The 57,671-nt window shown below is 64.5% G+C and carries 49 protein-coding genes (2 of these 49 running past the window's edge); 26 read left to right on the top strand and 23 right to left on the bottom strand.

Going from position 1 to position 57,671, the window contains the following annotated elements:
- The 10 genes from VNT00_RS02360 to VNT00_RS02315 all read right to left on the bottom strand — a co-directional run.
- On the bottom strand, positions 1-691 hold the 5' portion of the coding sequence (locus tag VNT00_RS02360; RefSeq protein ID WP_414650868.1) for a UPF0280 family protein. The gene continues 251 nt to the left of window position 1, outside the view; 691 of the gene's 942 nt are visible here — the first part of the coding sequence; it begins with the start codon at positions 689-691; its stop codon lies off the left edge, out of view.
- Positions 692-697: 6 nt separating this feature from the next.
- Positions 698-2,272 carry a 6-hydroxynicotinate reductase gene (locus VNT00_RS02355; protein WP_325584240.1) on the bottom strand — a complete coding sequence of 525 codons (1,575 nt, stop codon included), beginning with the start codon at positions 2,270-2,272 and terminating at the stop codon, positions 698-700.
- A gap of 302 nt (positions 2,273-2,574) precedes the next feature.
- Positions 2,575-3,282, bottom strand: a complete 708-nt coding sequence (locus tag VNT00_RS02350) for a cysteine hydrolase family protein (RefSeq protein WP_325584110.1) — start codon at positions 3,280-3,282, stop codon at positions 2,575-2,577.
- An 87-nt stretch (positions 3,283-3,369) separates the two neighbouring features.
- Positions 3,370-4,422, bottom strand: a complete 1,053-nt coding sequence (locus VNT00_RS02345; protein WP_325584108.1) for a branched-chain amino acid ABC transporter permease — start codon at positions 4,420-4,422, stop codon at positions 3,370-3,372.
- 1 nt (position 4,423) lies between these two features.
- On the bottom strand, positions 4,424-5,278 hold the full coding sequence (locus VNT00_RS02340; protein ID WP_325584106.1) for a branched-chain amino acid ABC transporter permease: 855 nt from the start codon (positions 5,276-5,278) through the stop codon (positions 4,424-4,426).
- 25 nt (positions 5,279-5,303) lie between these two features.
- On the bottom strand, positions 5,304-6,011 hold the full coding sequence (locus tag VNT00_RS02335) for an ABC transporter ATP-binding protein (RefSeq protein ID WP_325584104.1): 708 nt from the start codon (positions 6,009-6,011) through the stop codon (positions 5,304-5,306).
- Positions 6,005-6,745 (bottom strand): ABC transporter ATP-binding protein, encoded by a 741-nt coding sequence (locus VNT00_RS02330; protein WP_325584102.1) that lies wholly within the window; start codon positions 6,743-6,745, stop codon positions 6,005-6,007. The genes VNT00_RS02335 and VNT00_RS02330 overlap by 7 nt, the downstream gene beginning before the upstream one ends.
- A 23-nt stretch (positions 6,746-6,768) precedes the next feature.
- Positions 6,769-7,971: a substrate-binding protein gene (locus VNT00_RS02325; RefSeq protein ID WP_325584100.1), complete on the bottom strand. Its 1,203-nt coding sequence runs from the start codon at positions 7,969-7,971 to the stop codon at positions 6,769-6,771.
- A gap of 110 nt (positions 7,972-8,081) precedes the next feature.
- The gene (locus tag VNT00_RS02320) at positions 8,082-8,723 is read right to left on the bottom strand and encodes a cysteine hydrolase family protein (RefSeq protein WP_325584098.1); all 642 of its coding nucleotides are present in this window, start codon (positions 8,721-8,723) and stop codon (positions 8,082-8,084) included.
- A 212-nt stretch (positions 8,724-8,935) separates the two neighbouring features.
- Positions 8,936-9,694 carry a TetR family transcriptional regulator gene (locus VNT00_RS02315; protein WP_325584096.1) on the bottom strand — a complete coding sequence of 253 codons (759 nt, stop codon included), beginning with the start codon at positions 9,692-9,694 and terminating at the stop codon, positions 8,936-8,938.
- 169 nt (positions 9,695-9,863) lie between these two features.
- Between VNT00_RS02315 and fdxA the strand changes: the two genes are divergently transcribed.
- Both fdxA and VNT00_RS02305 read left to right on the top strand, forming a co-directional pair.
- The gene (fdxA, locus tag VNT00_RS02310) at positions 9,864-10,187 is read left to right on the top strand and encodes a ferredoxin FdxA (protein ID WP_325584094.1); all 324 of its coding nucleotides are present in this window, start codon (positions 9,864-9,866) and stop codon (positions 10,185-10,187) included.
- A 102-nt stretch (positions 10,188-10,289) separates the two neighbouring features.
- Positions 10,290-11,720 (top strand): aldehyde dehydrogenase family protein, encoded by a 1,431-nt coding sequence (locus VNT00_RS02305; RefSeq protein WP_325584092.1) that lies wholly within the window; start codon positions 10,290-10,292, stop codon positions 11,718-11,720.
- Between the two features lie 31 nt (positions 11,721-11,751).
- On the opposite strand, the gene VNT00_RS02300 is transcribed toward VNT00_RS02305, so the two are convergent.
- From VNT00_RS02300 to VNT00_RS02290, 3 genes are all read right to left on the bottom strand, one after another.
- A complete protein-coding gene (locus VNT00_RS02300) occupies positions 11,752-12,258 on the bottom strand; it encodes a TPM domain-containing protein (RefSeq protein ID WP_325584090.1) in 507 nt (168 codons plus the stop codon).
- Positions 12,259-12,340: 82 nt separating this feature from the next.
- A complete protein-coding gene (locus VNT00_RS02295; protein WP_325584088.1) occupies positions 12,341-13,279 on the bottom strand; it encodes a TPM domain-containing protein in 939 nt (312 codons plus the stop codon).
- 80 nt (positions 13,280-13,359) lie between these two features.
- Positions 13,360-13,971 carry a LemA family protein gene (locus VNT00_RS02290; protein WP_414650867.1) on the bottom strand — a complete coding sequence of 204 codons (612 nt, stop codon included), beginning with the start codon at positions 13,969-13,971 and terminating at the stop codon, positions 13,360-13,362.
- A 508-nt stretch (positions 13,972-14,479) separates the two neighbouring features.
- Between VNT00_RS02290 and VNT00_RS02285 the strand changes: the two genes are divergently transcribed.
- The 3 genes from VNT00_RS02285 (at position 14,480) to VNT00_RS02275 (ending at position 18,320) form a co-directional block, all read left to right on the top strand.
- A complete protein-coding gene (locus VNT00_RS02285; protein WP_325584084.1) occupies positions 14,480-15,847 on the top strand; it encodes a DEAD/DEAH box helicase in 1,368 nt (455 codons plus the stop codon).
- 34 nt (positions 15,848-15,881) lie between these two features.
- Positions 15,882-17,489 carry a peptide chain release factor 3 gene (locus tag VNT00_RS02280; RefSeq protein WP_325584082.1) on the top strand — a complete coding sequence of 536 codons (1,608 nt, stop codon included), beginning with the start codon at positions 15,882-15,884 and terminating at the stop codon, positions 17,487-17,489.
- Between the two features lie 183 nt (positions 17,490-17,672).
- Complete coding sequence (locus VNT00_RS02275; RefSeq protein WP_325584080.1) at positions 17,673-18,320, top strand: hypothetical protein; 648 nt, start codon at positions 17,673-17,675, stop codon at positions 18,318-18,320.
- Positions 18,321-18,522: 202 nt separating this feature from the next.
- Here VNT00_RS02275 and bfr read toward each other — a convergent pair whose 3' ends face one another.
- The 3 genes from bfr to VNT00_RS02260 all read right to left on the bottom strand — a co-directional run bounded on the left by bfr (position 18,523) and on the right by VNT00_RS02260 (position 21,621).
- Positions 18,523-18,993 carry a bacterioferritin gene (gene bfr, locus VNT00_RS02270; protein WP_325584078.1) on the bottom strand — a complete coding sequence of 157 codons (471 nt, stop codon included), beginning with the start codon at positions 18,991-18,993 and terminating at the stop codon, positions 18,523-18,525.
- A 560-nt stretch (positions 18,994-19,553) separates the two neighbouring features.
- Positions 19,554-19,820: a (2Fe-2S)-binding protein gene (locus VNT00_RS02265; RefSeq protein WP_325584076.1), complete on the bottom strand. Its 267-nt coding sequence runs from the start codon at positions 19,818-19,820 to the stop codon at positions 19,554-19,556.
- 244 nt (positions 19,821-20,064) lie between these two features.
- The gene (locus VNT00_RS02260; protein ID WP_325584074.1) at positions 20,065-21,621 is read right to left on the bottom strand and encodes an RNA polymerase factor sigma-54; all 1,557 of its coding nucleotides are present in this window, start codon (positions 21,619-21,621) and stop codon (positions 20,065-20,067) included.
- 16 nt (positions 21,622-21,637) lie between these two features.
- On the opposite strand from VNT00_RS02260, the gene VNT00_RS02255 reads away from it, so the two are divergent.
- From VNT00_RS02255 to VNT00_RS02230, 6 genes are all read left to right on the top strand, one after another.
- Positions 21,638-22,174 carry a hypothetical protein gene (locus tag VNT00_RS02255; protein WP_325584072.1) on the top strand — a complete coding sequence of 179 codons (537 nt, stop codon included), beginning with the start codon at positions 21,638-21,640 and terminating at the stop codon, positions 22,172-22,174.
- Between the two features lie 328 nt (positions 22,175-22,502).
- Positions 22,503-24,194 carry a 2-isopropylmalate synthase gene (gene leuA / locus VNT00_RS02250; RefSeq protein ID WP_325584070.1) on the top strand — a complete coding sequence of 564 codons (1,692 nt, stop codon included), beginning with the start codon at positions 22,503-22,505 and terminating at the stop codon, positions 24,192-24,194.
- 129 nt (positions 24,195-24,323) lie between these two features.
- Entirely contained in the window at positions 24,324-25,193 is an 870-nt protein-coding gene (locus VNT00_RS02245) for an aromatic ring-hydroxylating dioxygenase subunit alpha (protein WP_325584068.1), read from the top strand.
- A 2-nt stretch (positions 25,194-25,195) separates the two neighbouring features.
- A complete protein-coding gene (locus VNT00_RS02240) occupies positions 25,196-26,956 on the top strand; it encodes a Rieske 2Fe-2S domain-containing protein (protein ID WP_325584066.1) in 1,761 nt (586 codons plus the stop codon).
- Between the two features lie 10 nt (positions 26,957-26,966).
- Positions 26,967-27,626, top strand: a complete 660-nt coding sequence (locus VNT00_RS02235) for a glutathione S-transferase family protein (RefSeq protein WP_325584063.1) — start codon at positions 26,967-26,969, stop codon at positions 27,624-27,626.
- A gap of 42 nt (positions 27,627-27,668) precedes the next feature.
- Entirely contained in the window at positions 27,669-28,751 is a 1,083-nt protein-coding gene (locus VNT00_RS02230) for a BMP family ABC transporter substrate-binding protein (protein WP_325584061.1), read from the top strand.
- Positions 28,752-28,779: 28 nt separating this feature from the next.
- Here VNT00_RS02230 and VNT00_RS02225 read toward each other — a convergent pair whose 3' ends face one another.
- On the bottom strand, positions 28,780-29,124 hold the full coding sequence (locus tag VNT00_RS02225) for a DUF1840 domain-containing protein (protein ID WP_325584059.1): 345 nt from the start codon (positions 29,122-29,124) through the stop codon (positions 28,780-28,782).
- A 97-nt stretch (positions 29,125-29,221) separates the two neighbouring features.
- On the opposite strand from VNT00_RS02225, the gene VNT00_RS02220 reads away from it, so the two are divergent.
- The 4 genes from VNT00_RS02220 to VNT00_RS02205 all read left to right on the top strand — a co-directional run bounded on the left by VNT00_RS02220 (position 29,222) and on the right by VNT00_RS02205 (position 36,476).
- On the top strand, positions 29,222-33,070 hold the full coding sequence (locus VNT00_RS02220; RefSeq protein ID WP_325584056.1) for a phospholipase effector Tle1 domain-containing protein: 3,849 nt from the start codon (positions 29,222-29,224) through the stop codon (positions 33,068-33,070).
- Between the two features lie 182 nt (positions 33,071-33,252).
- On the top strand, positions 33,253-34,938 hold the full coding sequence (argS, locus tag VNT00_RS02215) for an arginine--tRNA ligase (RefSeq protein WP_325584055.1): 1,686 nt from the start codon (positions 33,253-33,255) through the stop codon (positions 34,936-34,938).
- A 27-nt stretch (positions 34,939-34,965) separates the two neighbouring features.
- Complete coding sequence (locus VNT00_RS02210) at positions 34,966-35,712, top strand: SPOR domain-containing protein (protein ID WP_325584053.1); 747 nt, start codon at positions 34,966-34,968, stop codon at positions 35,710-35,712.
- Positions 35,713-35,834: 122 nt separating this feature from the next.
- Positions 35,835-36,476: a thiol:disulfide interchange protein DsbA/DsbL gene (locus VNT00_RS02205; RefSeq protein WP_325584051.1), complete on the top strand. Its 642-nt coding sequence runs from the start codon at positions 35,835-35,837 to the stop codon at positions 36,474-36,476.
- A 113-nt stretch (positions 36,477-36,589) separates the two neighbouring features.
- On the opposite strand, the gene metC is transcribed toward VNT00_RS02205, so the two are convergent.
- Complete coding sequence (gene metC / locus VNT00_RS02200) at positions 36,590-37,786, bottom strand: cystathionine beta-lyase (protein ID WP_325584049.1); 1,197 nt, start codon at positions 37,784-37,786, stop codon at positions 36,590-36,592.
- Positions 37,787-37,938: 152 nt separating this feature from the next.
- Between metC and VNT00_RS02195 the strand changes: the two genes are divergently transcribed.
- The gene (locus VNT00_RS02195; RefSeq protein WP_325584047.1) at positions 37,939-38,565 is read left to right on the top strand and encodes a LysE family translocator; all 627 of its coding nucleotides are present in this window, start codon (positions 37,939-37,941) and stop codon (positions 38,563-38,565) included.
- A gap of 48 nt (positions 38,566-38,613) precedes the next feature.
- Here the strand turns inward: VNT00_RS02195 and VNT00_RS02190 are convergent, their stop codons facing one another.
- Positions 38,614-39,687: an MBL fold metallo-hydrolase gene (locus VNT00_RS02190; protein WP_325584045.1), complete on the bottom strand. Its 1,074-nt coding sequence runs from the start codon at positions 39,685-39,687 to the stop codon at positions 38,614-38,616.
- Between the two features lie 167 nt (positions 39,688-39,854).
- On the opposite strand from VNT00_RS02190, the gene VNT00_RS02185 reads away from it, so the two are divergent.
- The 10 genes from VNT00_RS02185 to VNT00_RS02140 all read left to right on the top strand — a co-directional run bounded on the left by VNT00_RS02185 (position 39,855) and on the right by VNT00_RS02140 (position 54,171).
- Positions 39,855-41,036, top strand: a complete 1,182-nt coding sequence (locus VNT00_RS02185) for an isovaleryl-CoA dehydrogenase (protein ID WP_325584043.1) — start codon at positions 39,855-39,857, stop codon at positions 41,034-41,036.
- A gap of 60 nt (positions 41,037-41,096) precedes the next feature.
- Positions 41,097-42,944 carry a bifunctional isocitrate dehydrogenase kinase/phosphatase gene (gene aceK, locus VNT00_RS02180; protein ID WP_325584041.1) on the top strand — a complete coding sequence of 616 codons (1,848 nt, stop codon included), beginning with the start codon at positions 41,097-41,099 and terminating at the stop codon, positions 42,942-42,944.
- 95 nt (positions 42,945-43,039) lie between these two features.
- Positions 43,040-44,221, top strand: a complete 1,182-nt coding sequence (locus VNT00_RS02175) for an acetyl-CoA C-acyltransferase (protein ID WP_325584039.1) — start codon at positions 43,040-43,042, stop codon at positions 44,219-44,221.
- 48 nt (positions 44,222-44,269) lie between these two features.
- The gene (locus VNT00_RS02170; protein WP_325584038.1) at positions 44,270-45,874 is read left to right on the top strand and encodes a carboxyl transferase domain-containing protein; all 1,605 of its coding nucleotides are present in this window, start codon (positions 44,270-44,272) and stop codon (positions 45,872-45,874) included.
- A 259-nt stretch (positions 45,875-46,133) separates the two neighbouring features.
- Complete coding sequence (locus tag VNT00_RS02165; protein WP_325584036.1) at positions 46,134-46,535, top strand: DUF2946 domain-containing protein; 402 nt, start codon at positions 46,134-46,136, stop codon at positions 46,533-46,535.
- An 88-nt stretch (positions 46,536-46,623) separates the two neighbouring features.
- Entirely contained in the window at positions 46,624-49,011 is a 2,388-nt protein-coding gene (locus tag VNT00_RS02160; protein WP_325584034.1) for a TonB-dependent receptor, read from the top strand.
- Between the two features lie 175 nt (positions 49,012-49,186).
- Entirely contained in the window at positions 49,187-49,648 is a 462-nt protein-coding gene (locus VNT00_RS02155) for a Smg family protein (protein WP_325584032.1), read from the top strand.
- A 13-nt stretch (positions 49,649-49,661) separates the two neighbouring features.
- The gene (gluQRS, locus tag VNT00_RS02150; RefSeq protein ID WP_325584030.1) at positions 49,662-50,531 is read left to right on the top strand and encodes a tRNA glutamyl-Q(34) synthetase GluQRS; all 870 of its coding nucleotides are present in this window, start codon (positions 49,662-49,664) and stop codon (positions 50,529-50,531) included.
- A gap of 210 nt (positions 50,532-50,741) precedes the next feature.
- Entirely contained in the window at positions 50,742-53,432 is a 2,691-nt protein-coding gene (locus VNT00_RS02145; RefSeq protein ID WP_325584028.1) for a DNA topoisomerase III, read from the top strand.
- A 124-nt stretch (positions 53,433-53,556) separates the two neighbouring features.
- The gene (locus VNT00_RS02140) at positions 53,557-54,171 is read left to right on the top strand and encodes an SET domain-containing protein (RefSeq protein ID WP_325584026.1); all 615 of its coding nucleotides are present in this window, start codon (positions 53,557-53,559) and stop codon (positions 54,169-54,171) included.
- A 497-nt stretch (positions 54,172-54,668) separates the two neighbouring features.
- Here VNT00_RS02140 and hmgA read toward each other — a convergent pair whose 3' ends face one another.
- The 4 genes in view from hmgA to VNT00_RS02120 are tightly spaced (at most 45 nt apart) and all read right to left on the bottom strand, a layout consistent with a single transcriptional unit that may run on beyond the window.
- Positions 54,669-55,973 (bottom strand): homogentisate 1,2-dioxygenase, encoded by a 1,305-nt coding sequence (hmgA, locus tag VNT00_RS02135; RefSeq protein ID WP_325584238.1) that lies wholly within the window; start codon positions 55,971-55,973, stop codon positions 54,669-54,671.
- 45 nt (positions 55,974-56,018) lie between these two features.
- On the bottom strand, positions 56,019-57,128 hold the full coding sequence (locus VNT00_RS02130) for an aromatic ring-hydroxylating dioxygenase subunit alpha (protein ID WP_325584025.1): 1,110 nt from the start codon (positions 57,126-57,128) through the stop codon (positions 56,019-56,021).
- Between the two features lie 26 nt (positions 57,129-57,154).
- Positions 57,155-57,328, bottom strand: a complete 174-nt coding sequence (locus VNT00_RS02125) for a hypothetical protein (RefSeq protein WP_325584023.1) — start codon at positions 57,326-57,328, stop codon at positions 57,155-57,157.
- Positions 57,325-57,671, bottom strand: the end of a protein-coding gene (locus VNT00_RS02120) for an FAD-dependent monooxygenase (protein ID WP_325584021.1). It continues 1,378 nt past the right edge of the window; the window shows 347 of its 1,725 coding nt (coding positions 1,379-1,725); the start codon falls outside the window, past its right edge; it ends in the stop codon at positions 57,325-57,327. Before VNT00_RS02120 ends, VNT00_RS02125 begins: the two co-directional genes overlap by 4 nt.

Here is a 57,671-nt window from a genome sequence, read left to right as displayed (position 1 = left end):
GCCGCACGGCGGGGTGGTCGCTGTTGACGGCATTGGCGACGATGGTGGCGGCGGCATCGGCCGTTGCCGCGTTCGAGGCAAGCACCGTGACGCTGTCGGCGATTCCCAGGCTGAAGCTGCGACCGCGCCAGCCGCTGGTGGCGATGCCGCGCACCGGCAGCGCCGCATCGATGACGAAACCGCCGTCGAGCTGGAGCTCGTCGGAACCATCGAAACGGGCAAGATCCGTGAACAGGCCCACCTTGTAGCTCTGGCCTGCCGAAAGATGCAGGGCGATGTCTCCGCCATTATTGACATAGGCGCGCTCGACGCCGGCCTCGTTGCGAAAGAAGGCGATGATCTCGTCGGCCACCGCGCCGGCCACCGCTGCCATCGGGGTGATGAACTGGGCGCTGTGCGGCCCGCAGGCTTCGTACATGCGGCGCGCCACCGGCCCCTGCAGGGTATTGGCGCCGCGCACCGGCTGGCGCAATTGCGCCAGTTCGGCCACCAGTTCGGGCAGGATGGCGCCAAAGCGCAGCCAGGCGTTTTCGGTGGCGCGCCGCACGGCGTCGGCGTCGCCGCCGGCCTGGATGATCAGATCGATGGGGCCGTGCTGGAAATGCCAGCGGCCGTCGTCCAGCGCAAGCCGCATCGCGCCCGAAGGCGCGACGACAGGCTCCTGCATGATCGCCACGGCTGCCTCGGCCATGACCGCCTAGGCCAGCATAGGCTTGTTGCCCAGGGGCCATGGGCTGGCCGGGTCGTGCCAGTCGATGATGCGGTGGTGGTGATCGGTCTTCATGATTTCGTCGATCGTGCGCACGTTGTCCATGTGCCCGCCCAGCCGCTCGTAGTCGGCCAGCGCCATGGTGAACTCGATAGGTGCCACGATGGCCGGGGTCGGCACGTAGCCGAAAGAGTTGTCGGGCATGCGCATGACGTCGACCATGACCGTGATGCCGCCGCCGGCCCACACATAGGCCGGCGCCCCGCCGCACGTAACATTGGTCAGCGCCTGCTTGATGGAATTGGTCAGCCAGATGGGGTTTTCGGTAACGCCGGCCCGCAGCGAACCGCCGGCCCCGCCCAGGAACATGACGCTGCAAAGCGATGGCTCGCAGTTCTCGCCGATGCGGTCGACCACTTTGCGCAAGACCTCCGGCATGGGCTTGGGCTGCGGCTGAAGCGCTTCGTCCAGCTCGAAATACTCGGCGTGCTCGCCCGTGGTCGAGGTAATGAGCAGGCGCAAGCCGGGATGCGCCACCTTGGGGTCGAAGCCCTCGATGATGGATAGCGGGTCTGAAATATCGGTGCCGCCCCAGCCATTGCCGGGATTGGCCACCTGGAAGTAGCGGCCCGGCGTGGAACGGCGGCCCTTCATCTTGATGCCCGACGGCACGGTATCCAGGCAGCGGCCGGCCTGGTGCTCGGTGAGCACGCCGGTGATATGGTCGTCCACCACGATGACCTCGTCGACATGGCCGAACCACTGCTTGGCGAAGATGCCGATGGTGGCCGAGCCGCAGCCGACCCGCATGCGCTGCTCTTCCTTGCCGTCCACAATGGGCGCCTTGCCCGCCTGCACCACGAGCTGGGCGCCGCCGTCGATGGTGAGCTCCACGGCCTGCTTGTTGCCCAGGGCCATCATGACGTCGCAGGTGATGCGGCCTTCTTTTTTGCTGCCGCCCGTAAGGTGATGCACACCGCCCAGCGACAGCATTTGCGAGCCGTATTCCGCCGTGGTGACGTGGCCGACGATCTCGCCCTTGTGGCGGATGTTGGACTGCTCCGGCCCCAGGTAGCGGTCGGTGTCGATCTTTACCTTGAAGCTGCAGTAGCTGAATATGCCTTCGGTGACCACGGTCACCATGTCGACGCCGCGCGCCTTGGAGGCCACGATGAAGGGCGCCGGCTTGTAGTCGGGGTAAGTGGTGCCCGACGCTACGCCGCTGACGAACAGCTCGGTATCCGGACCCGCTTCGCTGGTGGCGGCCACTGCCGCTTCGCCAGCCGCCGGCTGGCCGGAAGCGTCTTTGCCGGACAGCCGGCGCATGACGACCACGGGGTCGACGCGGGTAAGCACGCCGTCGACGTTGCCCCAGCGGTCGCAGGCGCCCGTGCGGCCTTCGGTAATCTGGCACAGCACCGGACAGGCGTTGCACTCGACCTTGTTGCTGGCCATGTTGGCGCTGCGCGGCTTGGATTTTTCGAGCACGGTGGGTCCGGCCGAAGTCGGCTCCAGCGAATCGAGATTTTCCATGCTGTGATCCACTTTCGTATGCTCAGTCATCATTGCCGTGCGCTCCTTGCGTATCGTCTTGCTCATGGCGCCGGGGCCGATTCCGACCTCTCGGGAGCCTGGCGTCATTGTGTATTTAATGTAGCGTTTACTAAAAATTGTAGCGGCTACTACATTTATTGCCGATCATAGCCTAAAAGCGCATGGGCGGCAAGAATTTTCAACAGGGTGATGGGGCGCGAAACTCAGGCTCCGCCTTGCGCCAGGCGCGGACGCCCCCGGGGGAGGCGCGTGTCTGGCGCTACTTAACAGATAGCGGCGGCTATCGTGGCTTACCCCTGTGCGTCCAGCCCCTATGCCGGCGCGCCGGTCACGCCCCGGCTGGCGGCGACCAGCCCGGCCAGTTGCTCGACCGTCAGCACCTCGGCGAACAGGGCTTGCATATTGTTCAGCGTGGCGTTGTGCTCGGCATCGGTAAGGGTGGCGTTGCCGTCGGCCATGAAAATGACCTTGTAGTTGCGCTGCGCGGCGTCGCGCGCCGTGGATTCGGAGCAGCAGTTGGTCATGGTGCCGGACACGATGACCGTGTCGATGCCGCGCCGGCGCAGCAGTGCATCGAGCTCGCAAGTGCCCGGGACGAAGGCGCTGAAGCGGGTTTTGTCCACGATTTCATCCCCGGGCCGCACATCCATGCCCGGCCACAGATCGAACCCCTCGCCACCCCGGGTAAAGGCTTTGCGCGAACCCTCCTTGGCCGCGGGACTTGAAATGACGTCGTACCAGAACGACCAGTTCACGGGCTCGTTCTCGTCGTAGGTGTAGCGCAGATAGACGTTCAGCCCACCCGCCTCGCGCACCAGCGCCGACGTCCGGTTGACGTTGTCCACGATTTCGCGGGCCACGGGGATTTCCACCGCCGCGCCCGGAGCCACGAACCCATTCTGCATGTCGATGATCAAATGCGCCGTTTTGGCGGGATCGAGAGTCTCGAGAATGCGCTCGCGCCCCCGATGCGCACGGCTGCGCTCCACGATTTCCGGAGCGAGATTGATGGCGTGCATGGTGATGCCTCCTTACAGATTTCAGGGCCACCCGGCGGATGCTCCTCCGGGCAGGCGTATTTTTCCAAAATGGGAGCCAGCAAGGGCTCAGGACGATTCCAGGGCTTTTGCCAGCGCCGGCTTCGCGTCGCCATGATCGGCCTGCGCGGGGACGCGCCTGGGCTCGCGCCACGATCGCGGCAAAGGTAGCCGCAGCAGCCGGCCGAATATCCCTTCGGGCATGACGACGACCGTCAGGACGAAGAACATGCCCAGCATCAGCAGCCAGTATGGCCCCAGGGCCGACGACAGGAAACTCTCGACGAACCGCACCAGCACCGCCCCCAGGAAGGCCGCCATCAGGACGCCGCGCCCGCCCACGGCCACCCAGACCAGCACCTCGGTCGACAGGGCCGTACCCGTGATGGCCGGCGATACAAAGCCGAACTGGGCCGTGAACAAGGCGCCCGCATAGCCGGCCATGGCGCCGGAAATGGTAAAGGCCAGCACTTTGTAGTCGATGGTCCGATAGCCGAATGAGGCCGTGCGGTCTTCGTTGTTGCGTATGGCCGCCAGCACCGTTCCCAAAGGCGAGCGCTGAACGAACAACGCCGCCAGGTAGATGAGCAGCGCCGAACCCAGCACGACGTAGAAGGTTTCGTTGGTGGACAGCATTTCGTCGCCCACGCGCCAGTTGGCCATCAGGGGCGGAATGCCCAGCAGACCGTCGAAGCCGCCGATGAAATCCGTATGCTGGGCGACGATCTCGACGATCATTGCCGCGCACAGCGTGACGATGGCAAAGAACGCGCCGGACAACCCCCGTCCCACGAAAAGCAGCTTGCCCAGCACATAGGCCAGCAGTGCCGGCCCCGCCGTCGCCAGCAGCAGGCCGACGGTCTGCGACCCGCCGAACCAGGTAAACCTTTCCAGGGTGGTCAGGCCCATCAGATAAGCGCCAAGACCAAAGAAAATCGCCTGGCCGAAACACAATATGCCCACCTGCCCCCATATGAAGGACAGGCTCATGGCAAGTATGCCGAAGGTCAGGTATTGCCCCAACTGGCTGACGCTCCATTCGTCGGCGAACAGGGGCACCAGCATCAGCGCCGCCCACAGCGCCACGGTCAGGGGCCGGCCCATCGATACTCGGCTAGTCATTTCAACGCTTCCTTCCAATCAGGCCTTCAGGCCATATGCGGATTACGACGATGGCAAGCAGGAACACCGCCACCTGTGAGGCCACCTGCGTGTCGACCGACGCGATGACGGTGCCCGTCGTGCCGATCAGGGCCACGCCCAGCACCACGCCCAGCAAATGCGCGATGCCGCCCACCATAATGGAGAGGAAGGCCGGTATCAGGAACCCGCCGCCCATTTGCGGATCCACGCTCATGATGGGCGCCATCACCGCCCCCGCCAGGCCCGCCAGCGCCGCGCCGAAGGCGAACGTCCAGCGGTCCATGCGGCGCGTGTTGAGGCCCAGCGAAGCCGCCATCGGCCGGTTGGCGATGACCCCGCGGATGGCCAGGCCGATATGGGTGCGGTAGAACACCCAGAATGTCGCGAAGCTGATCAGCAGGGCGACACCCATGATGAACAGGCGAAACGAAGGGTAGACCACGCCCAGCACGTGAACAGGCTCGGGCAAGGGATTGACGATGCTTTGCGACGTCGGGCCGAAGACGATCACGATCAGTTGTTTGAGCGCGATGGAGATGCCCCAGGTCGCCAATATGGTGTCGATGAACCGGTGATAGACGTGCCGGATCACCAGTTCCTCGAGAATCAGCCCCACCACCGCCAGCATCAGGGGCGCGATGAGCAGAGTCAGCCAGTACGGCATATGAAGCTGCTGCACGGCCACGACGCTGTAGGCGCCCAGCAGGAAGAACTCGCCGTGCGCCATGTTGATGACGTTCATCAGCCCGAAAATAATGACCAGGCCCAGGCTCACCAGCAACAGGCTGAGCGAATAGCTCAATGTATCGAGCCCCAATTCGACTGCGAAGGTCATACGTATACCTCGATAGGTTTTTGCTTCATACGGACAAATACCGATGAATGGGCGACGGATCGGTGCGCAGCTGCTGCACTTCGGAGGTTTCGTACGCGATGGCGCCGTTCTCCATGAACAGGCAGCGCTGCGCCATGCCCAGCACCAGTTCCATGTTCTGCTCGACCAGCAGGATGGTCAGCCCTTGTTCCCTGGCGATGCGCGCCAGCACTTTGCCGATCTCCTCCACGATGTTCGGCTGTATGCCCTCGGAGGGCTCGTCCAGCAGCAGCAGCCTGGGCTGCCCCACCAGGGCCCGCACAATGGCCAGTTGCTGCTGCTGTCCGCCCGACATGCTGCCGCCGCGCTGCTTGCGCCGCTCATGCAGCACCGGAAACACCTCGAATGCCCAGTCGGGCACCTTCTGCGGCAGGTCGGGCCGGCCCAGCAGGCCCATCAGCAGGTTTTCCTCAACGGTAAAGTCCGAGAATATCTCCCGCCCCTGGGGCACATAGCCCACACCGCGGCGCGCCATCTCGTAGGGCTTGCGGCCCGCGACTTCCTCGTCCGCGAAGTTGATCGAACCTTCCGACACCGGCACATGGCCCATCAGCGCCTTCAGGAAGGTCGTCTTGCCCATGCCGTTGCGCCCCAGCAGGGCAACGACCTCGCCCGGCTCGATGTGCAGCGAAAACCCATCCAGAACCCGGCTGCCGGTCTGATACCCGGCCACAAGATTGCCTACCTTCAACATGCTACGGCCCCTCCCAGATATGCCGCGACGACTTCCGGATCCTTCTGGATCTCCTCCAGGCTGCCTTCCCGCACGACCTTTCCGCGCAGCATGACGACCAGGCGGCATTCCAGCGCCCGCACGAAACTCATGTCGTGCTCGATGACCAGCACGGTCTTGCCGAATTCGGTCTGCAGACGCTTGACCAGCTCGGCCGTTTTCTGGGTCTCGGGCACCGACATGCCGGCCGTGGGTTCATCCAGCAGGATGAGATCGGCGTCGAAGGCCAGCAGCATGGCGATCTCCAGCCATTGTTTTTCGCCATGCGCCAGGGTCTCGACCTTGGCGGTCGCCTTGTGGGCAAGCCCGCACAAGTCCAGCAGCGAAGCCAGCCTGTCGGTGTTCCGGGAAAACAAGGTGCCCAGCAGGCCCGATTTGCGCTGCGACGCCGCCAGCGGCACGATGAGGTTCTCGACCACCGACAGCTCCGGATACACGCCCGGAATCTGGAACTTGCGGGAAATGCCCAAATTGGCGATGCGCCAGGCCGGCAGGCCCGTGACATCGCGCCCGTTCAGCAGTATTTGCCCCTGGTCGGGGCGCAGGCGCCCGGTCACCAGATTGAACAAGGTGGTCTTGCCGCAGCCGTTCGGGCCGATGATGCAATTCACGCTGCCCCGCTCGAGCGACAGCGACAAGTCGTTAAGCACGGTAAGGCCGCCAAACCGCTTTACGATGGACTTAATTTCCAGCATTCTTTCCCCCGGCTGCGCGGCGCTCATGCCTTGGGACACTGCAGCGGCGCCACCACGCGGCCGACGTCCTTGAGCACCACCATGCGCCCGCCCTGCGCCTGGGCGATCAGGATGTTCAGGTCGGCATGGCGGTCGCTGGCTCTAAGCGTTACCTCGCCGTTGCCGGACATCATGCTGTGGCCCACCAGGGCGTCGGTGATGGCTTCCTTGTTGTCGCTGTTGGCGCGCTTGACGGCCTCGACGTAGAAGCGGGTAAGCGTGTAGTGCGCATCCACGGTATTGCTGACGATGGTGTCGGGCCCGTACTTGGCGCGCATCTTGGCCACCAGCTCCCTGGCCTCGGGCTTGTCCAGCGAGGCCGTGAAGTTGCATACGGTAAGAATGCCTTCCGACTCTTCATTGGTCAGGCCGGCCAGGTAGTTTTCGCTGAACCCGAAGAAGGCGATCTTGATCTTGTCTTTCAGGCCAGCGGCGACGAACTGCTTGACGAAGGTGATGGCGTCGGCGCCCACAATGGAAACGACCACCATGTCGGCGCCCGACGAGGCGATCTTGCGGATCGTGCCTATGTAGTCCTTGACCCCCCATGGCGCGTACTCCTCGGCGACTATCTGCGCCCCGCCCTGGCCCGCGATGGCCTTGATGGACTCGTTGATCTTGCGCGGCCAGACATAGTCGCTGCCGATGAGGTAAAGCTTCTTGGAACCGTGCTGCGCCACATAGGGAATGAAGGTGTTCACCCATTGAGCCGGCACCGAGCTGTAGAAAGTAATGTAGCGGCTGCAGGTTCCGCCCTCGTAGTCGGTGGCGTACAGCAGGGGCGTTTTATAACGCTCGACCAGCGGACGGATGGCGTCGCGCTCGGCGCTGGTGACCGGCCCGATGATGGCATTGACCTTGTAGCGGCGTATCAGTTCGTTGGTGCGCTCGACGGCGGTCTTCGGGTCGGTGCGGGTGTCGGCGCGGATGATCTCGAACATGCGCCCTCCCAGCACCCCGCCGGCCGCATTGGCCTCATCCAGCGCCAGGCGCGCAGCATGGCCGCCCTGCTCGCCCAGGGCCTCCAGCCCGCCGGAGAAAGGCTGCAGTATCCCCACCTTTATGGTCGGCGCGGCCGCCCGGGCAAAGCGCGGCAGGCCCGCGAGTCCGGCGGCGGCCATGCCGGCCGAAGCCAACAGCAAAGAACGGCGGCGCGCGGCGTGATCGTCCAGTTTCTCATGTTCCATCGTTGCATTCCTTCAATAGTTGTCTTTCACACAGGAAACAGCAATTTCATGGCCGGCGCGCTTTTTGCGAAGAGCCTTGCCCGCACGCCGGCGCGCATCGGAAGCGCCGCTCAGGCGCACTCCAGAATTTGGATGGGCTGCCGCGCTTCAAGCGCGGCAACGGCGGATGCGGAAGTCGATACGACGCCGAAATGCGTGGCGATGTCGTAAAGGGAGGACTCCTGCTCGCGGGGGCCAGTGGCGGCAACGCAATCCTGCAGGACGATGACGCGATAGCCCAGGAAGAACGCATCGTGCACGGTGGAGCGGACGCAGATGTTGGTGACCACGCCCATGACGACCAAGGTGTCCACGCGCAGGTCCTTCAGCGTGAGATCGAGGTCGGTATTGAAGAAGCCCGAATAGCGGCGCTTGATCACGGTGAAATCCCGCGGGCCCTGTTCCAGCTCGTCCACGATCTGCGAACCCCACTGCCCTTGCATGCAATGCGGCGTGCGCTTCAGGAACTCCCTGTCGCACGCGAGATTCGGCCTGTGCATGTCCACGATGTGCACCACGGGCGAACCGGCGGCACGGGCCGCGCGCATGACCGCGTTTTGCGGGCCATAGAGCTTTTCGGCGCCCGGCAGCACCATGGCGCCGCCGTTCGTACAGAAGTCGTTCAGCATGTCGACGACGAGTACCGCGGTGCTCCCGGGTTCGAGCACGACAGGCTCGTCCCGCGTCTTGTGTTCAGCAAATGATTCGGTCATGTTGTCTCCACCGTCCGTTCAGGCGCATTGTGTCGGTTCTTCTTTTTGCGCAGATTATCACAAGCCAATTAATTTGTTTAGTACTCACTACATTAATTGCATCGAAAGCAGGGGAAACCCCAATCTTCCACCATGTTCCTGATGCTTCGTCCATCCAAAAAAAACGCCGGCAGGCGCGGCGTTCCAGGAAATGGCGGCGTTGCGCGGCCGGCTCAATCGCCGGGCAGGCGCGCGACGGAGCGCAGGGCGATGTCGACGATAAAAGTTCGCCAGTGCTCCAGTTCGCCCTGGCCCCGCAGATTGGAATTGAGAAACACGCTCAGGGTGTAGTGGTTGGACAAATAAAAGTAGCCCAGTGCCGCGATTTCGATATACAGGTCGCGGGCGCTGATGCTGCCGCGAAAAAGACCTTTCTCGACCCCCGAGCGCAGCACCTGGTCGAGCACCCCCACCGCCGGCGACGACAGTTCGCTGGCGCGGGCGGATTTCTTGATGTGCTTGCCCTTGAGCAGGTTCTCGCTATTGAGCAGGGTAATGAATTCGGGATGGTCCAGGTAATACTGCCAGACGAAATTCACCACTGTCGTCAGCGCGGCGACCGGGTCTTCGAGATCGATGTGGATGTTCGCCTCGGCCTCGTTCATCTTTTGGTAGGTGGCTTCCAGCACTTCGACGAAAAGCTGGGCCTTGCTGCCGAAGTAGTAGTAGATCATGCGGTCGTGCGTGCGCGACAGCTTGGAAATGCTTTCGATTTTTCCTTCGGTGAAGCCGTTGCGGGCGAACACCCGGGTGGCGGCGCGCAAGATGGCGTCCCGGGTTTTGTGCGCGCGCTCCTGGGCGCCCCGCGTTGCCAGCTGCGCCGGCGTCTTGCGCGCGGAACGCGCCGCCGGCTTCCTGGCCGGCGCGCTTTTGGCCGCGGCCCCTTCCTCGTCGGCGAACGCCGTTCTGACTTTTTTTATACCTGTAACCATAAGGCCGGCCATTAAGATGAATGCCCCAATTCTTGCATCAAAAAAAAATGTAGTCAATACTAAACAATTTGGTATTTACTACATTAATTTTATGGTCTACCATGCGTGAATCCGTCGCCGGCCGGCACACGCGCCGCGCGCGCAGAACAACAATCAGCAAGGAGCCGAAATGACTCACGTAGTAACCGAAGCCTGTATCAAATGCCGCTACACCGACTGTGTCAGCGTATGCCCCGTCGACTGTTTTCACGCCGGCCCCAACTTCCTGGTGATCGACCCGGAAGAATGCATCGACTGCGCCGTGTGCGTGGCCGAATGCCCGGCCAACGCCATTTACGCCGAGGAAGACCTGCCCGAAGGCCAGGAAGTCTTCATCGAGCTCAATGCCCAGTTGTCCCAGCAATGGGAGGTCATCTCCGACAGCGAAGACCCCCTGCCCGACGCGGACGACTGGAAAGACAAAAGCGATAAACTCGAATTCCTGGAACGCTGATTCGCCGCGAAGGTTGCGCTGCCCGAACCGGCAGGCGGCTGGCGGCCGCCGAACGCGTTCGCATCCCGCAACGCACACCCATGGTCATCAAGGACACACTCCATGCACAACAACTGGATTGCCGGCGAATGGATCGGCGCTTCGAATAGCCAGAACAATCTCAATCCCTCCGACCTGGACGACGTCGTCGGCCAATACGTCCGGGCCTCCGAGGCCGACGTCCAGGACGCCATCGCCGCCGCGCACGCGGCCTGGCCGTCCTGGTCGCTCGGCACGCCGCAGCAGCGCTTCGACGCCCTGGACCGGATCGGCGCCGAAATTCTCGCGCGCAAGGACGAACTGGGCGAACTGCTGGCCCGCGAAGAAGGCAAGACCTTGCCCGAAGCCATTGGCGAAGCGGCCCGCGCCGGACAGATCTTCAAGTTCTTCGCCGGCGAAGCCCTGCGTATCGTCGGCGACATCCAGGCATCGGTGCGCCCCGGCGTCCAGGTCGAAGTCACGCGAGAACCCATAGGCGTGGTCGGCATCATCACACCCTGGAATTTCCCTATTGCCATTCCGGCCTGGAAAATCGCGCCCGCGCTGGCCTACGGCAACTGCGTCGTGTTCAAGCCGGCCGACCTCGTTCCCGGCTCGGCCTGGGCGCTGGCCGACATCATCAGCCGCAGCGGCCTGCCCGCGGGCGTCTTCAACCTGGTCATGGGCCGCGGCTCGGTCGTAGGCGCGGCGCTCATCGCCGACCCGCGCGTCGACGCCATCACCTTCACGGGTTCGGTGGAAACGGGCAGGCAGATATTGCAGCAAACCGCCGCCCTGCAAAAGAAAGCGCAACTGGAACTGGGCGGCAAGAACCCGCTCATCGTCCTGGACGACGCCGACCTCGAAACCGCGCTCAACTGCGCGATACAGGGCGCGTTCTATTCAACGGGGCAGCGCTGCACGGCCAGCAGCCGCATCATCGTCGAGCGCGGCATCTACGACCAGTTCACCCAGACCTTGGCAGAACGCACCAAGGCCCTGCGCGTGGGCCACGCGCTGGCGCCCGAAACCCAGATCGGCCCGGTTTCCGACGAGTCCCAGTTGCAGCAGAACCTGGAATACGTGGCGATCGGCAAGGCCGAAGGCGCGCGCCTGCTTTGCGGCGGAGAACGCCTGCAGGCCGCCGGCAACGGCTATTACTTCAGCCCGGCGGTATTCGCCGACGCCACGAACGACATGCGGATTTCACGCGAGGAAATCTTCGGCCCCGTCGCCAGCGTCATTCCCGCCGACGACTACGAGCATGCCGTGGCCCTGGCCAACGACACCGAATTCGGCCTGAGCTCGGGCATCTGCACGCAATCGCTGAAACACGCCACCCACTTCAAACGCGCCAGCCAGGCCGGCATGGTCATGGTCAATGTCGCCACCGCGGGCGTGGACTACCATGTGCCCTTCGGCGGGCGCAAAGGCTCCAGCCACGGCCCGCGCGAACAAGGGCGCTATGCGCAGGAGTTCTTCACGGTCGTGAAGACCGCCTACACGCTGGCCTGATCCCGACATCGGGCAAACCCCAGGGCCGCACCTACAGCAGCACGGGCTCGTCGGGCAGGTCGTTGCGGTTTTCCCGCCCTTCGGGCAATGGCGGGCAGTACAAGGCCAGGGCCTGCTCGATGGCGGCCACAGCATCCAGCAGGCCGGCCGCGTAGTCGCCATGCTGCAGCCGGTTCTGCAGCTTGGCGATCACGCTTTCCCAAATCTGCGCCGGCGCCGCAACACCCCGGTCGGCCACGATCTCGATGCTGTGCCGGTCCAGCGCCAGGTACAGCAAAACACCGGTATTGAACGGAGTGTCCCAGACCCGCAGGCGCCCGAACACCTCCAGGGCGCGCAAATGACTGTCGCGCTCGTGCGCAGGCGCAACCGCCTCGACTGCCACCATAAGTTCGCCGGTGTGGCCCTGTTCGCTTTGGCGGATGCGCTGCGCGATGTCCGACAACACCTGGGGGGTGAAGTGCTTGCGGCGCAGCCAATGCCCTTCGGCAAACGCCCACCCGCTCAGCTCCTTCCATTTGCCGCCGTCCTGACGCACATCGACCTCCTGCTTATGTTCTGGTTACGGCCATGGCGCACAGCGCGGCCGGACACTGCCATGTGTTCATCGCCGGCCGGCCCTACCAGCCGCCGGAAGCGCCTCCGCCTCCGCTGCCGCCGCCACCTCCACCGAACCCGCCGCCCCCGCCGAATCCACCGCCGCCAAACCCGCCGCCTCCGCCGAAGCCTCCCAATCCTCCCAGGCCGCCGACGACGCCGCCGCGGCGCGATGCGCGGGCTCCGCCCCGGCCGGCGCCCAGCGCCCGCCCAACCAGGCTGATGAGCAGCGCCGCCACGCCCCCCAGCACGGCCGCGCCCAGGCTGCCGAACAGCAGGCCGGTAAAAACGCCGATGACGATCAGGGCCAGCAGCGGCGGCATGACCAGGGAAAAGAAGGCCAGCGGCAGCAGCATGACGCCGGGCCCCTCGACGGAAGAGGAATCCGGCGCCGCCTGTTTGGGCGGAGGAGGCAGATCCTCGCCGTCCACCAGCTTGACCAGGCTATTCACGCCGGCGGTAACGCCTCCGGCAAAGTCGCCCTGCTTGAACCGGGGCGCAACCTGCTCACGGATGATCCGGCCGGCCAGCAGGTCGGGCACCGCGCCCTCCAGCCCATAGCCCACCTCGATGCGCAGCTTGCGGTCGTTCTTGGCCACCAGGAAAAGAATGCCGTCGTCGACGTTCTTGCGGCCCAGCTTCCACTGCTCGAACGCGCGCACGGCGTACTGCTCTATGCTTTCGCTGCCCGTCGTGGGGATCATCAGCACGGCGATCTGCGCCCCCTTGCGCTGCTCGAGCGCGGCAAGGGTCTTGGTGAGCTGGTCTTGCGTGGCCTGGTCAAGCGTATGCGTGGTGTCGGTGACGCGGGCGGTAAGCGCAGGAATGGCGGCCTCGGCGGCTCGCGCTGGCAAGGCCTGCAGGCACAACGAGAACAGGGCGGCCGCCATCGCAAGCCACATCAAGCCAGACCGCGCGGCGGCCCGCGGCAAGGCCGCTGGACGGACTATCGCCACAGCCATCCGGCTCTTTCCTTCTTGAACACTGTTTGCCATGATCCAGACACCGATTGATGTTGCCAAATGCCGCCGCTGCACCGCCCCTACTTCGCCGCTGCGGGCGTCGGCACGTCGAACTTGACCTCGGGGTCGCGCATGATCTGGTCCTGCTTGTCCATGCCGTAGTTCTCTTTGACGTGATAGCCGAAAATCTTCGCGGTGATGAGGGTGGGGAACTGGCGAATGGTGAGGTTGTAGGCCTGTACCGCCTGCACATAGCGGCCACGCTCGGTCGCGATGCGGTTTTCAGTGCCCTCCAGCTGCGTCATGAGGTCGCGGAACAGCCCGTCGCTTTTGAGCTGGGGATAGTTTTCCGACACGGCAATAAGACGCGACAGCGCGGACGACAACTGGGCCTGGGCCTGCTCGAACTTGGCCATGAGCTGGGGGTTGTCCAGGTCGCTGGCCTTGATCTGGATGCTGCCGACCTTGGAGCGCGCCTCGGTGACCTGGGTCAGTACGGTGCGTTCGTTCACCATATAGGCATTGACCGAGTTGACCAGCTTGGGCACGAGTTCGGCCCGCCGCTCGTACTGGTTGAGGGTTTGCGACCAGGCGGCCTTGACCTGCTCGTCCTGGCGCTGGATTTCGTTATAGCCGCAGCCCGAAAGCAGGCAGACAATGGGAATCAACAACAGAATCAGCAGACGTTTCATGGTTGCGGTCATTTCCGGAACAAGGTTGGCAAAAAGGGATGCCGCCCGTGAAACGAGGCCGGCTACCTATCGCACGCGGCAACGGCAACCCCCCCGCCGGGCGGGCTGCGCCGCAGGCGCGAACGACAGGCAAATTACAACAGGTAAAGCCCGGCTTGCCAAGAACTTCGGCGCAAATCCGCTTCCCGGGCTCGGCGGGCAGGCCACCGCATATAAATGCGCGAAAAAACCCGCAACTGCGTTACAATGGCAAGTTATGCGCCGAGCCAATCAGCGCATGACACGTGTGAATGTGTTGAAGATGTGTACGCAAGAACGCTTGCCGCGCGCAAAAAAACACACGCGAAGGTTCGCTGCCGCAAATACGCGGCGGCAAATTTGCAACAGCATTGCAACGGCGCCGCAACGGCGGCTCGCCGCGCAACGACGCACGAATTCCTTGTTTTTACTTCGTCCGCCTAGATTGGTGTCTCTCGACTCGAGCGATAGGCTGTCGCTGGAGTTATTCTTGAATACCCAAACTGATTTTGCCTCCCTCGGGCTGGCCGAACCCCTTTTGCGCGCAGTTTCCGAAACCGGGTACACCGCGCCCACCCCCATCCAGGCCCAGGCCATCCCGCAAGTGCTCAAGGGCGGCGACCTGCTGGCCGCGGCGCAAACCGGAACCGGCAAGACCGCCGGCTTCACGCTGCCCATCCTGCACCGCCTGCTCAGCAGCCCCATGGCTGCGCGCAAGCCCGGCCGTCCCCGCTGCCTCATCCTGACGCCCACGCGCGAACTGGCCGCTCAGGTCGAGGAATCCGTGCGCACCTACGGCAAGCACACCGCCATACGCTCCCTGGTGATGTTCGGCGGCGTCAACATCAACCCGCAAATCAACGCCCTGCGCAAACCCGTGGACATCCTTGTGGCCACGCCGGGACGCCTGCTGGATCACGCCCAGCAAAAAACCGTGGACCTGTCCGGCGTTGAAATCCTGGTGCTGGACGAAGCCGACCGCATGCTGGACATGGGCTTCATCCGCGACATCCGCCGCATTCTGGCCCTGCTGCCCAAGCAGCGCCAGAACCTGCTGTTCTCGGCCACGTTCTCCGACGAAATCCGCGAACTGTCCAAGGGCGTGCTGAACGATGCCGTCGAAATCTCGGTGGCACGCCGCAACACGACCTCGGAACTGGTGCAGCAAAGCGTCGTCATGACCGAACAGGCGCACAAGCGCGACCTGATCAGCTACATCATCCGCGAAAGCGGCTGGCACCAGGTGCTGGTGTTCACCCGCACCAAGCACGGCGCCAACCGGCTGGCTGAAAAGCTGGTCAAGGACGGCCTTTCGGCGGCCGCCATCCATGGCAACAAAAGCCAGGCGGCGCGCACCCGCGCCCTGGCCGGCTTCAAGGACGGCAAGGTCGCCGTCCTGGTCGCCACCGACATCGCCGCACGCGGCATCGATATCGACCAGCTTCCCAACGTTATCAACTTCGAGCTGCCCAACGTGCCGGAAGACTACGTGCACCGCATCGGCCGCACCGGCCGGGCCGGCAGCGAAGGCTCGGCGCTTTCGCTGGTGGACCGCAGCGAAATCAAGTTCCTGAACGCCATCGAAAAGCTCATCAAGAAACCCATAGACCGCACCACCATCGACGGCTGGACGCCCTCCATGGTTCAGCCCGACTCGCACCACTCCGATCGCGACGACCGGCCGCCGCGCCAGGCCCGGCCCGGCGCATCGGCCAGGCCGGACGGCGCGCGGCGCAATGGCCGTCCGGGCGGCAGCCCGGCAGGCCGCGGCAGCCGCCCGGCCTCGTCGGGCGACCGGCGCGAAGGCGCCGGCAGCCGCGGCTCGCGCGCGCCCCGATCCGGCGCCCCCCGTTCTTAATCCGCCCTTGGCCGCATCCGCCTGAAAATCCGTCATGAGCATTGACAACGAAGTCGCCCGCCGGCGCACATTCGCCATTATTTCCCACCCCGACGCGGGCAAGACCACGCTGACGGAAAAGCTGTTGCTGTTCGCGGGAGCCATCCAGATCGCCGGCAGCGTCAAGGCCCGCAAGGCCAGCCGCCATGCATCGTCCGACTGGATGGAAATCGAGAAGCAGCGCGGCATTTCGGTGGCCTCTTCGGTCATGCAGATGGAGTACCGCGACTGCGTCATCAACCTGCTCGACACCCCGGGGCACCAGGACTTCTCGGAAGACACCTACCGGGTGCTCACGGCGGTGGATGCCGCCCTCATGGTCATCGACGCCGCCAACGGCGTCGAGCCCCAGACCATACGCCTGCTGCAGGTTTGCCGCGCGCGCAACACGCCCATCATCACCTTCATCAACAAGCTCGACCGCGAGGTTCGCGAACCGCTGGACCTGCTGGCCGAGATCGAAGCCCACCTGGGCATGGACGCCGTGCCCTTCTCCTGGCCGGTCGGCATGGGTCGCTCCTTCGGCGGCGTGTTCGACATCCGCCACGACCACATGCGCGTCTTCAAGGCGGGGCAGGAGCGGCGCGGCGACCAGGACGAGATCATCGCGGGCCGAAGCAACCCGGACATCGCGCGGCGCTTCGGCGACGCCTACGCCAAGGCCGACGAAGAGATCGAGCTCCTTCAGGAAGCGGCGCCCGCCTTCGACCAGGAAGCCTTCCTGGCGGGCCGGCAGACCCCCGTGTTCTTCGGTTCGGCCATCAACAATTTCGGCGTGCAGGAAGTCCTGGACGCCCTGGTCGAGCTGGCGCCCCGGCCCGGCCCGCGCGAGGCGCTGGAGCGCATCGTCCAGCCCCAGGAACCCAAGTTCACCGGCGTGGTCTTCAAGGTGCAGGCCAATATGGATCCCGCCCACCGCGATCGGGTGGCGTTCGTGCGCGTCAGCTCGGGCCGCTTCGAGCGCGGCATGAAGCTCAAGGTCTGCCGCACCGGCAAGGAAATCCGTCCCAACAACGTGGTGTCCTTTTTATCGCAGCGGCGCGAACTGGTCGAGGAGGCCTACGCCGGCGACGTCATCGGCATCCCCAACCACGGCGTCCTGCATTTGGGCGATGTCCTGACCGAGGGCGAGAACCTGCACTTCACGGGACTGCCGTTCTTCGCGCCCGAGCTGTTCCAGGCCGTGGAAGTCAAGGATCCGCTGCGCGTCAAGCAATTGCGCATCGGCCTGACCCAGCTTGGCGAAGAAGGCGCCATCCAGGTCTTCCGCCCCGAGGCCGCCGGCGGCGCCCTGCTGCTGGGCGCGGTGGGTCAGCTGCAGTTCGAGGTGGTGGCCCACCGCCTGAAGACCGAATACGGCGTCGAGGCGCGCATGATGCCGTCGCGCTACAACATGGCCCGCTGGATCACGTCGGAAGACCCCAAGGCGCTGCGCAAGTTCACCGATGCCAACGCCCAGCACATCGCCTACGACGTCGTCGACGCCGTGGCCTTCCTAGCCAGCTCGCCCGCGCAGCTGCGGGTGGCGCAAGAGCTCTACCCGGCCATCGAATTCCATGCCATGCGGGAACACGCCGGCAAGGTGTTCGGCGCCGCCGCCTGAACGGATCGCCGGCGTGCCGCCGGATGGCGCGCCCGCGAATGCGGCATGACCTTGCCGCGCAAGGCCGCCACGGACAGCTCAGGCCCGCACGGTATCGCCCGCTTACGTTCTAACAAATGCTTACACGCCTTGGCAGAATTCAAGGCTTTATACTAACGGACACTCTGAATATTAAGGCTACGAATGTCCTGGCGTTCCCTTTTTGCACTACTCATCGTTGCCGTGGCGGCATCCGCCTGGGGCGGCTTGCGCCTGGGCAACTGGCTGGTGGCCCACGGCCCCGCGCTTGCCAAGCCCCTGCCCGACCGCGTCGAAGTCTCGTCCGTTCCTCTTCTGGATGCCAACGGCAAGGCCGTCGTCGCCCAGCCTCCCCAGCCCCTGACCAGCGGCGGCCTCGGCGTTCCCCAGGCTCCCGCCGAGGTCGCCTGGGAAATCCCCGCCAAATCGCTGGACGAAACCAAGGCCAACCAGGTCGTCGCGGTATCCACCACACCCATCACCATGGTCGAGGCCCAGCAAATCGCCAAGAACAACGATAGCCGGCATCTGGTCGGCATCGGCGATGTCGGCAACCTCATGGGGGCGCAAAGCGGCGGCGCCAAGCCCCCGCTGCAGCCCATCGACGCACCCGAGCCGCCCCCGCCCCCGCCCAATCCATCGACCGCGCCCGAGTCGACCGCCTGGCAGGCCAGCCTGCGCCAGGATCTCCAGGCCTGCAGCGCCGAAAGCTTCTTCGACCGGCCCAGTTGCGCCTGGGCGGCGCGCAACAAATACTGCACACCCCACCAGGCCTGGGGCACCATCAAGGACTGCCCCTCCAAAAGCTTCTAGTGCCGCCCCGCCAGGCCGCGCAAGCTAGGCGGCAACGCCTGAGCGCGCCAGGCGGCGCGTCGGCAAGCCTACGGACCTGATACATATGCAACAAGCCCTGACCGGAGCACCGGCCAGGGCTTGAATGTTTTTGCGGCGGGAAGCCCGCGCCTGGCGCAAGGCAAATACATGGGCCTGCGTGGCCCGCCCGGAATTACCCCGACTATTCGTCCATCTGGGTTTGCAGATAGTTTTGCAGACCCACTTTTTCGACGAGCTCGATATTGGTTTCCAGCCAATCGATATGCTCTTCGGTGTCGTCCAGAATGTCCTGGAACAGGTCGCGCGATACATAGTCGCGCACCGACTCGCAGTACGCCATGCCTTCCTTGACCGTGCTTTGGGCGCCGCTTTCGAGCTTGAGGTCACAGGCCAGGATTTCGGGCACCGACTCGCCGATGAACAGCTTGTGCAGGTCCTGAAGGTTGGGCAGGCCGTCCAGCATGAAAATGCGCTGGATCAGACGGTCGGCGTGCTTCATTTCGCCGATGGATTCATCGTACTCGTGCTTGCCAAGCTTGTTGAACCCCCAATGATTAAGCATGCGCGCGTGCAGGAAGTATTGGTTGATCGCCGTCAACTCGTTCTTGAGCTGCGCGTTAAGGAATTGAATTACTTTTTTATCGCCTTTCATGGCCATGCTCCCAAGTCTTGTAAAGCCGGCAAGGCGCCGACAGAAACCGCTGCATCAAAGGCGGCCTGCAGTGGGCCGGGCGCTTCAATGCCGGGCAGGCGCTGCGAAACCAGCTTGAAATTCCCCCTGGGCGCCTTCCCGTGACCAATAGGCTAACACGGCTATTCGGCAAAAAACATCGAGGCAGAGCGCCCGATTCCCGGTATGGAACAAAGCAATGCGTGACAAGGCACAAATGGGAATGAAACTGTTTATTGAAACGGCTACTTGGCAAAAGCCGTAAACTGGAGCCGGAACAGTCGGAGGAAGAAGGAAATTGCCGGAATTTCAAGGCAAACCGACGGCCTGATCGGCTTGGCGACGCACGGAATTTTCATTGAAACCGGCGCCGGATTTATTGTAACCAGTTACGACAAGTAGCCGGAAACGCGCGCGAGGACGCACTCGAACACCGCGCTAGCGGCTGTTTGGTTAGTTCAGGTATGTAGAGAGGCATGGACTTGCCAGGCAAGGCGCCAGCCGTGGAGATAGCCAGGCTATAAGGGTTTGTTGGGCGCCATTCAGGCGCGCCGCGCGATTTCCTCGATCATGACGACCGAGACGGAAGCATCGTTGGCCGCCTCGACGACCAGGGCGCCGAGTTCGGGCGCGGGGATATGGCCGGCATAACGGCCGCCCGGCAGGTACTCGGCCGCCGTTTCGGCGCAATGCCCGCAGCAGGTCGCGACCCCAAGCTGCCCTTGAAGGTCGGACATCGTGAGCGCACCGTCCGCGACTGCGGATTGAACCTGGCGCTCGGTGATAGCGTTGCAGATACAAATGAACATGAGAACAATTATCATCTGATCGTCATAAAAAAGCAATCGCCCAAAAGATTTATTTTGTATCTGCGGCCAAAATCGCACGTTTTTCCGGCAAGACCAAGGGAAGACCCTAGGATCATGGCCGGCCTTGGCAACTGAGGCGGCCATACGCCGGATCTGGGCGCGTCCGCCCAAGCCGCATACCAGTGGCGCAACTGGAGGAAGCCGGCTGCGCTACTTGGCGGAAAGCCCCGGGAAACTGCGACCTTCAGCGCTTGAGCTGCGCCCGCGCCTTGCGCAGAGCGGCGGTTTCGATGCCCGCCGCTTCGCGGTACTTGGCCACCGTGCGCCGGGCGATCACCACCCCTTGCTCGGCCAGCCGGGCCATAAGCTGGCTGTCCGACAGCGGCTTCTCGGGCTTCTCCTGCGCAACCAGCTTCTGGATCAGGCTGCGCACCGCCGTCGCCGACGTGGCATCGCCACTGTCGGTATCCAGGGCCGCGCCGAAAAAGAACTTGAGCTCGAACACCCCCCAGGGGGTCTGCATATACTTTTGCCGCGTCGCGCGCGATACCGTGGACTCGTGCATTTCCAGCTCCAGCGCAATATCCCTCAGCAACAGCGGACGCATGGCCTGGGGCCCCTGCTCGAAAAACGCTTGCTGGCGTTCGACCACCACCTGGGCGACACGCAATATGGTCTCGAACCGCTGAGCCACGCTTTTCACCAGGCCATGGGCCGATTGCAACTGGCTGTGCAGATCGGGGCCGGGCCTTGCCTCGGGCGCCGCGGCGCCAGCGACACCATCGGAGTCCACAACCCCGGCCGATTCGCCGGCCTCGGCGGCAACGCCGCCGTCGTCGCCTTCCCCCGCATGGCGCACGCTGCAGGCATTACGCGCCCGGCCCTGCGCGGCCGCGCCGGCGTCGGTTCCGCGCGCCGGACGGCTTTCGCGCAGCAGTTTTTCATACAGGGCATTGACGCGCACGCGAGGCACGACATTGCCGTTCAGCCGCGCCTGCCAGTGGCCCGCCACCTTGCGCACGATGATTTCCGGGTTGACGTAGTCGGCCTGCGAACCCGCCCACGCCCGGCCCGGCTTGGGATCCAGGCCAAGCAGCAGCATGCGGGCCGCGCGCAGTTGTTCTTCGGTGCACGACAGGGCCTCGCGCAGGCGGTTGAGATTGCCTCCGGCCAGCAAGTCCAGATGCTTGTGAACCAGCTTGCGTGCAAGCCCCAGCACTTCGGGATCGGCCGCCCCCTTGTTTTGCTCCAGCTGCAGCAACAGGCATTCGCTTAGCGACGACGCGCCAACCCCCGGCGGATCGAACGACTGAAGCAGACGCAGTGCGGCCCGCAGCTCATCGATATCCACATCCAGCTCGTCCGGCAGGTCGCCAAGAATTTCCTGCAACGGCGTCACCAGATAGCCGTTTTCATCGAGGTCGTCGATCAACACGGCAAGCAGCGCCCGGTCGCGCCGCGAGGCATGCGTCAGTTGCAACTGCTTCAGCAAATGCTGCGCCAATGAATCGGGCGCGCTGGACTCGAACGGCGCGTAGTCGTCATCGCCCTGACCCTGGCTGGCGCCGCCCGGCACGGGCGAATCGCCGTGCTCGATAGGCACAGTTTCCGATACCGCCGGCATCGCTTCGGTGTCATACTCTTCATCGAGCTCCAGCAGGGGGTTGTCCTCCAGCGCCTGCGCCAGCTCGGCTTCGAGATCCTGCGCCGAAATCTGCAGGAATCGAATCGACTGCTGCAGTTGCGGTGTCAGTGCCAATTGCTGGCTTTGGCGAAGCTCTAAAGATTGACGCGATAGCATAGGTAAAATAACCGGCATGAATTCGATCACACAACACCAGCCCACCCGCCAGGACGACGCCGTACTGCGCAACACGCTATTAAAGCTCACTGCGGCGCAAAAAATACTCTGCACCGTCGTGGTCGCGGCCGTCGCCCTGATTTGGTACGACCTCCTGAACCGCCTCATTGCCTTCGGCCGGGGCCTGGACTACACCGGCCTGCATGCGCTGGGCGCGCAGATCGTCGAGTTCCTGAAACACTACAACCCGTTTTTCTGGTGGGGGGTGGTGGCGCTGTGTACCCTGATTATTGCCTATTTTCTGTACGGTTTTATCCAAAGCACCCGGCGTTGGTCGCAAGCCAGGCTGGTCAGCGCCGAAACCCTGGCCGAGCTCCTGAAACATTTGTCGGCGCCCGCCCGCGAGGTACTGAACTGGGCCTGGCAAGACAGGCGCGACCCCATGACCGTTGGCGATTTGCAACGCGCCCACCGCGAACTACGCGCGGGGCGTTTCGGCAAAATCCAGCTTTCGGCCAGGCATGCCGCGCTTCTCGACAGCGAAACCCCTTGATCCGGCGCCGGCCCGCCCTTGCCAAACGGGCCAGAATGTGTTTGACTATCAATCATGAATCCCGCGCACCATTCCTTTGCAAACGCCTCCAGCCGCCACGCGGCTGGTTCGGCTGCGGGTACCCTTCTTCTTGCGCGCCTTCCCCTGGCGCTGTCGCTGCTACTACCGATCGGTTGCCGAGCCTAGCGCTCCGTGGCAGTTCGGCAGCCTGTATCCGCCACCTTGTTTTCCTCTGTATTGCCGTGGGCCCCTAGCCCGTGATCCGGGTTTCACCCCAGGCTCTTCGGTAATAAAATAACGTACAGACTCAGTCAAATAGGTGCACCAAATGCTCTCCAATCCATCCGACAAATATCGCCCATTTGTGCCGTTCGCGCGCGACTTCGCCGAGCGCACATGGCCCAGCAAGCGGATTACCCATCCGCCCATCTGGATGAGCACCGACCTGCGCGACGGCAACCAGGCGCTGATCGAACCCATGAGCGTCGAGCGCAAGCTGCGCATGTTCCAGCAGCTCGTCAAAATCGGCTTCAAGGAAATCGAAGTCGGCTTCCCCTCGGCATCGCAAACCGATTTCGACTTCGTGCGCAAGCTGGTCGACGAAAACCTCATTCCCGACGACGTCACCATCATCGTCCTCACCCAGTCCCGCGACGACCTCATCCACCGCACCGTTGAAGCGGCCGCCGGCGCCAAAAAGGCCATTGTGCACATGTACAACGCCTGCGCGCCTGCCTTCCGCAAGATCGTCTTCAACATGAGCAAGGACGAAGTCAGGGATCTGGCGGTAAACGGCACCCGGCTCATCAAGAAGTACACCGGCGAACACCCCGAAACCTACTGGCGCTACGAGTACTCGCCCGAAGTCTTCAGCACGACCGAGCCCGAATTCGCCCTGCAGGTATGCAACGCCGTCACCCAGGCTTGGCAGCCCACGGTCGAGTCCAAGATCATCTTCAACCTGCCCGCCACCATCGAGGCCACCACGCCCAATATGTACGCGGACCAGATCGAATGGATCAACAACCGTCTCGAACACCGCGACTGCATCGTGCTTAGCGTCCACCCGCACAACGACCGCGGCACCGCCGTGGCGGCGGCCGAACTGGCCGTCATGGCCGGCGCCGACCGCATCGAGGGCTGCCTGTTCGGCCACGGCGAGCGCACCGGCAACGTCGACCTGGTCACCTTGGCGCTCAATCTGTACACCCAGGGCATCCACCCGGGCCTGGACTTCTCCGACATCGACGAAGTCCGCCGCTGCGTCGAATACTGCACCCAGTTGCCGGTGCACCCGCGTCATCCGTATGCGGGCGACCTGGTCTTCACCGCCTTCTCGGGCTCGCACCAGGACGCCATCAAGAAAGGCTTTGCCCAGCAACAGCCCGACACCCTCTGGGAAGTGCCCTACCTGCCCATCGACCCGGCCGACCTGGGCCGCAGCTACGACGCGGTCATCCGCGTCAACAGCCAGTCGGGCAAGGGCGGCGTGTCGTACCTGCTCGAACAGGAACACGGCCTGGTCCTGCCGCGCCGCCTGCAAATCGAATTCAGCCGCGCCATCCAGCGCGTCACCGATGAAACCGGCCGCGAAGTCACCGCCGGCGACGTCTACGACCTGTTCAACAAAGAGTACCTCGACCTCGAAAAACCCTGGAAGCTGGTGCGCCACCGCATCACCGGCGATCCCAAGGCCCAAACAGGCCGCCAGTTCGCCATCGACGTCGAACTCGAGCACGACGGCGCGGTTCGCCATCTCAAGGGCCAGGGCGACGGCGCCATTGCGGCATTCGTCGACGCCCTGAACCTTGGCGTGCGCATCATGGACTACCACGAGCACGCCATCGGCACCGGCACCGACACTCGCGCGGCAAGCTATGTGGAACTGCGCGTCGGCGACTCCAGCTCCGGCTTCGGCGTGGGCGTGCATGCCGACATCGTCACGTCGTCGTTCCTGGCCATACTCAGCGCGGTCAACCGGCACTTCATCAACAAGGCCGCCGAGGCCATGGCGGCCTGAGCGCGGCAGACGCGGCACACATCGGGCGAACCTCACGGTTCGCCCGTTTTGTTTGCATGGCGCCCACGGCCCGGCGCGCCTTTTAGTACACTTGGATTCGTAATCCAGCACCCGAATCGAAGGCTCATCATGCAAAAAGACGAACTGCTGTGGCGCGACTGGCATCCCGTCATGATCGTCGCCGACATGGCGGCAAACCAGTCGTATCAAACCACCGTTCTGGGCGTTCCCATCGTCTACTCGCGCGACACGCAAGGCTATCACGCCCGCCGCGTGCAGGGCGACGGGCCCTGTGCCATCAAGGAACGCTACGCCACGGTATGGGTGTGCCTGAGCCAGGATCCGCTGGATTTCTTCGCCATTCCCGAATTCGACGAGCCGGACCGCCGCGTGCTCGGCGCCGGCTCCATCCGCCTGCACGTGTCCGGCCTGCGCGCGGTCGAGAACTTCCTGGACATGGGCCATTTTCCCTATGTGCACGACGGCTACCTGGGCAGCGAACCGTATACCGAAGTCCTGCCCTACGACGTCGACATCGATCCGCAGACCAACGAAATCTACGCCCGCAACTGCCGCTTCGTGCAGCCCCGCGCCTCGGCCATCGCCGACAAGCCCATCGACGTCAGCTACATCTACCGGGTCGCCCGGCCATACGTCACCCTGCTCTACAAGACCTGCGTGCCGGCCCCCGACAGGCAGGACGTGATCGGCCTCTTCGTGCAGCCGCTGTCCGAGGAATGGTGCGTCGCGCATACCGTCATGATCTACCTCGACGACGTCAACAGCGACGAAGAATTGCGAAAGTTCCAGCAGACCGTCTTCGGCCAGGACCTGATGATCCTCATCAACCAGGTTCCCAAGCGCATGCCGCTGGAAACGCGCCACGAAGTTCCGGTGCGGGCCGACGCCATGTCGTCGGTCTACCGGCGCTGGCTGCGCGACAACAAGATCGCCTACGGCACGTACTCCGAGCCCGAAACCGCAACGGCCGGAGCATAAGCATGGCAGTCCTGGATCCCCACACCTGGTACCCCATCGCCCGCAGCGAGGAAGCCCCCCGTCGCCACGTCTACCAGGCCCAGCTGTTCGGCTACGAGTTCGCCGTCTGGCGCGACGACCATGGCGCCCTGAACGTCTGGGAAAACCGCTGCCCGCATCGCGGCCTGCGGCTATCGCTGGGCGTCAACAACGGCAAAGAGCTGCGCTGCCAATACCATGGCTGGACCTACGCCAGCCAGACCGGCGCCTGTACGCACGTGCCGGCCCACCCGTCCCTTGCAGAGCCCACCAAGGCCTGTGCCCGGCCCATCTCGACCATCGAGCAGGCAGGCTTCATTTGGATAGCGCTCGACCCCCAGACCACCCAGCCCGGCTTCACGCAGGCCCAGGCCGACGCCCGGCTCAGCCTGCGCAGCCTGCCGATCAACCGCGACATGGCCGCCGTGCGCGAAGCCCTGGCCAGCTACCGCTACGCCATCCCCGGCCGCGACGGCGCCATGGCGGCAAGCAACGATTCCAGCCAGGCTGCACCGCACGTCGTGGAACTGCGCAACCAGCCCGAGGCCTCCCCGGGCAGCGCACCGGCCGTCCTGCACTTCCTGCTGCAACCTGCCACAGAATACAAAACCATCGTGCATGCAGTCGCCTCCGGCATCGACGGCGACCCGCTGCAAATCCGCAAGCACCACAACCGGCTGATGAACGCCTTGCGCGCCGAACTGGAAAGCGCGGCGCCGCCGGCGGCACAGGCCTGCGCCGATCCGGCCATTCCCCTGTACAAGCTGCTGCCCGTGCCACGCCCCGCCAAACAAAAGTTCGACTGCCGCATCGTCGGGCGCCGCGTGGAATCCGAGGGCGTCATTTCGCTGGAACTTGCCGCCGCCGACCCCGCCCATCCCCTGCCCGCTCTGGCTGCGGGCGCGCACCTGAACCTCACGACGCCCAGCGGGCTGACGCGCCAGTATTCAATCGTCAACGGCCCGTCCGAACGCGACACCATCACCATCGGCATCAAGCTCGAACCCGATTCGCGCGGCGGCTCCCGATCCATGCACGAGGCCGCCACGGAAGGTGTTGTCCTGCAGGCTTCGGTGCCGCGCAACACCTTTCCGCTCGTCCCCTCGGGCAAACAGCCCATACTCATCGCCGGCGGCATAGGCATTACCCCGCTGCTCTCGATGGCGCAAGCCCTGCAGGCCATGGACGAACCCTTCGAGCTGCATTATTTTGTGCGCGCCCCCGAATACGTTTCGTTCAAGGCCCGCATCGAGGCGCTGGGCGGAGCCGTGCACCTGCACATGGGCCTGGACGCGGCGCAAACCTCGGCAAAGCTTGCCGGGATCCTTGCACCGCGCACCCTGGGGCAATCCAAAGTCTACGCCTGCGGGCCCGGGCCGATGCTCGACGTGGTGAAACGCACCGCCCTGGCCGGCGGCATCGACGACAGCGACATCCATTTCGAGTACTTCAAGAACGACGCGCCGCCGGCATCGGGCGCGCCCTTCACCGTGCGGCTCGAACGCTCGGGGCGCGAGTTCGAGGTCGCCAACGGCCAAACACTGCTGCATGCCCTGCACGAACACGGCATCGAGCTGGAAGCCTCGTGCGAGCAAGGCGTATGCGGCACCTGCTTCACCAATGTGATCGCGGGCGATATCGAGCATCACGACCTCTATCTTTCCGCTTCCGAGAAAGCCTCCGGCAAGTGCATCATGCCCTGTGTATCGCGTGCGCGTTCCGGCACGCTGATCCTCGACCTGTGAGACGCGCACCATGATTAAGCTTTTTGACTTCGAACTTTCGGGCAACTGCTACAAAGTGCGGCTCATGCTGTCGATACTGGGCCTGCCCTACGAAACCGAGAACATCGAATTCTTCCCCGGGCGCCAGCACAAATCGGAAGCCTTCCTGCAGATCAACCCGCTGGGCCAGTTGCCGGCCCTGCAGGACGCAGACCTGACCCTGCGCGACGCCCAGGCGATACTCGTATACCTGGCCAGCCGCTACGACCCGAACCGGCGCTGGTACCCCGCGGAGCCCGAAACCATGGGCAGGATCACCATGTGGCTGGCCTTCGCCGAAGGCCTGACCAACTCGATTTCGTCGGCGCGCCTGCACGATCTGTTCAACTACGATTTCGACGCCGGCAAATGCCGCCAGCGCGCCCACGAACTGCTGCGCGTCTTGGACGAGCACTTGTGGTTCGAGGAAAGCCAGGGCCGGCAATGGCTGTGCTCGGCCGATCACGCCACCATTGCCGACATCGCCTGCTTCCCCTACGTCATGCTGTCCGACGAGGCGGATATCTCCCTCATCGACTACCCGGCCGTACGACGCTGGACCGACCGAGTCAAGCGCCTCGAAGGCTTCACGCTCATGGCCGGAATCTTCCCGACATCGGCCGCCCCCGCTCAGCGGGCCGCTGCTATCTAGGGCCTGTCGATACTCAACAAGCCCTCACACCCAGGAGACAAAATGGAACGCCGTACCGTATTGAAAGCCATGCTTGCCGCGAACATGACGGCCCTCCCCTTGGCGCGGGCGCTCGCCGCCGGCGATCCGCTGAAGGTGGGATTCATCTACCTGGGCCCCGTCGGAGACTGCGGATTCGCCTATCAACAGGACCTCGGGCGGCAGGCGCTGGAAAAAAACATGGGCCGGCAGGTCAGCGTGCGCGTCGTGCCCGACACCAACGAAGGCCCCGACGCCGAGCGCGTCGCGCGTGAATTGACCCACGACGGCTGCAAGCTGATTTTCGCGGCCTCGTTCGGCTACATGAACCCCGTGATGAAAGTCGCGCGCCAGAATCCCGGCACGTACTACACGATAGCCAGCGGCTATCGGACCATGAAAAATTTCGGCGGCTACAACGCCAAATGGCAGGAAGGCAGCTACCTGGCCGGCATTGCCGCGGGCAAGATGACCAAGTCCAACATCATCGGCTACGTGGCCCCGCATCCGGTGCCGGACGTCATGTGGGCCGTCAATGCCTTCCAGCTTGGCGCCCAAAGCGTCAACCCCAAGGCCCGGGTGCAGGTCATTTTCGTGAACTCCTGGTACGATCCAGGCAAGGAACGCGAGGCAGCCCTTACCCTGATGAACCTGGGCGCCGATTTCATGACCCACTTCACCGACACGCCCAGCGTCGTCCAGGCCGCCGAGGAAAAAGGCGTCTGGTCGATCTCCTTCCATTCGGACATGTCGAAATACGCGCCGGTGAAGTACGTGACCGGCATCACGCACAACTGGGGAAACTACTTCACCCAGGTTGCCAAAAAAGTGATTGCCGGCACCCAGCAGGGCGAGCTGTATTTCGGCGGCATCAAGGAAGGCGTGGTAAAGATGGCGCCCTTCGGCCCCCATGTGCCGGCGGACGTCATAAGCGCAGTCAAGGCCAAGGAACAGGACATTGCGTCGGGCAAATTCAACGTGTTCGCCGGCCCGATCAAGGACCAGGCCGGCACCGTGCGCGTTGCGGCCGGCAGCGCCTACCCCGAAGCCGACCTGGGCAAGATGGACTGGTTCGTCCAGGGCGTGACCGGCAGCACCGGCAGATAAGGCAGCGGGGGCTGGCGCCCCCGTTCAGCTACCAGACAGGGGCCGGCTCCCAGGTGACGTCGGCGCCATGCTCGAGCGAGATGCGCAGCATGGCCAATAGCGGAAAGGCCCGCTGGCGAAAGGTGACAGGCCGCGAAATAGGATGTTCGCGCGCATCGTTCTCGTCGTCGCTTTCTTTGAATTCTGCGGACGTGTCGATGGCCATGGCCTTTTCGATTCCGGCAATCGCCGCCGTCAGGTCGGCGTAAGTAATGACTCCTCGTTCAGGCAAGGTATCGGTGTAAGGCTTGCCGGCAGCCTTGAGAATCGGCAGTGCATGCTGGGAAAACATGAGCACTTCCGCGGCGGGTTTGGAGTGAAAGACGATCAGCATATTCGGTTTCCCTCAATAGACGAATACATACACTACCCTAACATTCGGCGTCTGCCAAGCGGCACTATAGGGCTTTACTTTTCATGTAGAAAACGGCATGAACAAAGCCTTTGCACTCTTGCGCGGCGGCATGGCCGCCATGCTGCTGATCGGCGCGGCATGCGCCGCAGCGGCGCGCGCCGAGCCCGTCTGCCGGCCTTCCTCGCTGGGCTCGCCTTGCGCCTCGGGCGGCATTGCCACGCAGGCCGACCTCGAACCCGGGCTCAACCTTGGGGCCGGCAATCCCATTCACATCGTCACCGGCAACAAGTACCAGCACGAGCGCGATCTACTGCCGTTCCTGCACTCTCCTTTGCTGGAAATCTCGCGCCACTACAACGCGCTCGACCGCCGGCCGTCGGTGCTGGGCCAGGGTTGGGCGCTGGCCTACGACACGCGGCTGCACGTGTTCGCCGATCGCTGGCAAATCGTGCAGGCCGACGGCAGCCGCATCGTCTTTTCGGGCGCAGGCAAGAACCAGCGTTCCAACCGGCACGGCACGGTCCAGCGCAATGCCGCGCAATGGTTGTGGACCTGGCCCGATGGGCGCCAGCTTGTGTTCGACCGCCACGGCCGGCTGGCGCGGCTTGCCATGGGGCCGCCTTCGGCATCGGCCGTAACGCTGCACCGCCACGACGAACCGGGGCCTCTGCTTGGCGCCATACGCGCCATCGTCGACGACAACGACCATACGCTGGCGTTCCACTACAGCATTCACCAGCAGCGCGCCTATCTGGATCGCATCGCCACGCCGGCCGGCACATTCCGCTACCATTACGAATCCGCCGACCCTGCATCGCCGGGCCCGCTGCGGCTGCGCGCCGTGACCCGTCCCGACACCATGCAGCGCCGCTACTTGTACGAGGCGCAGCGCCAGGGCGGCAACCCTTTTCACCTGACCGGAATCGAAATCGCGCCCGCCGAAGGCAAGCCGGCGCTGCGGCTCAATACCTGGGCTTACGACCCGCAAGGCCGGGCCGTGCTGTCCATCCAGGGCGCGCCCGATTCCGGCGCCAACGAGATCCACATCGACTACGTCCGCACGCCGGACGGCGAACGCAGCGGGCTGACCATCGTACGCGATGCGCACAATCGCGAAACGCGCTTTCGCACATCCTTGCAGGGCGGGCGGCATGTCCTGCTCGAGGCCGGCGGGGCCGGCTGTCCGGGTTGCGCCGCGCCGGGCAGCGTAGGCCGCTACGACATCCACGGCAGGCTCATCCACATCAACGGCATGGCGATACGCCGGCACGCGTCGGGCCGGATCCGCCAACTGGCCCCCGTGGCACCGGGCTGGCCGGGGCTGGCCCTGGACTACAACCAGGTGGGCCTGCGCACTTCGTGGCGCTCGATGCCGACGGGGACCGAACGCACCATCTACGATGCGCAGCGCCGACCGCTGCGCCGGCTTTTCGGCAACGGCGGCCATTGGGATTACAGCTACGACGCAGCGGGCAGCCTCGCCTCGGTCGTGGCCGCCAACACACCCAGCACCCAAAACATGCCCCCACGCTGCGCCGCTACGCAGCTTGCTACCCCCTTAGGAGAGCCTTTTTGCCCTGAGGCGACCCAACGGCAAAAAACCACCCTGTCCCGGCCGGAGGCCGGCGTATTGCGCATCGGCCATCCCCACGAAACCGAAACCCGCCGCTACGACAGCCGGCAACGCCTCGTGTCGCGCACCGTGCAACGGCCCACCCTCGCCACGCCCCACCACGAGCGTTTCGAATACGATGCGCAAAACCGCCTGATCCGGCATCATCTGCCCGAAGGCGGCCGGCTCAGCTATCTGTGGGGCCCGCAGCAACGCTTGCTGGGCATAACGTGGCACGACACGCAAGGCAGGCGCCATACCGTCGTTCAAAGCCATCCGTCGCAGCCCGGCTACCAGTACGGCAACGGCCTGCGGCTGCACGCCACCCTGCACCAGGGCCAGGCTCGCCAACTCGTCCTGCGCAACGAACAAGGCGGGCTTTTATGGCTGCAGCGCCAGGACTACGACCAGAACCATCGCGTCAGCCTCGAAACCCATTACACGCCGGCCGCCGGCTACGCCGAGACCTGGAGCTACGCCTACGACGCCGCTTCCCGCCTGGCCGGCGCGCAAGGCGCACACCGTCGCCTTCGTCCTGGCGGCGCGCCTCCGCCTGTACCCGACCCGGAACCTAGCGGCGGCCAGGCCGGCGCATCCGGAACGACACACTGGTATGCCTGGAACGACGACGGCTCGCTGGCCGCCCGGCGCACCGATGGGACAAGCTACCGGCCCAAAGCGGAATACGACCGCAGCGGTCTGCCAGCCGTGCTGGACGGCCACGTCACGCATTACGGCCCGAACCGCCGGCTGAGCGCCGTCGAACAGAACGGCACGGTCCTGGCCAGCTATGCCCACAACGCCTTCGGCCACCGCGTCCACAAGCGTACGCCCGCCGAACTGATCGACTATTTCTACGCCGAAGGCAGGCTCGTGGCCGAAGCGCGCCGGCCGGCCAATGCCGAGGCGGCCGCCGGCATTACCCGCCGCTACATCTACGCCCACCATGTGCCGGTGGGGCTGGTGGTGTACACCCGGCAAGCGCCGCAAGGCACGCTGTACGCCATCCACGCCGACCTGCTCGGCGCGCCCCGCCTGCTTACCGGCCAGGACCAGGCAGTGCGCTGGTTCGCCCGCTACAGCCCCACCGGCGAGGCCCAGCGCCTGGCCGGCGACATGACCCTGGATCTGCGGCTGCCCGGGCAGGTCTTCGATGCCGAAACCGGCTGGCACGACAATCTGCTGCGCACCTACCTGCCGGCTTCGGGGCACTACCTGGAGCCCGACCCCCTGGGGCCCGCGCCCGGCAGCCAGGCCCGCGGCTACGCCAACCAGCAGCCGCGCCGCTACGTCGATCCGCTGGGCCTGCTGCTGTTCGCCTTCGACGGCACCCGCAACACTCCGCAATCGCAGACCAATATCTGGAAAATGAGCCAGCGCTATCTGGACGGCCAGGTGTTCTATCACGCCGGGCCGGGCAATGCCGCCGCTTCGTACCCCGACTGGGACAGCATTACGGCCTACAGCGCCTCGCGCATCCTGGATGCCCAATGGAGCAATCTGCTTGCCGCGCTGGACGGCGAGCCCTTCGACCCGGCCCAGACCATACCCATAGACATCATCGGCTTTTCCCGCGGGGCCGCCCTGGCCCGCCACTTCGGCAACCTGGTCGACAACCACGTCGCCGACGGGCTTTTCTCGTACCAGGACGAACGCCTTGGCCTGGTCACGGCCTGCGTCGACCTGCGCTTCATGGGGCTGTTCGACACGGTGGCCCAATTCGGACTGGGCGGCATCCGCAATGCCGACTACGACCTGAGCATCGCTTCCTCGTGGGGCTGGGTGGCCCATGCCGTGGCGCTGCAAGAGCACCGCCGCTATTTCCCATTGAGCTCCGTACAGGGCGGCGAAGGCCTGAACACCATCGAAGCCCCGTTCATCGGCGCCCATGCCGATATTGGCGGCGGCGCGGCCCATACGGAAGACGCCACATCCGGCGGCCTGCAAGGCGATCTGTCCGACGTCGCCCTGAACTGGATGCTGTGGCAGGCCCGCTCCATGGCCTTGCGGTTCGACGCCGGCCCCGCCGAGCAAAGCGAGATCACCCACCCGGTGGTCCACGACCAGCGCACCACCGGCACGCGGCCGCAAGGCGGCGACCGCCGCGTCGACGCCGCCGACGGCACCTTGCTGCACGGCAGCCAGGCCGAACACCCGCGCCTGGGCCAAAGCCAGCGCCTGGCCACCGAGCCCCTGATCGACCGCTACGAAGGCTGGCAAGTCAGCACCTCCAACGAAGTCGGCATCGTCGACATGTCCGGCTACGCGCTGTGGCTGCAAAACGAGTTGGGGTGGCGCGATCTGCCGGCTTAGGGCGGCACCCATGTATGCTTTGGTAACAAAACCGGCCCGGAAGGCGAAAAGCGCGCCGCAAAAGAAATCACGCTATCATTTAACTCTTTGCGGCCGCAGCACCAGGGCGGCACAGGCCCACGGCCGGGCGTTTTCGCACCCGGTTTGCACACGCCGCGCTCCTTACCTTATCCGACTGTCTTATGCTTTCTGGGCAACAACAAAAACTCATCTCGATCATCAGCGCCGCGGTAGCGCAAGCCGCCCCCCAGGCCACGCCCAATATCCTGCTCGAACGGCCCAAGGTCGCCGCGCACGGCGACATCGCCACCAATGTGGCCATGCAGCTGGCCAAACCGGCCAAGCGCAACCCGCGCGAACTGGCGCAGCAAATCGTCGACGCCATCATGGCCCACCCCGAAGCCGCCCAACTCGTCGCTTCCGCCGAAATCGCGGGGCCCGGCTTCATCAATTTCCGCCTGACCGCCGCCGCGCGCCAGGCGGTGCTGCATGCCATACAACAAGAGGGCGACCGCTACGGCACCCTGCCGCCCAACCACGAGAAAGTGCTGGTCGAATTCGTCTCGGCCAACCCCACGGGGCCCTTGCACGTCGGCCACTCCCGCCAGGCCGCCCTGGGCGATTCGCTGTGCCGCCTGTTCACGGCGCAAGGCTACGACGTCACGCGCGAGTTCTACTATAACGACGCCGGCAATCAAATCGACAACCTGGCCGTCAGCGTGCAGGCGCGCGCAAGGGGTATCGCGCCCGATTCGCCCGATTTCCCGGCCGACGGCTACAAGGGCGACTACATTGCCGAAATCGCCGCCGACTTTCTGGCCGGCAAAACCGTGCAGGCCGCCGACGGCAATTCGGTGACCGCCAGCAAGAACCTCGATGACCTGGACGACGTCCGCCAGTTCGCCGTCGCCTACCTGCGCCGCGAACAAGACCTGGATCTTCAGGCCTTCAACCTCAAGTTCGACAATTTCTACCTGGAAAGCTCGCTGTACACCAGCGGCCGGGTCGAAAAAACCGTACAGACCCTCATCGCCGGCGGCCACACCTACGAAAGCGAAGGCGCTTTGTGGCTGCGCACCACCGAGCTGGGCACTGGCGACGACAAAGACCGCGTCATGCGCAAAAAGGAAGGCGGCTACACCTACTTCGTGCCCGACGTGGCCTACCACGTAGCCAAGTGGGAACGCGGCTTTCATCGCGCCATCAACATCCAGGGCAGCGACCATCACGGCACCATCGCACGGGTGCGCGCCGGCCTGCAAGGCCTGAACCTGGGCATCCCCAAGGATTTCCCGGCCTACATCCTGCACAAGATGGTGCGCGTCATGCGCAATGGCGCCGAAGTCAAGATCTCCAAGCGCGCCGGCAGCTACGTCACCATGCGCGACCTGATCGACTGGGTCGGCCAGGATGCCGTGCGCTACTTCCTCATCCAGCGCCGGGCCGATTCCGAATTCGTCTTCGACATCGACCTGGCCCTGTCCAAGAGCGAAGAAAACCCGGTGTACTACATCCAGTACGCCCATGCACGCATCTGCTCCATGCTGGGCCAGTCAGCCGAGCTGGTCGGCCAGTTGCCCCAGGCCGACGTCAGCGTACTGGCGGCGCCCACCGAGTTCGCCCTCATGCAGCGCCTGGCCGAATACCCCGGCATGGTGACGCTGGCGGCCCAGGAACTGGCGCCTCACCATATTGCCTTCTGGCTGCGCGACTGCGCCGCCGATTTCCACGCCTGGTACAACGCCGAACGGGTGCTGGTCGACGACGCCGGCCTGAAGCTGGCCCGCCTGCGCCTGGCCCAGGCAACCCGCCAGGTTCTGGCCAACGGCCTGGCCCTGCTGGGCGTATCGGCACCCGAAAGGATGTAAGCTCCCAAACGGAGATTAGCTTTTACTATGGCACGAAACAGTCGCAAATCCTCAAGTTCGAAATCCGGGGGCAGCACGCTGTTCGGCATGCTGGCCGGCCTGATCATCGGGCTGGCCATTGCCGCGGGGCTGGCCTACTACGTCACCAAGGCGCCCATGCCTTTCGTCGACAAGGTCACGCGCGAGAAGCCGCAAACCCAGATACCCAGCAATGTCGACCCCAACGGCGCGCTTTACAGCAAAGACGACTCGGCGCCTTCGGACAGCCCGCTGGCCAATGCGCCGCGCCCCCTTTCGCCCGGCGAAGCGCCCGCGCCCTCCATGAACGACGAGATCGGCGCGCTGCTGGTCACCTTGGGCGCGCCCGAGCCCGGCGCCGATAAAAAAGAAGCGCCGGCCAAAGAGGCTCAGGCCGCGCCCCCTTCCAAATCTGCGCCGGCCTCCCCGGCTCCAAAGACCTCCGAAACCCCGAAACCGGCCGCGCCGGCGGCGCACCCCGCGGCCAAGGCCGAACCCGCCAAGCCAGCCAAGCCGGCCTCGACCCAGACCACCTACTACCTGCAGGCCGGCGCCTACCGGTCGGCCAACGACGCCGATGCCGTCAAGGCGCAGATCCTGATGCTGGGCCTGCCGGTGCAAGTGCAAAAGGCCCAGGTCAACGGCGCTACCATCAACCGCGTGCGCGTCGGCCCCTTCAAGGGCATCGACGAAATGAACCGTTCGCGCGCCCGCCTCAGCGAGGCCAAGATCGACTCGTCGGTGGTGCGCCCATGACTCATTCGCAATATCGTTTGAACTTGCCGGCTTCCATCCGGTCATAACCCATTCGGTCAGGCGCCGAAAAGTTCAAGTCTTCGAATCCACCAAACAGCACATCAAGCTCAGGATGCATAGCCATGTCGTTTAAAAACCTGTTTCTTCGCACTTTCGCCATCGCCGCCCTTGGCGCCGCCTCTCTGTTCGCGCCTCTTGGCCAGGCCCAGGCCGCCGGCCAGCAGTACGTCACGCTGAACCCGGCCCAGCCTTCCGACACGCCGGACAAAATCGAGATCCTGGAGTTTTTCGCCTACAGCTGCCCGCACTGCGCCGCCATGCAGCCCATGGTCGAAAAATGGGCCAAGACCCTGCCCTCCAACGTCGTCCTGCGCCAGGTTCCCGTAGCCTTCAACGCCAGCATGACCGATCTGCAAAAGCTGTATTACTCGCTGCAGGCCCTGGACCGCATGGACCTCAACGACGAAGTCTTCAAGGCCATCCACACCGAGCACAAGCGCATCTTCGAAGCCAAGGCCATCGCCGACTGGGCCGTCAGCAAAGGCATCGACCGCGCCAAGTTCGAAGCGGTCTTCAATTCTTTCGGCATCAACGCCAAGATCAAGCGCGCCAACGAACTCACCCAGTCCTACCAGATCGAGGGCACGCCCAGCATCTCGGTGGGCGGGCAATATGTGGTTTCGCCTTCCATGACGAACAGCTACCAGGGCACCATCGACGTGGCGCAAAAGCTGCTCGACGGTCTGCTCAAAGACAAGAAGTAATCATGTCGAAGGGGGTGTTCGGCGAACCGCCCGAACGCCCCGGCGCGAGTAGCGTTACGACCCGCCGCGCCTTGCCGGCGCGGGTTCCCGGCCGCAGAACCACGCTCAGGGCATCAAGCCCGCGCTTTGTCCAGGGCCTGGGCCAGGTCGGCGACCAGGTCCTCGACGGCCTCCAGGCCGATATGCAGGCGCACGACCGCGTTGTCGCCGCCGCCCCAGTAGCTGTGCTGGGTCAGCGGCGCATGTTCGACCAACTGCACCAGGCTTTCAAAGCCGCCCCACGAATAACCGATCCCGTATAGCGTCAGCGCATTCACGAATCGCCGCGCCTGCGCGTGGTCGAGCGCCAGCTCGACCGACAGCATGCCGTTCGAGCCATGGCAGTCGCGTTGCCACAAAGCATGGCCTGGATCCTGCGGCCAGGCCGGATGGTAGATGCGCGCGGTTTCGGGGCGTGACGCCAGGAATTCGCAGACCCGCAAGGCGTTTTCGGCGTGCTGGCGCATGCGGATGGGCAAGGTGCGCACGCCGCGCAAGGCCAGCCAGGCATCGTCGGCGCTTATCGAATACCCCATGGCATAGTGGGTTTCGTTGAGACGCCGCACGAGCTCGGGGTCGTTGGCCATGACCGCGCCCAGCATCAGGTCGGAATGCCCGCCTATGTACTTCGTGCCCGCCACCGCCGAAACATCGACCCCCAGGTCCAACGGACGGTAGACATAGCCCGCGCCCCAGGTGTTGTCGGCAGCAAGCACCAGTTTGTGCCGCCGCGCGAACTCGGCCAGCGCGGGAAGGTCAAGCATTTCCATGAGCAGGGAGCCCGGCGACTCGACATACAGCATGCGCGTATTGGGCCTGACCTGCGACTCGAGCGCCCCGGGCTCGGCGCGGCAGTACGAGACCTCGATGCCCATGCGCCGCAGCACGGTCTTGTCCAGATGGCGCACCGGGCCGTATACGCAGTCGGCCACGATGACGTGGTCGCCGGCGTTGAGCAGAGCCATGAAGACCAGGGTGACCGCCGAAAGGCCCGACGGCGCCAGGAAAGCGCGCTGCGTCCCCTCCAGTTCGCAAAACACCTCTTCCAGCGCGGCATGCGTGTCCATGCCGGAGCGGCCGTAGGTGGCGATGCGCTCGCCGTCCGCCTTGTCGGCCAGGGCATGGTCCAGCGCCTCCAGGCTGGCGAAGCGGACCGTGCTGGTCCGCATGGAAGGCAGCGCCACCGGCGCCGACTGGGTTTTGGGATTAAACTCGGCAATGCCCGAATGCAGCAGCTGGGTTTCTAGACGCGTGGTACCGGTATGAGCCATGACTTCCGAGGTTGGTTTGGATGGTTCGCAAAAATACCCTGAGCGCGGCTGCGCTTGGCAGCGGGCTCGGGCCATGTCCAAAACTACCACATTTTGCCCGTCCAATCCGGCGCAACGCCGCGCGCCAGCCTCGCACAACGTACTTATTCGCCATGCTCACCCCTGAAATCGCCCTGTCTTTCTTCGGCATCGCCATCCTGCTGGCCCTGGCCCCGGGGCCGGACAATGTCTTCGTGCTGATGCAGTCGGCCATGTGGGGACGCCGCTCGGGCATGCTGGTCGTGCTGGGCCTGTGCACGGGCCTGGTCGGCCATACTGTGGCCGTGGCCGTCGGGCTGGCCGCGCTGTTCGCCGCTTCCGAAACCGCCTTCATCGTGCTCAAGCTGGCCGGGGCAGTCTACCTCATATACCTGGCCTGGGGCGCCTTCCGGGCCAGGCCGGATACCCACGCGGCCTCCAGGCCGCCGCGCCAAAGCAATGCCACGCTCTACCGGCGCGGCATCGTCATGAATCTCACCAACCCCAAGGTGTCGCTGTTCTTCCTGGCCTTCCTGCCGCAGTTCACCTCGGCGGCGCGCGGCTCGGTGGCGCTGCAGACGCTGAGCCTGGGCCTGCTGTTCATTGCCGCGACCTTACTGGTGTTCGGCTGCATCGCTTTTTTTTCCGGCGTCTTCGGCGAGCTGATACAACGCTCGGCCAAGGCGCAGCGCCTGCTCAATTATTTTGCCGGAACCGTGTTCCTGGGCCTGGCCGCCAAGCTGGCCTTCGCCAGCCGCTAGAAGCCTGGGCGGCCGGCACACCGTCGACAGGCCGAGCTGCCCTAGGGCCTAGCCCGCCAGGCTGAAGCGGAAGACGCCGTCGCCGCCGAGCTCGCGCTTAAGCTTGCCCTGGTAATACAGGGCGTGCAGATGCGCCAGCGCCTCGCCGATGGCGAAGGTGATTTGATGCGTGTCCAGCTTGCGGTGGAACATGATGGGCACGATGTCGTTGGCGCTGCGGGGCGTGCGACAGGCCGCCATGACTTCGTCGAGGCGCTCGGCATGATGGGCGTGCTGCTGGGCGATGCGCTCGTGCAGTCCCTTGAAAGGGCGGCCGTGCGACGGCAGCACCACAGTGTCCTCGGGCAAGCCGTCGAACCGCTTCAGGGACTTCAGGTACAAGGGCAGCGGATTGGCCTCGGGCTCGAAGCTGAACACGCTGACGTTGGTCGAAATGCGCGGCAGCACCATGTCGCCGGAAATCAGCATTTGCAGCGTGTCGCAATACAGCGCGGCATGCTCGGGCGAATGGCCGTAGCCCACGATGACCCGCCACACGCGGCCGCCGATGGCGATCTCGTCGCCATCCATGATGCGCCGGAAACTGGCCGGCGCATCGGGCACCAGGCTGGGGTAGTACGAACCGCGCTTGCCGATTTCCTGAATGGCCTGCGGGTCGGACAGGCCGTGGCGAACAAAATGCGCCAGGGCCATATCGCCGCCGGCGCCGCCCTCGACCTGATTCTGCAAAGGCGCGCGCGACCACAGGCGCGCCGTCATGAACTCGGTCATGGTGATCCACAACGGCGCGTTCCAGCGCTCGCAAAGCCATTGCGCCAGCCCCACATGGTCGGGATGCATGTGCGTGACCAGAACGCGCAGCACGGGCAGGCCGTCCAGTGCGGTTTCGAACACTTGTTCCCACAGCGCCTTGACGTTGTCGCGCGCGACCCCGGTATCGACCACCGTCCAGCCCTGCCGGCCGTCGATTTCGTCGCGCAGCAGCCATACGTTGATATGATCCAGCGCGAACGGCAGCGGCAGGCGGATCCAGCGCACGCCGTCGCCCACGGTCAGCGCGCGGCCGGGTTCGGGAACGGCCTCGCCCCAGGGGTAGGTCAGTTTCTGTTCGTTAGGGTTCATCCAGCATCTCCAGGCTTTTCAACGGTTTCGGGTAGTTTACGTTACCGCCGCCGCTAACGTAATATAAGTGCATAGGTGTCAGGCGAAGCACCCCTCCTGCAAAAAGGGCGCTGAGCCTAGCGCCGCGGCCACCCCATGGTGCCCCGCACACTGGAAGGAAGACGGACATGACTATTCCGGGCCTGAACCTGGACCTTGGCCAGGATCTCGACATGCTGCGCGATGCCGTCCGCCGCTTCGCTCTGGCCGAAATCTCGCCGCGCGCCGCCCAGATCGACAAAACCGACCAATTCCCCATGGATCTCTGGCCCAAGCTTGGCCAACTGGGCCTGCTGGGCATTACCGCCGACGAAGAGTACGGCGGCCAGCGCATGGGCTTCCTGGCCCACATGATCGCCATGGAGGAAATATCGCGCGCCAGCGCGGCGGTGGCCTTGTCCTACGGCGCGCACTCCAACCTGTGCGTCAACCAGATCAACCGCCACGGCACCCCCGAGCAAAAGCGCAGGTACCTGCCCGCGCTCATCAGCGGCCAGCACGTCGGCGCGCTGGCCATGAGCGAGCCCAATGCGGGTTCCGACGTCGCCGGCATGGCGCTGCGGGCCAGCAAAACGGGTGACCGCTACGTGCTGAACGGCACCAAGATGTGGATCACCAACGGGCCCGACGCCGACACCCTGGTGGTATACGCCAAGACCAATCCCGAAAAACACCAGCACGGCATCACCGCCTTCATTGTCGAAAAAGGCTGCAAAGGTTTCAGCGTCGCCCAGAAGCTGGACAAGCTGGGCATGCGCGGCAGCCATACCGGCGAGCTGGTTTTCCAGGACTGCGAGGTGCCCGAACAAAACATCCTGGGCGGCCTGGATCAGGGCATGGGCGTGCTCATGAGCGGCCTGGACTCCGAACGCGCCGTGCTGGCGGCGGGGCCGCTGGGCATCATGCAGGCGGTTCTGGACCTGACTCTGCCCTATGTGCGCGAACGGCGGCAATTCGGCCAGCCCATAGGCCAGTTCCAGCTCATCCAGGCCAAAATGGCCGATATCTACACCACCCTGCAGGCCAGCCGGGCCTTCGGCTATGCGGTGGGACGGGCGCTGGACCAGGCGGGCGACAAAGAGCAGCGGCGCGGGCTGCGCAAGGATTGCGCCGCTGCCATTCTGTTCTGCGCCGAAAACGCCACCCGCCTGGCAGGCGAAGGCATCCAGATACTGGGCGGCAACGGCTATATCAACGACTACCCCGCCGCGCGCCTCTGGCGTGATGCCAAGCTGTACGAAATCGGTGCCGGCACCAGCGAAATCCGCCGCATGCTCATCGGGCGCGAACTGTTCGGCCCGGCGCCCTGAGCCGCAAAAGCCTTACAATGGGGCGAAACCCCAAAGCGGCTGCGCCGCGGCAGAACACACATGAGCTACTCCGGCGATCACCAACGCATCGAGCCCATATCGCGCAATGCCTTATCGCCCCAGGCGGTAGCGCGCATCATCCTGAACGGCTTCGATCGCCACTACGCTCTGTTCCGCTACGGCGCGCAACGCGCCAAGGCCTTGTTCGAATCGGGCAACTGGCTCGCCATCCAGCAGCTCTCGCGCGAGCGCATCGAATACTACGATACACGCGTGCACGAATGCACCACCACGCTCGGCTCGGCCCTGAAGGACAGCCGGGCGCGGCCAGGCAACGCCGCCGCCGGGCGCGAGCTCAGCCCCGAGCAGCAAGCCTTCTGGCAGGAAACCAAAACCGAATACATCGGGCTGCTGGCCGGCCACAAGCAGCCGGAATGCGCCGAAACCTTTTTCAATTCGGTCTCGTGCCGCATCCTGCACCGCGACTACTTCCACAACGACTTCCTGTTCGTGCGGCCGGCGGTCGCCACCGAATACATCGACAGCAAGCTGCCGGCCTATCGCGTGTATTACCCAGGCACCGAAGGCCTGGAAAAATCCCTGCTCAACATGGTGGCCGATTTCGGCCTGGCCGCGCCTTTCTCCGACCTGCCCGCCGATGCGCGCCGCGTCGCCCGCATGGCCGTGCACGAGCTGCGCCGTCGCATTCCCCGCGACAGCGGCCAGCGCCTGGCCCCCGACTGCCAGATCCACGTCCTGAATTCCCTGTTCTTCCGCAACAAGGGCGCATACATAGTAGGCCGCCTCATCAACCAGGCCGCCGTCTTTCCCTTCGCCGTCGCCCTGCTGCACACGCCCGCCGGCCATATCGCCATCGATGCGCTGCTGCATTCCAGCGACGACCTGAGCACGCTGTTCAGCTTCACCCGCGCCTATTTCCTGGTGGACATGGAAGCGCCCTCGGCCTACGTGGACTTCCTGAACACGCTGCTGCCGCGCAAGCCCAAGGCCGAGATCTACACCATCATCGGCTTGCAAAAACAGGGCAAGACCCTGTTCTACCGGGACTTCCTGCGCCATCTTGCGCACTCGCACGACAAGTTCGACGTCGCGCCCGGCATCAAGGGCATGGTCATGACGGTGTTCACCCTGCCGTCCTACCCCTATGTGTTCAAGCTGATCCGCGACCGCATCGCCAAGCCGGGCATGGACCACGCCACCGTGCGGCGCAAATACCAGATGGTCAAGAAACACGACCGGGTGGGCCGCATGGCCGACACCTGGGAATACTCGCAGGTGGCGCTGCCGCGCGCGCGTTTTTCCGATGCGCTGCTGGACGAGCTGCGCCGCGAGGTTCCGGAACTGCTGGAAGAGGCCGGCGACGTCATCGTCCTGCGCCATGTGTACATCGAGCGGCGCATGACGCCCCTCAACCTGTATCTGGCCCGCGCCTCCGACGCCGCGGCCGAGGCGGCCGTGCGGCAATACGGCGACGCCATCCGGGAGCTTGCCGCCGCCAACATCTTCCCCGGCGACATGCTGTTCAAGAACTTCGGTGTCACCCGCCTGGGGCGCGTCGTGTTCTACGACTACGACGAAATCCAGCGCATGACCGAAATGAATTTCCGGCGCATTCCCCCCGCCCCGTACGAAGAGGCCGAGCTGGCGGCCGAGCCCTGGTATTCCGTGGGCCCCAACGACGTCTTCCCCGAGGAGTTCGCCACCTTCCTGCTCGGCAATGCCCGCATCGCCCGCAGCTTCACGCAATACCACGCCGACCTGCTGCAGCCCGAATGGTGGCAGGCCTGCCGCAGCCGGGCCAACCTGGGCCGGATCGAAGACATTTTCCCTTATGATGACAGCCGAAGGCTGCACAATGCTAAAGTAGTTCCACCCACACCCACATAGCAAATGGTTAGTGCGCTGTTTGGTTGATTCGCCGAATTCAAATGCACGAACCAAACAAACAAAACACTGGATTGTTGATTCGCAAGGAGTTACACATGTCTGATCCTATTGTCCTAGTTTCCGTCGCCCGCACGCCCATGGGCGGCATGATGGGCAGTCTCTCCGGCCTGGCAGCCCACGAACTGGGTTCCGTCGCCATCAAGGCGGCCGTCGAGCGGGCCGGCATCGCAGCCGACGCCGTCGACGAAGTCATCATGGGCAACGTGCTGCAAGCCGGCCAGGGTCAGGCCCCGGCCCGCCAGGCGGCATTGGGAGCCGGCCTGCCGAAAAGCGCGGGCTGCACCACCATCCACAAGGTCTGCGGCTCGGGCATGAAGGCCGCCATGTTCGGCCACGACCTGCTGCTGGCCGGCAGCGCCGAAGTCGTCGTCGCCGGCGGCCAGGAAAGCATGAGCAACGCCCCATACCTGTTGCTGAAAGGCCGCCAGGGCTACCGCTACGGTCACTCCACCGTCTACGACCACATGGCGCTGGACGGCCTGGAAGACGCCTACCAGCGCGGCACGGCCATGGGCGTGTTCGCGGAAAGCTGCGCATCCAAATACACGTTCACGCGCGAAAAGCAAGACGCCTTCTCGCTGGAGTCCCTGCGCCGCGCCCGCGCCGCCACCGAGGACGGCAGCTTCAAATGGGAAATCGCGCCCGTCACCGTTGCCGGCCGCAAGGGCGATACGGTCATCGACATCGACGAAGGCCCCACCAAGGCCATGCCCGATAAAATCCCCACGCTCAAACCCGCCTTCAAAAAGGACGGCACGGTTACGGCCGCCAACTCGTCCTCCATTTCCGACGGCGCGGCCGCCATGGTGCTCATGCGCGAATCCACCGCCAAGAAGCTCGGCGCCAAGCCGCTGGCCCGCGTCGTCGCCCACAGCCAGCACTCGCAGGAACCGGAATGGTTCACCACCGCGCCGGTCGGCGCCGTGCAAAAACTGCTGGCCAAGACCGGCTGGGCCGCCAAGGACGTCGACCTCTACGAAATCAACGAAGCCTTCGCCGTGGTGACCATGGCCGCCATGACCGAGCTCAGCCTCGATCCCGCCAAGGTCAACATCCATGGCGGCGCCACCGCGCTGGGCCATCCCATCGGCGCCTCGGGCGCGCGCCTCATCACCACCCTGGTGGGCGCCTTGCGCAAAACCGGCGGCAAGCGCGGCATCGCCACGCTATGCATCGGCGGCGGCGAAGCCGTGGCCATGGCCTTCGAAATGCTGTAACTAGGCAAGGGGGGGCGGCACGCCCCCGCCGTCCGTCCTGGAATTGCCATGCCCGCCATCGAATCCCGGATCGACCCCGCCTCGCGGACCTTCCGCGACAATGCGCAGTCCATGCAGCACGCCCTGGACGACTTGCGCAAGCACCTGGCCCATGCGCGCCAGGGCGGCAGCGAACAGGCGCGGCAAAAACATACGGCGCGCGGCAAGCTGCTGCCGCGGGAGCGGGTCATGCGGCTGCTGGATCCCGACAGCCGCTTCCTGGAGCTTTCGCCGCTTGCCGGCCACCAGCTCTACCACGAAGACACCCCGGGCGCCGGCCTCATCACGGGCATAGGCCGTGTTGCAGGCATCGACTGCGTCATTGTCTGCAACGACGCCACCGTCAAGGGCGGCACCTACTACCCGGCCACGGTCAAGAAGCATTTGCGCGCCCAGGAAATCGCCCAGCAGAACCGCCTGCCGTGCATCTACCTGGTCGACTCGGGCGGGGCGCACCTGCCCCATCAGGACCAGGTATTTCCCGACCGCGACCACTTCGGACGCATCTTCTACAACCAGGCCGTCATGTCGTCGATGGGCATTGCGCAGATCGCCGTGGTCATGGGCTCGTGCACGGCCGGCGGCGCCTACGTGCCGGCCATGTGCGACGAATCCATCATCGTGCGCAACCAGGGCACCATCTTCCTGGCCGGGCCGCCCCTGGTCAAAGCCGCCACCGGCGAAATCGTCTCGGCCGAGGACCTTGGCGGCGGCGACGTCCATACCCGCCTGTCGGGCGTGGCCGACCACCTGGCCGACGACGACGACCACGCCCTGCAACTGGCGCGCAACGCCGTCGCCAGGCTGAACCTGCCGCCGTCGCCGGTTCGCGGCGCGGCATTCGCCGAGCCGCGATACGATCCGCAGGAGATCAACGGCATCGTCCCCGCCGACGCGCGCCGGCAATACGATGTGCGCGAAATCGTCGCGCGCCTGGTCGACGGCTCGGAGTTCGACGAATTCAAGGCCCGCTACGGCACCACGCTGGTAACCGGCTTTGCGCGCATCGAGGGCATGCCCGCCGGCATCGTCGGCAACAACGGCATCCTGTTTTCAGAAGCCGCGCAGAAAGGCGCCCATTTCATCGAACTATGCTGCCAGCGCAAGATCCCGCTGGTATTCCTGCAGAACATCACCGGCTTCATGGTGGGGCGCCGCGTCGAGAACGAAGGCATAGCGCGCCACGGAGCCAAGATGGTCACCGCCGTGTCCACGGCGGCCGTCCCCAAGTTCACGGTCATCGTCGGCGGTTCGTTTGGCGCCGGCAACTACGGCATGTGCGGACGCGCCTTCAACCCGCGCCTGCTGTTCATGTGGCCCAATGCCCGCATTTCGGTCATGGGTGGCGAGCTGGCCGCCAGCGTCCTGGCCACGCTGCGGCGCGACGGCCTGCAGGCCAAAGGCCAGCCCTGGAGCGCCGAGGAAGAAGAAGCCTTCAAGCAGCCCATACGCGACCAATACGAACACGAGGGACACGCCTTGTATTCCACCGCCCGCCTCTGGGACGACGGCATCATCGAGCCCGCCGACACCCGTTCGGTGCTGGCGGCGGGGCTGCGCATGGCGCAAAACGCCCCTATCGAGGAAACCCGCTTCGGCCTGTTCAGGATGTAGGCGGCGCCTAGGAGCGTGGGCGGCAGAAACGTTCGAGGCGAAAAGCCGGCTGCGACAGGGCAGATTTTTGACGATTTGCCGGCCCATAGTGGTTCTATGGGCCAAGAAGCGGCGGAAATATGAACGGAGCAGACGGCTTTGCAGCCCGGACGGTTTCTGCCGCCCACGCTCCTGGCCTCGCATTGTGCCGGCCAATCGAAACCCGTAGAATGACGCTTGCGAATAATTCTCAACGCGCCTCTTTCGGCGCGCCCTTCAAATGGCGTTTTCCAAGCACCGCAAATTCACCGCATGGGTGGGACTGCTGGCCATCTGGCTGGCCGTGCTCATGCCGGCGATTTCGCAAAGCGTGCAGCACGAGCAGGGTCGGGAACTATCGCTTTCCATCTGCCTGCCGGGCCAGGCCTCCTCGCAGCTCAGCCTCGATTTAAACACCGACGCCGACCCCGGCCATCACCCGCAAACCGATCACAGCCTGAAGGCCTGCGCCTACTGCGGGCTGCTGGCCGCCCATGCGCCGCTGGCGCATGCGGTTGCCGGCGTGCAGGCCGGCGTAGCCGCCTGGCGACCCTTGGCGACTCCTCCTGCCGCCACGGTCGCGGCAGCCGTCCCCGAATACCCCTTCGCGCAGCCTCGCGCACCGCCTCTTCTGTCCGCCTGAGCCCTTCTCGCCGTCCTCCGCACCGCGCCGGCCCTTGGCCGTAAAGCGCCGCGGGCGTCGCTTCCAGAACCTTTGACAGAAGACCATCATGAACCCTATAGCCATCGTGCGCGCGGGCCGGAGCCGGCTCGCGCACGCCCTGCGCCTGGCCGTGCTGCCGTGCCTGCTGGGCGGCATGCAAGCCGCCCATGCGCAAACCAGCGATGCGGCCGGCCCCACGCCTGCCGCCCCGAATACAGCCTCCCAAGCTTCACGCACAGGCTCCGCCGCCAATGCCCCCGAAGCCATGCTCGCGCCCATCACCGTCACCGCCGGGCAACCGGCCAGCGGGCTGGACCCCCAACTGCCCGTCGCCGTGCACGTTACCGGTCCGGACGAGTTGAAGCAGATCAATATGATCAACACCGAGGACGCCCTGAAGTACCTGCCCAACTTCGGCATACGCAAGCGCTACATCGGCGACCAGAACTCCCTGATCTCCGTGCGCGGCACCAACAACTCGCAAAGCGCACGCGGCCTGGTGTATGCGGACGGCATGCTGCTCAGCAACTTCCTGGGCAACACCTACAGCTTCGCGCCCAAGTGGTCCATGGTGTTCCCCGACGACATCGAACGGGTCGAGACGTTTTACGGCCCTTTCTCGGCCCTGTATCCGGGCAATTCGATGGGGGCGACCGTGGCCATCACCACCCGCATGCCGACCAGGCTGGAGGCCTCGGCCAAGAGCCAGTTCTTTTCCCAGCACTTCGACCTTTACGGGATCGACAAGGACTTGCAAGGCTCGCAGCAGACAGCCAGCATCGGCGACAAAGTGGGCAGTTTGTCTTTCCTGATCGGCGCGGATCACCTGGAAAACACCAGCCAGCCCATGCAGTTCGCCACCCTGAAGCCATCGGCGACGCCAGCCGGCAGCGGCTACACGCACGTCCGCGGCGCGCAGCCCTACATCGACCAGTACGGCAAGCCCGGCCTCATCGTGGGCACCAGCGCCGAAGGCAGCGTCAGGCTGGTTCAGGACCAGTTCAAGCTGAAGCTGGCCTACGACATCACGCCGACGCTGCAGGCCGGTTTTTCCATGAGCTACTGGAACCGCCGCTACGACAGCCGCAACGACACCCTGCTGTACGACGATGCCGGGCGGCCCGTGTACGCCGGCCAGGTCGATATCGGCGGCCAGGCCTATACGATAGACCCCGGCGCCATGGCCGACAGCAGCGGCCGCAGCGAAAGCGCGCTCTATGGCCTGTCGCTGAAGACCCGCCACGCCCAGGGCTGGAACTACAGCCTGAACATGTCCAGCTTCGCGCTGATGAACGACACGCAGCGCACAGCCGACCTGGCCGGCCCCAACAACGGCCCCGGCTCCCTGGCCAGCAACCAGGGCAGCGGCTGGAAAACGCTGGAGGCGCAGGCCAGCTACACGCCGGCCGGCCATACCCCCGGCTCGCACCACATCGTGCTGGGCTATCACTTCGACCGCTACCGGCTGGACAGCAACAGCTTTGACACCGGCAACTGGCGGACCGGCGGCGCCGGCGCCCTTGCCCAGGCATTCCAGGGCACGACCAGCACGCAGGCCCTCTACGCCCAGGACGCCTGGCTGCTGGCGCCGCGCTGGACGCTGACGACCGGCCTGCGCTACGAGCAGTGGCGCGCCTACCAGGGATCGCGCGCCAGCGGCGGCGCCACGCTGGACTATGCCCCACGCAGCCAGAACGCGCTCTCGCCCAAGGCCTCCCTGGCCTATGAGCTGGGCAAGACCCTGACGCTAAGCGCATCGCTGGGCAAGGCCTACCGCTTTCCCACGGTCAGCGAGCTGTTCCAGGGCAGCGTGGCAAGCGGCGCCATCATCAACAACGACCCCAATCTGAAGCCCGAAAGCACGCTCAGCAAGGAACTGGCGCTGGACTGGGACGCGGGTGTGGGCCAGGTGCGCGTGGCGCTGTTCCAGGACGACGTCAAGGACACCCTGTACTCCCAGACCGACACCACCGTCTACCCCAATATCACCAACATCCAGAACATCGACAAAGTGCGCAACCGGGGGGTGGAACTCGACTTCCAGGGCTACGACGTCGGTGTGCGGGGGCTGGACCTGGCGCTGGGGGCCGGCTACACGCACTCGACCATTCTGGAGAACTCGCGCAGCCCGGAAACCGAGGGCAATCTGTTTCCGCGCGTGCCGCGCTGGCGGCTGAACGCCTCGGCCACCTGGCACTTCAACCAGGACACCGCGCTGACGGTCGCCGGGCGCTACTCGGGCCGGCAATACAACACGCTGACCAATACCGACACCAACCCCGATACCTATGGCGGCTCCAGCACCTTCCTGATCGTGGACGCCCGCCTGAACTACCGCTGGAGCCAGCACGTGGAGGCCAGCCTGGGCATCAACAATATTTTCAACAAGCAAGCCTTCATCTACCACCCCTATCCGGGCCGCACCGTGCTTGCCGAGCTGAAGATCAGGCTGTAACGCCCGCCGGACAGTCACGATACGACAAGCGTTTATACTGGAGCCAGTGACACATTCCCGAATTGCCCGCAATGGCAATTCGGCGTAAAGTCAGATCAAGTAAAGTCGAATCAAACTTTACCGGTTAACCCGTTTACCCCGTGTAAACATTTCCAATGGGCAACCTGAGTCACCTATGTTCGATATCCTGGTTTACTTATTCGAAAACTACTACACGCCGCAAGCCTGCCCCGACGCAGACGTCCTGGCGCACAAGCTGGCCGCGGTGGGGTTCGAGCACGACGACATCGACGAAGCCCTGGGCTGGCTGTACGGCCTGGCCCAAACTACCGAGCAATGCATCGCGCTGGCTCAAACGCCGCAAAGCAACAGTCGGCGCATCTTCACCGAACAGGAATACCAGGCCCTGGGCACCGAGGCCATAGGCTTCATCAGCTTCCTCGAAAGCTCGGGGGCGCTGCCGGCGGTGTTGCGCGAAATCCTCATCGAGCGGGCCCAGGCCACGCACGAATCGCCCATTCCCCTCGAAAAAATCAAAATCATCGCCCTCATGGTGCTTTGGAGCCAGGAGGCCGAAATCGACCACCTGGTGCTCGAAGAACTGCTCACCGACGACCACTCCCGGCCCTCGCACTAGGGCCTGTTAACCCTTGCTGTATTCGTCCCAGGCTCTGCGAGCCAGACAGGGCTATACGGGGCGGTTCGCCCCCAGTCCCAGCGGCCCCCTGCACGACGGGTCGCTGGTCGCCGCCATGGCCAGCTTTCTCGACGCCCGCGCCCACCAGGGCCGCTGGCTGCTGCGCATCGAGGACATCGACACGCCCCGCGCCGTGGCGGGCGCCGATCGCCTCATCATGGGCCAGTTGCAGGCCCTGGGCATGCACTGGGACGGCGAGCCGGTCTGGCAGTCGCGCCGCCACGCCCTGTATCAATCGGTGTTCGACGCCTTGAACGCCCAGGGATGCGTATACGGCTGCGGCTGCACCCGCCAGGAAATCGGCCAGCGCGCCTATCCCGGCACATGCCGCAACGGAGTGCGGCCCGGCAGGCCGGTGCGCGCCTGGCGCTGGCGCGTTCCCGAGGGCATGGTTCACTTCCATGACCGCTGGCTCGGCCCGCAGCAACAGAATGTTGCAAATACGGTGGGCGATTTCATCGTGAAGCGCGCCGACGGCCTGTGGGCCTACCAGTTCGTCGTCGTCATCGACGACTGGAAGCAGGAAATCACCGATATCGTGCGCGGCGCCGACCTGCTCGACTCCACCGCCCGACAGCGGCTCCTGGCCGGCCGCCTGGGCGCGCCCTGCCCTGATGTCATGCACGTGCCGCTGGTCCTCGACGAACACGGGCACAAGCTTTCCAAGCAAAACCACGCCCCCGCGCTGGACGGCTCCGATCCCCTGCGCACCCTGGACCGCGCCTGGCGCAGGCTGGGGTTCGAGTCCCTGCCGGGGGCGGAAAACATCGAGGCATTCTGGAAGGCCGCACTGCCGCAATGGGCCGCCCGCTTCAACATTTGATATATTGAATTAGCGGATCATCCGGCCAAACAGCCAGGTCATCGTGGAACACACGCCCGCCGGCGCCCCGGACAGCCGGGCATTCCGGGGTCGAAACATAGTTGTTTCCGCCTCCCGGTGGTGCTTTCTGTCTGGTGCGACTTGCATTGTGCATTTGTCCCCCCGTATGATCCGCGCTATCGCTGCTGTAAATGCAGTTACTGGATATACATGGACAAAACGCTGATCATTGCCGAGAAACCCTCGGTTGCCTTAGACATCTCCCGGGCCCTGGGCGGGTTTACGCGGGAAGGCGACTACTTTGAAAGCGAGCAATACGTGCTCGCTTCCAGTATCGGCCACCTGCTGACCCTGGTGGCGCCCAACGACCCCGTGCGCGGCAAATGGAGCTTCACCCACCTGCCCGTCATTCCTCCCCAGTTCGAACTCGGGCCGGCCGACAAACGCTCGGCCGAGCGCCTCAAGCTGCTGGTCAAGCTGCTCAAGCGCAAAGACGTCACCGCCGTCATCAACGCCTGCGACGCGGGCCGCGAGGGCGAGCTCATCTTCCGTTACATCGTGCAATACGCGGGCGTCAAAAAGCCCGTGCAGCGCCTGTGGCTGCGTTCCATGACCCAGGCCGCCATCCGCGAAGCCTTCCAAAGCCTGCGCGACGACGAGACCATGAAGCCGCTGGAAGCGGCGGCTCGCTCGCGCGCTGAAGCCGACTGGCTGGTGGGCATCAACGGCACGCGCGCCATGACCGCCTTCAACAGCAAGGACGGCGGCTTCTTCAAGACCCCTGTCGGCCGCGTGCAGACCCCCACGCTGGCCATCGTCGCGGAACGCGAAGAGCGCATCCGCCGCTTCGTCCCGCGCGACTACTGGGAGGTGCACGGCACCTTCGTCGCGGCCGCCGGCTTCTATACCGGCCGCTGGTTCGACCCCAAGTTCACCAAGAACGAGCAGGATCCCGAGCAGCGCGATTCGCGCCTGTGGTCGCTCAATGCGGCGCAAACCATCGTCGCCGCCTGCCGCAACCAGCCCGGCAAGGTCACCGAAGAATCCAAGCCCTCCACGCAGATGTCGCCGGCGCTGTTCGACCTTACGTCGCTGCAGCGCGAGGCCAACTCGCGCTTCGGCTTTTCGGCCAAGACCACCCTGGCGCTGGCGCAAACCCTGTACGAGCGCCACAAAGCCCTTACCTATCCGCGTACCGATTCGCGCTACCTGCCCCAGGACTACCTGCAAACGGTCAAGCAGACCGTGCAGGCGCTGTCCCAGGGCGGCTCTTCGGCCGCCGCCAGCGTCCAGCCCTTTGCCGCGCAACTGGGCAAGACAGACTGGATCAAGCCCAACAAGCGCATTTTCGACGACAAAAAGGTTTCCGATCACTTCGCCATCATCCCCACCCTGCAGATCCCCCGCGATCTCAGCGAGGCCGAAGGCAAGATCTACGAACTCATCGCCCGGCGCTTCCTGGCCGTGTTCTTTCCGGCTGCCGAGTTCCGCGTCACCACCCGCATTACCGAGGTCTCGGGCCACCACTTCAAGACCGAAGGCAAGGTGCTGGTCGAGCCTGGCTGGCTGGCCATCTACGGGCGCGAGGCCCAGGGCGACGACACCACGCTTGTCGCCGTAGCCGACAACGAAACCGTCAAGACCGACGAAATCGAGGCCAAGGGGCTGGTCACCAAGCCGCCCGCACGCTACACCGAGGCCACGCTGCTGTCGGCCATGGAAGGCGCGGGCAAGCTGGTCGACGACGAAGCCCTGCGCGAAGCCATGTCCGAACGCGGGCTGGGCACTCCGGCCACCCGGGCAGCCATCATCGAGGGCCTGCTCAACGAAGGCTATCTGCGCCGCGAAGGCCGCGAGCTCGTGCCCAGCGCCAAGACGCGCCAGCTCATGACGCTGCTGTCGGGCCTGGGGGTCAACGAACTCACCTCGCCCGAGCTCACCGGCGAATGGGAGCACCGCCTCAAGCAAATCGAACAGCGCCAGCTCGACCGCGACGAATTCATGCGCGAAATCGCGCAAATGACCCAGGTCATCGTCAAGCGGGCCAAGGAATACGAACGCGACACCGTGCCCGGCGACTACGCCACGCTTGCCACGCCTTGCCCCAAATGCGGAGGCGTCGTCAAGGAAAACTACCGCCGCTACGCCTGCACGCAATGCGACTTCTCCATCGGCAAGCACCCGGGCGGACGCACCTTCGAAGTCCCCGAGGTCGAAGAACTGCTGCAAAAGCGCGAACTGGGCCCGCTGTCGGGCTTCATCAGCAAGATGGGTCGGCCTTTTTCCGCCCTGCTGCGCATCACCGACGAATTCAAGCTCGAATTCGACTTCGGCCAGAACGACGCCGAAAACTCGGAGCCCGTCGATTTCTCCGGCCAGACCTCGCTGGGCGCCTGCCCCAAATGCGGCGGCCGCGTGTTCGAGCATGGCATGAACTATGTATGCGAGAAATCGGTCGGCCCGGAAAAAACCTGCGACTTCCGTTCCGGCAAAATGATCCTGCAGCAAGAGGTCGCGCCCGCCCAGATCGTCAAGCTGCTGGCCGACGGCAAGACCGACCTGCTGGAAGGCTTTGTGTCCAGCCGCACCAATCGCAAGTTCAAGGCCTACCTCGTCAAGCAGCCCAACGGCAAGATCGGCTTCGAGTTCGAAGCCCGGCCCGAAAAACCCGGCGCCAAGAAAACTGCGGCCAAGAAGGCGGCAAGCACGGCTGAACCGGCCACGACGGCCAGCGCGGCGGCCAAGGCGCCGACCAAGGCCGCGGCTAAAAAAGCGCCCGCCAAGAAAGCGGCGGCGAAAAAGACGGCGGGAAAAACAGCGGCCAAGAAAACAGCGGCCAAAAAGGCCGCAGCCAAAAAAACATCCGGCGCCGCGCTGGACGAGAACGACCCGCCGTTCTAAAGTACGCAACGGGCCGGCCCTCGCCGGCCCACCATGCCGAACCACCGGCGGCCAAACGCCCGCCGACCCTTGAACCCGAACCACCATCGCCTCCACGCGGCAACCATACCTTTACCGCCACCCTATGACATCCGCCTCCGAGCCCTGGCATTCCGTAAGACAATCCACCCTGCACGGCAACGGCGTATTCGCCGCCCGCGACATTCCCGCCGGAACCCGCATCCTCGAATACGGCGGACGGCGCATCACACCCGAGCAGGCCGACGCCATGCATCCGGTCAACCCGGACGATCCCTTCCACACCTTCTTCTTTGCGCTCAGTTGCGGCAAGGTCATCGACGGCGGCAATCGCGGCACCGACGCCCGCTGGATCAACCACTCGTGCGCGCCCAACTGCGAAACCCAGGAAAACTCCGCCGGCACTCGCGTCTACATCATGGCGCTGCGCGATATAACGGCCGGCGAAGAGCTGTTCTACGACTACGGCCTGGTCATGGAAGGCAAAATCACCAAGAAGCTGCAAAAGCAATACCAATGCCTTTGCGGCAGCAGCGAATGCCGCCACACCATGCTGGCCCTGCCGGAAAAAAAGGCCAAAAAGAAAAAGTCGAAAAAAGCTGCCGACGGCCGCAGTGAAGGCAAGCGCAAAGCCAAGGACGGCAAGGACAAGCCGCAAAAAGACAAGGGCGGCAAGAAAGACAGGCCAGAAAAAGTCGGCAAGAAAAAAGCGACAGGCTAAACGAAACCGAAAGCACCCAAGCTGAAACTGCACAAGGCCAGAGAAGGGATTTCGCCACTCATCGCCACCGCAAGGCCGGGGAGCGCCTGTGCCGGCAAGCGAAGTTGGAGCAAGCCATGGCGGCGGCCGTTTTCGGGGTGCAAGCGAACAGCTGTTTGAGGACGGCGTTTACGGCCAGCCGGGGGCTGGCCGTTCGTCCGAGCTTTTGCCGCCGGGCCGCCCCAAGGCAAAAGGCGCCCCCTCGGGGGCAGCAAGCCACGTAGTGGCGAAGCGTGGGGGCACTCTATATGAGCGCCCGAAAACGGCTGACGGCATGGGAAGCCCCGGCACCGCCGGGGCCGCAGCGACCTGAGCGCGCCGGTGCAGGTGCTCCCTGGCCGCTCAAGAACCCAAAAAACCATCCGCCACAACAAACCGCAACCCAATAACAAGGATCTAGGGCGAATACGGGTCAAAGGCTGGCCAGCCTGAACGGCTTCACAGCGAACATAAACACATCAAGCGCCGCTTGGGTCGAAATGCCTTGCCAAGCCCTGCCAGCACTCGGAATAATCGGCCTGCAATTGCGAAGACTCCAGCGCAAAGCGTGTCGGCTTGATGACAGTGCGGGTTTCGAACATGAACGCCATGGTGTCCTCGACCTTGTGCGGCGCCGACGTGTCGGAGGCGGACGCCTTCTCGAACGTGTCGGCATCCGGGCCATGCGCCGTCATGCAATTGTGCAGGCTGCCGCCTCCCGGCAGGAAACCTTCGGCCTTGGCATCGTAGACGCCCGTAATGAGGCCCATGAATTCGCTGGCGACATTGCGGTGGAACCAGGGCGGCCGGAAGGTGTTTTCAGCCACCAGCCAGCGCGGCGGAAAGATGACGAAATCGATGGTGTCTACGCCCGGCGTATCGCTGGGCGACTGCAGCACCAGGAAGATGGATGGGTCGGGATGATCGAAACTGATCGAACCTATGGTGTTGAACCGCCGCAGATCGTACTTGTATGGCGTGTAGTTGCCGTGCCAGGCCACCACGTCCAGCGGGGAATGATCGATATCGGCCCGCCATAGCCGGCCGCCGAACTTCGACACCAGCTCGAAGTCGCCGTCGATATCCTCGTAGGCCGCCCGCGGCGCAAGAAAATCGCGCGGCAGGGCAAGCCCGTTCGAACCGATGGGCCCCATGTCGGGCAGCTGGAAAGGCGCGCCGAAATTCTCGCAGACATAGCCGCGCGCCTCGCCGTCGGGCAGGTCGACGCGGAACCGGACGCCCCGCGGCACCACGGCGATTTCCAGCGGCTCGATGTCGATGACGCCCATCTCGGTGGCCAGGCTCAGCCGGCCCTGTTGCGGCACGATCAACAGTTCGCCGTCCGCATTGTAGAAATAGCGGCCCCGCATCGACGCATTGGCGGCGTACAAATGAATCGCGCAGCCGCTCATGTGCTCGGGCGAGCCGTTGCCGGCCATGGTCACCAGCCCGTCGACGAAGTCGGTCGACGCCGAGGGCATGGGCAGGGGATCCCAGCGCAGTTGATTGGGCGGTGTGGGCGGAACGGCGCCGAAATCGCCGACGATGCGGTCGTTCTCCAGCGGCGTGAAAGGCTTGTGCACCGCAGCCGGCCGTATCCGGTAAACCCAGGAACGCCTGTTGTGGCTGCGCGGCGCCGTAAAGGCCGTGCCTGACAATTGTTCGGCATACAGGCCGTAGGCCGCGCGCTGCGGCGAATTACGGCCGACCGGCAAGGCGCCGGGCAGGGCCTCGGTGGCATGCTCGTTGCCGAAGCCCGACATATAGCCGGCGTTCGATGGCATTGCGTGGCTGGACGCCGCGCCGTTTTTCTGTGTCATGGTCATTCCTCAACCCGCCACGGCCGTGGGGCGGGCACGCTGCGCCGGGGTGTTCGCAGCGCCCTCTTGCTGCGCGGCGGCTTCGGCCTGAGCCTCCTGCTTGATCTGCTGCTCGATGAGCCAGCGGAACTGGCCCAGGGCGGAGTCCAGGCCGCAGGCGACCGGCTCGAACGAGGGGTCGGCGGCGATGTTCTCGGCCTGCGAGGTGATGATGGCGCGGTCTTCTTCGAAGGCCGCCAATATGCTGGTGTACAGCGCCTCGCTGACCTCGAGCTTGTCCTTGTCGAAATTGCGCGGCTGGGCAAAGAAGTAATGGCAGGTGTTCTCGGTTTCAGGCGTCACCACCTGGCAATGGCGGAACTCGATACCGCCTTCCCGGTTGCCTTTTTCCGCGCCCTGGCCGGCCGGGGCAAAGCCCGAATCCATGATCAGCACGCCGGGCAGCAGAAAATCGTAATTGTTCCAGCGGTCGACATTGCCCGTCATGCCTTTGGCCGCCAGCAGCTTGGCCACGAACGGCGCCGCCGGCCTGTCCATGAACCAGCGCGTAATACGCAGGCCGCGCGGCAGGCGCTCTATTTTGGAGCGCAGCTGCGCGTACTCTTCCGAGCCGCCCAGGGTATTGGGATGCACATAGGAAAGATGCGAAAAATCCAGCAGATTGTCGTTCACCAATTGATAGTTGACGTCGTAGTGCAGGCGGCCCGGCTTGGTGCAGGCCCAATCCGGATCGTCCAGCCAGTGCGTGTCGGGGATCAGGCTTTCGTCCGCGGCAGCCGCATCGCCCATCCATAGCCAGATCCAGCGATGGCGCTCGACCACCGCGTAGCTGCGCACGTGCGCCTTGGGGGGAATCTGGGACTGGCCGGGAATCTCGATACAGGCGCCGGCTGTATTGAAGAGAAAACCGTGGTACATGCATCGGACGTTATCGCCCTCCTTCCGCCCTATGGACAGCGGCGCGCCGCGATGGCAGCAGCGGTCGTCCAGCGCGTGGATGGCGCCGGCCTCGTCACGCCAGAACACCAGCCTCTTGCCGCAGATGGTACGCGCCATCAATCCATCCGCCTCGACTTCATGCGACCAACCGGCCACATACCAGCAGTTCTTCATAAACATGATTCCAGTCTCCGTAAGCTCGCGCCTCAGGCGCTTTGCGCAGCCCGCGCAATCAATGCCTTGAGCCGGTCTGCGTCGTCGATTTCCAGCATCGCCAGCAGGGCGAAACGGCCCAGCAGCGTCAAGGCTTTTTGTTCGCCGGCCTCGCCAAGAACCCGGCACAATTCCGTATACACGGCATCCAGTTCGAGATCGTTCATGCGGACCTCCGTTGGGTTGTCTTGCCCAGCAGGACGGCAAAGGCGTCCACGAGTTCCTGCCCCCGCAAGGCAAGCCAGCGGCCGAAGACATGGCCATCGGGCCGCACCACGTAGACCCCACCCGCCTGGGCGCCATAGAGCCCGGCCACCTTGCCATCCGGATCGACAAGATATTCGTCGCCGCTTGCGCCTTGCTCACGGCCGCATACAGCCAGGGCGCGAACTCCAAGACCGGACTCGCGCAAGCTTGCGACGGCCTGGTTCAGGTCGGCCGGCAGTCCGGCGGCATCGCCGAAGGCCAGCACCAGAAACTGGCCTGCCCGGACCAGTTGCGTGACATGCA

This window comes from Eoetvoesiella sp. (assembly GCF_035555955.1).
Classification (GTDB): Bacteria; Pseudomonadota; Gammaproteobacteria; order Burkholderiales; family Burkholderiaceae_B; genus Eoetvoesia.
The sequence above is the reverse complement of the archived record's forward strand: the minus strand, read 5'-3'. Positions and strand labels throughout refer to the sequence as shown.

Bases quoted from the DNA above. Each gene is read 5' to 3' on its own strand.
- VNT00_RS02355 (WP_325584240.1), bottom strand. From the start codon at position 2,272: ATGACTGAGCATACGAAAGTGGATCACAGCATGGAAAATCTCGATTCG.
- VNT00_RS02350 (WP_325584110.1), bottom strand. From the start codon at position 3,282: ATGCACGCCATCAATCTCGCTCCGGAAATCGTGGAGCGCAGCCGTGCG.
- VNT00_RS02345 (WP_325584108.1), bottom strand. From the start codon at position 4,422: ATGACTAGCCGAGTATCGATGGGCCGGCCCCTGACCGTGGCGCTGTGG.
- VNT00_RS02340 (WP_325584106.1), bottom strand. From the start codon at position 5,278: ATGACCTTCGCAGTCGAATTGGGGCTCGATACATTGAGCTATTCGCTC.
- VNT00_RS02335 (WP_325584104.1), bottom strand. From the start codon at position 6,011: ATGTTGAAGGTAGGCAATCTTGTGGCCGGGTATCAGACCGGCAGCCGG.
- VNT00_RS02330 (WP_325584102.1), bottom strand. From the start codon at position 6,745: ATGCTGGAAATTAAGTCCATCGTAAAGCGGTTTGGCGGCCTTACCGTG.
- VNT00_RS02325 (WP_325584100.1), bottom strand. From the start codon at position 7,971: ATGGAACATGAGAAACTGGACGATCACGCCGCGCGCCGCCGTTCTTTG.
- VNT00_RS02320 (WP_325584098.1), bottom strand. From the start codon at position 8,723: ATGACCGAATCATTTGCTGAACACAAGACGCGGGACGAGCCTGTCGTG.
- VNT00_RS02315 (WP_325584096.1), bottom strand. From the start codon at position 9,694: ATGGTTACAGGTATAAAAAAAGTCAGAACGGCGTTCGCCGACGAGGAA.
- fdxA (WP_325584094.1), top strand. From the start codon at position 9,864: ATGACTCACGTAGTAACCGAAGCCTGTATCAAATGCCGCTACACCGAC.
- VNT00_RS02305 (WP_325584092.1), top strand. From the start codon at position 10,290: ATGCACAACAACTGGATTGCCGGCGAATGGATCGGCGCTTCGAATAGC.
- VNT00_RS02295 (WP_325584088.1), bottom strand. From the start codon at position 13,279: ATGGCTGTGGCGATAGTCCGTCCAGCGGCCTTGCCGCGGGCCGCCGCG.
- VNT00_RS02290 (WP_414650867.1), bottom strand. From the start codon at position 13,971: ATGAAACGTCTGCTGATTCTGTTGTTGATTCCCATTGTCTGCCTGCTT.
- VNT00_RS02280 (WP_325584082.1), top strand. From the start codon at position 15,882: ATGAGCATTGACAACGAAGTCGCCCGCCGGCGCACATTCGCCATTATT.
- VNT00_RS02275 (WP_325584080.1), top strand. From the start codon at position 17,673: ATGTCCTGGCGTTCCCTTTTTGCACTACTCATCGTTGCCGTGGCGGCA.
- bfr (WP_325584078.1), bottom strand. From the start codon at position 18,993: ATGAAAGGCGATAAAAAAGTAATTCAATTCCTTAACGCGCAGCTCAAG.
- VNT00_RS02265 (WP_325584076.1), bottom strand. From the start codon at position 19,820: ATGTTCATTTGTATCTGCAACGCTATCACCGAGCGCCAGGTTCAATCC.
- VNT00_RS02260 (WP_325584074.1), bottom strand. From the start codon at position 21,621: ATGCTATCGCGTCAATCTTTAGAGCTTCGCCAAAGCCAGCAATTGGCA.
- VNT00_RS02255 (WP_325584072.1), top strand. From the start codon at position 21,638: ATGAATTCGATCACACAACACCAGCCCACCCGCCAGGACGACGCCGTA.
- leuA (WP_325584070.1), top strand. From the start codon at position 22,503: ATGCTCTCCAATCCATCCGACAAATATCGCCCATTTGTGCCGTTCGCG.
- VNT00_RS02245 (WP_325584068.1), top strand. From the start codon at position 24,324: ATGCAAAAAGACGAACTGCTGTGGCGCGACTGGCATCCCGTCATGATC.
- VNT00_RS02240 (WP_325584066.1), top strand. From the start codon at position 25,196: ATGGCAGTCCTGGATCCCCACACCTGGTACCCCATCGCCCGCAGCGAG.
- VNT00_RS02235 (WP_325584063.1), top strand. From the start codon at position 26,967: ATGATTAAGCTTTTTGACTTCGAACTTTCGGGCAACTGCTACAAAGTG.
- VNT00_RS02230 (WP_325584061.1), top strand. From the start codon at position 27,669: ATGGAACGCCGTACCGTATTGAAAGCCATGCTTGCCGCGAACATGACG.
- VNT00_RS02225 (WP_325584059.1), bottom strand. From the start codon at position 29,124: ATGCTGATCGTCTTTCACTCCAAACCCGCCGCGGAAGTGCTCATGTTT.
- VNT00_RS02220 (WP_325584056.1), top strand. From the start codon at position 29,222: ATGAACAAAGCCTTTGCACTCTTGCGCGGCGGCATGGCCGCCATGCTG.
- argS (WP_325584055.1), top strand. From the start codon at position 33,253: ATGCTTTCTGGGCAACAACAAAAACTCATCTCGATCATCAGCGCCGCG.
- VNT00_RS02210 (WP_325584053.1), top strand. From the start codon at position 34,966: ATGGCACGAAACAGTCGCAAATCCTCAAGTTCGAAATCCGGGGGCAGC.
- VNT00_RS02205 (WP_325584051.1), top strand. From the start codon at position 35,835: ATGTCGTTTAAAAACCTGTTTCTTCGCACTTTCGCCATCGCCGCCCTT.
- metC (WP_325584049.1), bottom strand. From the start codon at position 37,786: ATGGCTCATACCGGTACCACGCGTCTAGAAACCCAGCTGCTGCATTCG.
- VNT00_RS02195 (WP_325584047.1), top strand. From the start codon at position 37,939: ATGCTCACCCCTGAAATCGCCCTGTCTTTCTTCGGCATCGCCATCCTG.
- VNT00_RS02190 (WP_325584045.1), bottom strand. From the start codon at position 39,687: ATGAACCCTAACGAACAGAAACTGACCTACCCCTGGGGCGAGGCCGTT.
- VNT00_RS02185 (WP_325584043.1), top strand. From the start codon at position 39,855: ATGACTATTCCGGGCCTGAACCTGGACCTTGGCCAGGATCTCGACATG.
- aceK (WP_325584041.1), top strand. From the start codon at position 41,097: ATGAGCTACTCCGGCGATCACCAACGCATCGAGCCCATATCGCGCAAT.
- VNT00_RS02175 (WP_325584039.1), top strand. From the start codon at position 43,040: ATGTCTGATCCTATTGTCCTAGTTTCCGTCGCCCGCACGCCCATGGGC.
- VNT00_RS02170 (WP_325584038.1), top strand. From the start codon at position 44,270: ATGCCCGCCATCGAATCCCGGATCGACCCCGCCTCGCGGACCTTCCGC.
- VNT00_RS02165 (WP_325584036.1), top strand. From the start codon at position 46,134: ATGGCGTTTTCCAAGCACCGCAAATTCACCGCATGGGTGGGACTGCTG.
- VNT00_RS02160 (WP_325584034.1), top strand. From the start codon at position 46,624: ATGAACCCTATAGCCATCGTGCGCGCGGGCCGGAGCCGGCTCGCGCAC.
- VNT00_RS02155 (WP_325584032.1), top strand. From the start codon at position 49,187: ATGTTCGATATCCTGGTTTACTTATTCGAAAACTACTACACGCCGCAA.
- VNT00_RS02145 (WP_325584028.1), top strand. From the start codon at position 50,742: ATGGACAAAACGCTGATCATTGCCGAGAAACCCTCGGTTGCCTTAGAC.
- VNT00_RS02140 (WP_325584026.1), top strand. From the start codon at position 53,557: ATGACATCCGCCTCCGAGCCCTGGCATTCCGTAAGACAATCCACCCTG.
- hmgA (WP_325584238.1), bottom strand. From the start codon at position 55,973: ATGCCATCGAACGCCGGCTATATGTCGGGCTTCGGCAACGAGCATGCC.
- VNT00_RS02130 (WP_325584025.1), bottom strand. From the start codon at position 57,128: ATGTTTATGAAGAACTGCTGGTATGTGGCCGGTTGGTCGCATGAAGTC.
- VNT00_RS02125 (WP_325584023.1), bottom strand. From the start codon at position 57,328: ATGAACGATCTCGAACTGGATGCCGTGTATACGGAATTGTGCCGGGTT.